General features: G+C 69.4%; 59 protein-coding genes and 1 riboswitch (2 of these 60 running past the window's edge). Of the genes, 30 read left to right on the top strand and 29 right to left on the bottom strand.

Features of this window, described 5'->3' with window-relative positions:
* Positions 1-1159, bottom strand: partial view of an L-fuconate dehydratase gene (locus tag L687_RS23895; RefSeq protein ID WP_021198320.1) — the 5' portion only. 137 nt of this gene lie to the left of the window's left edge; the window shows 1159 of its 1296 coding nt (coding positions 1-1159); its start codon is at positions 1157-1159; its stop codon lies beyond the left edge, outside the window.
* A 124-nt stretch (positions 1160-1283) separates the two neighbouring features.
* Here L687_RS23895 and L687_RS23890 point away from each other — a divergent pair, with 124 nt between their 5' ends.
* A complete protein-coding gene (locus L687_RS23890) occupies positions 1284-2144 on the top strand; it encodes a fumarylacetoacetate hydrolase family protein (protein ID WP_021198319.1) in 861 nt (286 codons plus the stop codon).
* Entirely contained in the window at positions 2126-2890 is a 765-nt protein-coding gene (locus L687_RS23885) for an SDR family NAD(P)-dependent oxidoreductase (RefSeq protein ID WP_021198318.1), read from the top strand. Before L687_RS23890 ends, L687_RS23885 begins: the two co-directional genes overlap by 19 nt.
* A gap of 167 nt (positions 2891-3057) precedes the next feature.
* Here the strand turns inward: L687_RS23885 and L687_RS23880 are convergent, their stop codons facing one another.
* Positions 3058-4032 (bottom strand): amidohydrolase family protein, encoded by a 975-nt coding sequence (locus L687_RS23880; protein ID WP_021198317.1) that lies wholly within the window; start codon positions 4030-4032, stop codon positions 3058-3060.
* A gap of 46 nt (positions 4033-4078) precedes the next feature.
* Between L687_RS23880 and L687_RS23875 the strand changes: the two genes are divergently transcribed.
* Positions 4079-4756, top strand: coding sequence for a FadR/GntR family transcriptional regulator (locus L687_RS23875; protein ID WP_021198316.1), 678 nt, complete (start codon positions 4079-4081; stop codon positions 4754-4756).
* A 29-nt stretch (positions 4757-4785) separates the two neighbouring features.
* Here the strand turns inward: L687_RS23875 and L687_RS23870 are convergent, their stop codons facing one another.
* Positions 4786-5448, bottom strand: a complete 663-nt coding sequence (locus L687_RS23870) for a transaldolase family protein (protein ID WP_021198315.1) — start codon at positions 5446-5448, stop codon at positions 4786-4788.
* Between the two features lie 118 nt (positions 5449-5566).
* Between L687_RS23870 and L687_RS23865 the strand changes: the two genes are divergently transcribed.
* The 7 genes from L687_RS23865 (at position 5567) to L687_RS23835 (ending at position 10991) form a co-directional block, all read left to right on the top strand.
* Positions 5567-6541, top strand: a complete 975-nt coding sequence (locus L687_RS23865) for a ribokinase (RefSeq protein WP_021198314.1) — start codon at positions 5567-5569, stop codon at positions 6539-6541.
* Between the two features lie 37 nt (positions 6542-6578).
* A complete protein-coding gene (gene rbsD, locus L687_RS23860) occupies positions 6579-6983 on the top strand; it encodes a D-ribose pyranase (protein ID WP_021198313.1) in 405 nt (134 codons plus the stop codon).
* A complete protein-coding gene (locus L687_RS23855) occupies positions 6983-7795 on the top strand; it encodes a GntR family transcriptional regulator (protein WP_021198312.1) in 813 nt (270 codons plus the stop codon). The genes rbsD and L687_RS23855 overlap by 1 nt, the downstream gene beginning before the upstream one ends.
* 43 nt (positions 7796-7838) lie before the next feature.
* Entirely contained in the window at positions 7839-8195 is a 357-nt protein-coding gene (locus tag L687_RS23850; RefSeq protein ID WP_031206674.1) for a cupin domain-containing protein, read from the top strand.
* Between the two features lie 42 nt (positions 8196-8237).
* Positions 8238-9296 carry a PLP-dependent cysteine synthase family protein gene (locus tag L687_RS23845; RefSeq protein ID WP_021198310.1) on the top strand — a complete coding sequence of 353 codons (1059 nt, stop codon included), beginning with the start codon at positions 8238-8240 and terminating at the stop codon, positions 9294-9296.
* A gap of 71 nt (positions 9297-9367) precedes the next feature.
* Entirely contained in the window at positions 9368-10444 is a 1077-nt protein-coding gene (locus tag L687_RS23840) for a hypothetical protein (RefSeq protein ID WP_152525838.1), read from the top strand.
* 31 nt (positions 10445-10475) lie between these two features.
* The gene (locus L687_RS23835; protein ID WP_021198308.1) at positions 10476-10991 is read left to right on the top strand and encodes a glycine cleavage system protein R; all 516 of its coding nucleotides are present in this window, start codon (positions 10476-10478) and stop codon (positions 10989-10991) included.
* Positions 10992-11010: 19 nt separating this feature from the next.
* Here L687_RS23835 and L687_RS23830 read toward each other — a convergent pair whose 3' ends face one another.
* On the bottom strand, positions 11011-11694 hold the full coding sequence (locus L687_RS23830; RefSeq protein ID WP_021198307.1) for a FadR/GntR family transcriptional regulator: 684 nt from the start codon (positions 11692-11694) through the stop codon (positions 11011-11013).
* Positions 11695-11859: 165 nt separating this feature from the next.
* On the opposite strand from L687_RS23830, the gene L687_RS23825 reads away from it, so the two are divergent.
* The 4 genes from L687_RS23825 to L687_RS23810 are packed head-to-tail and all read left to right on the top strand — an operon-like array spanning position 11860 to position 16343.
* Entirely contained in the window at positions 11860-13095 is a 1236-nt protein-coding gene (locus L687_RS23825) for an aminotransferase class V-fold PLP-dependent enzyme (protein WP_021198306.1), read from the top strand.
* 54 nt (positions 13096-13149) lie between these two features.
* Entirely contained in the window at positions 13150-14460 is a 1311-nt protein-coding gene (locus L687_RS23820; RefSeq protein WP_021198305.1) for an ABC transporter substrate-binding protein, read from the top strand.
* 3 nt (positions 14461-14463) lie between these two features.
* Entirely contained in the window at positions 14464-15426 is a 963-nt protein-coding gene (locus L687_RS23815) for a carbohydrate ABC transporter permease (protein WP_021198304.1), read from the top strand.
* Complete coding sequence (locus L687_RS23810) at positions 15423-16343, top strand: carbohydrate ABC transporter permease (RefSeq protein WP_021198303.1); 921 nt, start codon at positions 15423-15425, stop codon at positions 16341-16343. Before L687_RS23815 ends, L687_RS23810 begins: the two co-directional genes overlap by 4 nt.
* 102 nt (positions 16344-16445) lie before the next feature.
* Here the strand turns inward: L687_RS23810 and L687_RS23805 are convergent, their stop codons facing one another.
* Genes L687_RS23805 through L687_RS23795 form a run of 3 tightly spaced genes read right to left on the bottom strand, consistent with a single transcriptional unit; the run spans position 16446 to position 19444 of the window.
* A complete protein-coding gene (locus tag L687_RS23805) occupies positions 16446-17459 on the bottom strand; it encodes an aldo/keto reductase family protein (protein ID WP_021198302.1) in 1014 nt (337 codons plus the stop codon).
* 52 nt (positions 17460-17511) lie between these two features.
* Positions 17512-18021: a hypothetical protein gene (locus L687_RS23800; protein ID WP_046398843.1), complete on the bottom strand. Its 510-nt coding sequence runs from the start codon at positions 18019-18021 to the stop codon at positions 17512-17514.
* Between the two features lie 10 nt (positions 18022-18031).
* Positions 18032-19444: an aminotransferase-like domain-containing protein gene (locus L687_RS23795; protein WP_040569556.1), complete on the bottom strand. Its 1413-nt coding sequence runs from the start codon at positions 19442-19444 to the stop codon at positions 18032-18034.
* Between the two features lie 112 nt (positions 19445-19556).
* On the opposite strand from L687_RS23795, the gene L687_RS23790 reads away from it, so the two are divergent.
* The gene (locus tag L687_RS23790; protein WP_021198299.1) at positions 19557-19865 is read left to right on the top strand and encodes a hypothetical protein; all 309 of its coding nucleotides are present in this window, start codon (positions 19557-19559) and stop codon (positions 19863-19865) included.
* A 40-nt stretch (positions 19866-19905) separates the two neighbouring features.
* On the opposite strand, the gene L687_RS23785 is transcribed toward L687_RS23790, so the two are convergent.
* Together L687_RS23785 and L687_RS23780 are read right to left on the bottom strand one after the other, a co-directional pair.
* Entirely contained in the window at positions 19906-21546 is a 1641-nt protein-coding gene (locus L687_RS23785) for a DUF4407 domain-containing protein (RefSeq protein WP_021198298.1), read from the bottom strand.
* 86 nt (positions 21547-21632) lie between these two features.
* Positions 21633-22205 (bottom strand): TetR/AcrR family transcriptional regulator, encoded by a 573-nt coding sequence (locus L687_RS23780; RefSeq protein WP_021198297.1) that lies wholly within the window; start codon positions 22203-22205, stop codon positions 21633-21635.
* A gap of 65 nt (positions 22206-22270) precedes the next feature.
* Here L687_RS23780 and L687_RS23775 point away from each other — a divergent pair, with 65 nt between their 5' ends.
* Positions 22271-22894: an NAD(P)H-dependent oxidoreductase gene (locus L687_RS23775; RefSeq protein WP_021198296.1), complete on the top strand. Its 624-nt coding sequence runs from the start codon at positions 22271-22273 to the stop codon at positions 22892-22894.
* On the opposite strand, the gene rlmN is transcribed toward L687_RS23775, so the two are convergent.
* Positions 22843-24144 carry a 23S rRNA (adenine(2503)-C(2))-methyltransferase RlmN gene (gene rlmN, locus L687_RS23770; protein WP_021198295.1) on the bottom strand — a complete coding sequence of 434 codons (1302 nt, stop codon included), beginning with the start codon at positions 24142-24144 and terminating at the stop codon, positions 22843-22845. The two genes, L687_RS23775 and rlmN, sit on opposite strands and share 52 nt — an antisense overlap.
* 71 nt (positions 24145-24215) lie before the next feature.
* Here rlmN and L687_RS43300 point away from each other — a divergent pair, with 71 nt between their 5' ends.
* The 4 genes from L687_RS43300 to L687_RS23750 all read left to right on the top strand — a co-directional run bounded on the left by L687_RS43300 (position 24216) and on the right by L687_RS23750 (position 26990).
* The gene (locus tag L687_RS43300) at positions 24216-24776 is read left to right on the top strand and encodes a ribosomal protein L7/L12 (protein ID WP_021198294.1); all 561 of its coding nucleotides are present in this window, start codon (positions 24216-24218) and stop codon (positions 24774-24776) included.
* A 62-nt stretch (positions 24777-24838) separates the two neighbouring features.
* Entirely contained in the window at positions 24839-25477 is a 639-nt protein-coding gene (locus tag L687_RS23760) for a bifunctional 4-hydroxy-2-oxoglutarate aldolase/2-dehydro-3-deoxy-phosphogluconate aldolase (RefSeq protein ID WP_021198293.1), read from the top strand.
* Positions 25478-25656: 179 nt separating this feature from the next.
* Positions 25657-26244: an ankyrin repeat domain-containing protein gene (locus L687_RS23755; protein ID WP_021198292.1), complete on the top strand. Its 588-nt coding sequence runs from the start codon at positions 25657-25659 to the stop codon at positions 26242-26244.
* Entirely contained in the window at positions 26241-26990 is a 750-nt protein-coding gene (locus L687_RS23750) for a sulfite exporter TauE/SafE family protein (protein ID WP_021198291.1), read from the top strand. Before L687_RS23755 ends, L687_RS23750 begins: the two co-directional genes overlap by 4 nt.
* Before the next feature lie 44 nt (positions 26991-27034).
* Here the strand turns inward: L687_RS23750 and L687_RS23745 are convergent, their stop codons facing one another.
* Both L687_RS23745 and L687_RS23740 read right to left on the bottom strand, forming a co-directional pair.
* Positions 27035-27865, bottom strand: a complete 831-nt coding sequence (locus L687_RS23745) for an SDR family oxidoreductase (RefSeq protein ID WP_021198290.1) — start codon at positions 27863-27865, stop codon at positions 27035-27037.
* A gap of 46 nt (positions 27866-27911) precedes the next feature.
* Positions 27912-28670, bottom strand: a complete 759-nt coding sequence (locus L687_RS23740) for an SDR family NAD(P)-dependent oxidoreductase (protein ID WP_021198289.1) — start codon at positions 28668-28670, stop codon at positions 27912-27914.
* A 169-nt stretch (positions 28671-28839) separates the two neighbouring features.
* Here L687_RS23740 and L687_RS23735 point away from each other — a divergent pair, with 169 nt between their 5' ends.
* The 6 genes from L687_RS23735 (at position 28840) to L687_RS23710 (ending at position 32563) form a co-directional block, all read left to right on the top strand.
* Positions 28840-29286, top strand: coding sequence for a hypothetical protein (locus tag L687_RS23735; RefSeq protein ID WP_021198288.1), 447 nt, complete (start codon positions 28840-28842; stop codon positions 29284-29286).
* Positions 29287-29508: 222 nt separating this feature from the next.
* Positions 29509-29964 carry a hypothetical protein gene (locus L687_RS23730; protein ID WP_152525837.1) on the top strand — a complete coding sequence of 152 codons (456 nt, stop codon included), beginning with the start codon at positions 29509-29511 and terminating at the stop codon, positions 29962-29964.
* Positions 29954-30490, top strand: coding sequence for a signal peptidase II (locus tag L687_RS23725; protein WP_021198286.1), 537 nt, complete (start codon positions 29954-29956; stop codon positions 30488-30490). Before L687_RS23730 ends, L687_RS23725 begins: the two co-directional genes overlap by 11 nt.
* Positions 30487-31425: a cytochrome c oxidase assembly protein gene (locus L687_RS23720; protein WP_021198285.1), complete on the top strand. Its 939-nt coding sequence runs from the start codon at positions 30487-30489 to the stop codon at positions 31423-31425. Before L687_RS23725 ends, L687_RS23720 begins: the two co-directional genes overlap by 4 nt.
* A 65-nt stretch (positions 31426-31490) precedes the next feature.
* A complete protein-coding gene (locus L687_RS23715; protein WP_021198284.1) occupies positions 31491-32216 on the top strand; it encodes an aminoglycoside 3'-phosphotransferase in 726 nt (241 codons plus the stop codon).
* A complete protein-coding gene (locus L687_RS23710; RefSeq protein WP_021198283.1) occupies positions 32213-32563 on the top strand; it encodes a CHY zinc finger protein in 351 nt (116 codons plus the stop codon). Before L687_RS23715 ends, L687_RS23710 begins: the two co-directional genes overlap by 4 nt.
* Positions 32564-32569: 6 nt before the next feature.
* Here the strand turns inward: L687_RS23710 and L687_RS23705 are convergent, their stop codons facing one another.
* The 3 genes from L687_RS23705 to L687_RS23695 form a co-directional block, all read right to left on the bottom strand.
* Positions 32570-33349 (bottom strand): energy-coupling factor transporter transmembrane component T family protein, encoded by a 780-nt coding sequence (locus L687_RS23705; protein WP_021198282.1) that lies wholly within the window; start codon positions 33347-33349, stop codon positions 32570-32572.
* A complete protein-coding gene (locus L687_RS23700; protein ID WP_031206669.1) occupies positions 33346-34815 on the bottom strand; it encodes an ABC transporter ATP-binding protein in 1470 nt (489 codons plus the stop codon). Before L687_RS23700 ends, L687_RS23705 begins: the two co-directional genes overlap by 4 nt.
* Complete coding sequence (locus tag L687_RS23695) at positions 34812-35468, bottom strand: ECF transporter S component (RefSeq protein ID WP_021198280.1); 657 nt, start codon at positions 35466-35468, stop codon at positions 34812-34814. The genes L687_RS23700 and L687_RS23695 overlap by 4 nt, the downstream gene beginning before the upstream one ends.
* Positions 35461-35570, bottom strand: a riboswitch (TPP riboswitch). (Overlaps the previous gene by 8 nt.)
* A gap of 82 nt (positions 35571-35652) precedes the next feature.
* Between L687_RS23695 and L687_RS23690 the strand changes: the two genes are divergently transcribed.
* Entirely contained in the window at positions 35653-37284 is a 1632-nt protein-coding gene (locus tag L687_RS23690) for a D-alanyl-D-alanine carboxypeptidase family protein (protein WP_021198279.1), read from the top strand.
* Positions 37285-37401: 117 nt separating this feature from the next.
* Here L687_RS23690 and L687_RS23685 read toward each other — a convergent pair whose 3' ends face one another.
* From L687_RS23685 to L687_RS23675, 3 genes are all read right to left on the bottom strand, one after another.
* Entirely contained in the window at positions 37402-39666 is a 2265-nt protein-coding gene (locus L687_RS23685) for an ABC transporter ATP-binding protein (protein ID WP_021198278.1), read from the bottom strand.
* Positions 39663-41390 carry an ABC transporter ATP-binding protein gene (locus L687_RS23680; RefSeq protein WP_029258535.1) on the bottom strand — a complete coding sequence of 576 codons (1728 nt, stop codon included), beginning with the start codon at positions 41388-41390 and terminating at the stop codon, positions 39663-39665. The genes L687_RS23685 and L687_RS23680 overlap by 4 nt, the downstream gene beginning before the upstream one ends.
* Before the next feature lie 207 nt (positions 41391-41597).
* Positions 41598-42659 (bottom strand): enoyl-CoA hydratase/isomerase family protein, encoded by a 1062-nt coding sequence (locus L687_RS23675; protein ID WP_021198276.1) that lies wholly within the window; start codon positions 42657-42659, stop codon positions 41598-41600.
* 113 nt (positions 42660-42772) lie between these two features.
* Here L687_RS23675 and L687_RS42965 point away from each other — a divergent pair, with 113 nt between their 5' ends.
* Positions 42773-44800: an ATP-binding cassette domain-containing protein gene (locus tag L687_RS42965; protein ID WP_021198275.1), complete on the top strand. Its 2028-nt coding sequence runs from the start codon at positions 42773-42775 to the stop codon at positions 44798-44800.
* A gap of 103 nt (positions 44801-44903) precedes the next feature.
* On the opposite strand, the gene L687_RS23665 is transcribed toward L687_RS42965, so the two are convergent.
* Complete coding sequence (locus L687_RS23665) at positions 44904-45353, bottom strand: hypothetical protein (protein ID WP_021198274.1); 450 nt, start codon at positions 45351-45353, stop codon at positions 44904-44906.
* Positions 45354-45487: 134 nt separating this feature from the next.
* Between L687_RS23665 and L687_RS23660 the strand changes: the two genes are divergently transcribed.
* Entirely contained in the window at positions 45488-46957 is a 1470-nt protein-coding gene (locus L687_RS23660) for an HNH endonuclease signature motif containing protein (RefSeq protein ID WP_021198273.1), read from the top strand.
* Positions 46958-46969: 12 nt separating this feature from the next.
* Here the strand turns inward: L687_RS23660 and hemL are convergent, their stop codons facing one another.
* From hemL to L687_RS23610, 10 genes are all read right to left on the bottom strand, one after another.
* Positions 46970-48292, bottom strand: a complete 1323-nt coding sequence (hemL, locus tag L687_RS23655; RefSeq protein ID WP_021198272.1) for a glutamate-1-semialdehyde 2,1-aminomutase — start codon at positions 48290-48292, stop codon at positions 46970-46972.
* Between the two features lie 22 nt (positions 48293-48314).
* Positions 48315-49292: a porphobilinogen synthase gene (gene hemB / locus L687_RS23650; RefSeq protein ID WP_021198271.1), complete on the bottom strand. Its 978-nt coding sequence runs from the start codon at positions 49290-49292 to the stop codon at positions 48315-48317.
* Positions 49289-50086: a uroporphyrinogen-III synthase gene (locus L687_RS23645; RefSeq protein WP_021198270.1), complete on the bottom strand. Its 798-nt coding sequence runs from the start codon at positions 50084-50086 to the stop codon at positions 49289-49291. Before L687_RS23645 ends, hemB begins: the two co-directional genes overlap by 4 nt.
* Positions 50083-51078: a hydroxymethylbilane synthase gene (hemC, locus tag L687_RS23640; protein ID WP_021198269.1), complete on the bottom strand. Its 996-nt coding sequence runs from the start codon at positions 51076-51078 to the stop codon at positions 50083-50085. Before hemC ends, L687_RS23645 begins: the two co-directional genes overlap by 4 nt.
* 4 nt (positions 51079-51082) lie before the next feature.
* Complete coding sequence (gene hemQ, locus L687_RS23635) at positions 51083-51763, bottom strand: hydrogen peroxide-dependent heme synthase (RefSeq protein ID WP_021198268.1); 681 nt, start codon at positions 51761-51763, stop codon at positions 51083-51085.
* Between the two features lie 79 nt (positions 51764-51842).
* Positions 51843-52115 carry a hypothetical protein gene (locus L687_RS23630; protein WP_021198267.1) on the bottom strand — a complete coding sequence of 91 codons (273 nt, stop codon included), beginning with the start codon at positions 52113-52115 and terminating at the stop codon, positions 51843-51845.
* Positions 52102-52509, bottom strand: a complete 408-nt coding sequence (locus L687_RS23625; RefSeq protein WP_021198266.1) for a phage holin family protein — start codon at positions 52507-52509, stop codon at positions 52102-52104. Before L687_RS23625 ends, L687_RS23630 begins: the two co-directional genes overlap by 14 nt.
* Before the next feature lies 1 nt (position 52510).
* Complete coding sequence (locus tag L687_RS23620) at positions 52511-52969, bottom strand: hypothetical protein (RefSeq protein WP_021198265.1); 459 nt, start codon at positions 52967-52969, stop codon at positions 52511-52513.
* Positions 52970-53131: 162 nt separating this feature from the next.
* A complete protein-coding gene (locus L687_RS23615) occupies positions 53132-54733 on the bottom strand; it encodes a protoporphyrinogen/coproporphyrinogen oxidase (protein WP_021198264.1) in 1602 nt (533 codons plus the stop codon).
* Positions 54734-54779: 46 nt separating this feature from the next.
* Positions 54780-55112 (bottom strand): metalloregulator ArsR/SmtB family transcription factor, encoded by a 333-nt coding sequence (locus tag L687_RS23610; protein WP_021198263.1) that lies wholly within the window; start codon positions 55110-55112, stop codon positions 54780-54782.
* A 67-nt stretch (positions 55113-55179) separates the two neighbouring features.
* Between L687_RS23610 and L687_RS23605 the strand changes: the two genes are divergently transcribed.
* On the top strand, positions 55180-55241 hold the 5' portion of the coding sequence (locus L687_RS23605) for an NAD(P)H-binding protein (RefSeq protein WP_021198262.1). It continues 841 nt past the right edge of the window; the window shows 62 of its 903 coding nt (coding positions 1-62); it begins with the start codon at positions 55180-55182; its stop codon lies beyond the right edge, outside the window.

Raw genomic sequence — 55241 nt, 5'->3', positions numbered from 1 at the left:
GGTGGTCGACGAACTCGATCATGCGGCCCTCGCGCGTGCCGGTGACGGCGACGAAGTCGAACATGGACAGGTGCTGCACAGCCTCGCACAGGCCCACACCGCCGGCGTGCGGGCAGACCGGCACGTCGAACTTCGCGGCGAGCAGCAGGTTGGCGATGTTCTCGTTCACGCCGGCGACGCGCACGGCGTCGATCTGCATGACGGAGATCGCCTCGGCCTGCAGCAGCTGCTTGAAGATGACGCGGTTCTGGGCGTGCTCGCCCGTCGCGACGCGGATCGGTGCGACGCCGCGAGCGATCTCGGCGTGGCCGAGCACGTCGTCGGGGCTGGTGGGCTCCTCGATCCAGGCGGGGTGGAACTCGGCGAGCGCGTTGACCCACTCGATAGCCTCCGACACCTCCCAGCGCTGGTTCGCGTCGATCGCGATCGGGAAGTCGGGCCCGCACACCTCACGTGCCTTGCGGAAGCGGCGGATGTCGTCGTCGAGGTCGGCGCCGACTTTGAGCTTGATCTGGGTGAAGCCGTCGGCCATCGCTTCGCGGGCGAGGCGCTCGAGCTTCTCGTCGGAGTAGCCGAGCCATCCGGGGCTCGTGGTGTAGCCGGGATATCCGGAGGCGAGCAGTTGCTGTTCCCTCTCGGCCCGACTGGGCTCGGCGGCGCGCAGGATCTCGAGGGCGTCGTCGCGGGTGAGGGCGTTGGTGAGGTACCGGAAGTCGACGAGGTCGACGAGCTCCTCCGGCGTCATACGGGCGAGCAGCTGCCAGAGCGGAAGGCCGGCGCGCTTGGCCTTGATGTCCCACAGCGCGTTGATGACCGCACCGATGGCCATGTGCATGACGCCCTTCTCCGGCCCGAGCCAGCGCAGTTGCGAGTCGCCGATGATGTCGCGGAACGTGCCGCCCATGTCGTCGAGGAGGGGCTCGATCTCGCGACCCACCAGGTGACCTGCCAGCGCGTCGATGGCCGCGACCTGCACGTCGTTGCCGCGGCCGATCGTGAAGACGAACGCGTGGCCCTCGATGTCGTCGTCGGCGTCGGTGCGCACGATGACGTACGCGGCCGAGTAGTCGGGGTCGGGGTTCATCGCGTCCGACCCGTCCAGGCTCAGGGACGTGGGGAAGCGGATGTCGGTGGTGTCGAGGGCGACGATACGGCTCACGGGATTCCTCTCGATGCGCGGCTGATTTCTTCCGCGCGGATCTCTTGGAGTGTAAACATCGGATGTCTATACTGTCAACGAGACCGGCCGCCTCATCGCGGCCTCCCGACCGATCAGGAGAAACATGAAGTTCGCGCGGCTCGGCACCCCCGGGAATGAGATCCCCGTCCTCGTGGAGGGCGACCGATACCTCGACCTCCGCCCCGTAACATCCGATGTGAACGGCGATTTCCTCGAGGGTGACTTCGTCGACCGCGTCGTTGCCGCCCGCGATGCCGGAGACCTCCCCGAACTCGCGGACGCCGCATCGCTGCGCGTCGGCGCCCCGATCGCCCGCCCGAGTGCCGTGATCTGCATCGGCATGAACTACGCCGCTCACGCCGCCGAGTCGGGATCGGAGCCGCCCACCATCCCGATCCTCTTCCTCAAGACGCCGAACACGGTCGTGGGCCCGAACGATGCGGTCACGATCCCGCGCGGCAGCGAGAAGACCGACTGGGAGGTCGAGCTCGGCATCGTGATCGGCACCCGCACCGCCTACCTCGACTCCCCCGACGAGTCGATGGCGCACGTGGCCGGCTTCGTCGCCGCGAACGACGTCTCCGAGCGCGACTTCCAGATGGCCGTCTCGGGCGGGCAGTGGTCGAAAGGCAAGATCGCGGCCGGCTTCAACCCCACCGGGCCCTGGCTCGTCACCCCCGACGAGGTGGATCACCACGCGCTCGGTCTTCGCAGCTTCGTGAACGGCGAGCCGCGGCAGGACTCGAACACGAGCGACATGATCTTCACCGTCGAGCACATCGTGCACCACCTCTCGCAGTACGTGACGCTGGAGCCCGGTGACCTCATCCTCACCGGCACGCCGCAGGGCGTCGCCCTGTCGGGCAAGTACCCCTATCTCGCCGCGGGCGACGTGGTCGAGATCGAGATCGACGGCCTCGGCCGTCAACGGCAGGAGTTCGTGGCATGGGAGGCCCGGAAGTGAGCGCATTGAACGGACTGGTGGCGATCGTCACCGGTGGAGCATCAGGGATCGGCGCGGCGATCGCCCAGCGTCTGCACGCCGACGGAGCGAGCATCGCGGTCCTCGACCGGGACACCACGGCGGCCGACCCCGCCTTCGCCGCCTTCACAGCCGATGTCTCCGACCGCAAGAGTGTCGACGCGGCGGTGAGCGCCGTGGCCGAGCGGTTCGGGCGCATCGACATCGTCGTCAACAACGCCGGCATCGGCGCCCAGGGCGACATCACCGCGAACGACGACGACGAGTGGGCGCGCGTGCTCTCGGTCAACGTCACGGGCATCGCCCGCGTCACCTCGGCAGCCCTCCCCTGGCTGCGGAAGTCTCCGTCCGCCGCGGTCTGCAACACGGCATCCATCGCCTCGACGACAGGGTTGCCGCAACGGGCGCTCTACAGCGCGTCGAAGGGTGCCGTCGCAGCCCTCACGCGCGCGATGGCCGCCGACCACCTGCGCGAGGGCATCCGTGTGAACGCGGTCAACCCCGGCACGGCCGACACCCCGTGGGTGGGCCGACTGCTCGATTCGGCAGCCGACCCCGCCGCCGAGCGCGCCGCCCTCGAAGCACGCCAGCCGCACGGACGCCTGGTCAGCCCCGACGAGGTCGCCGCTGCGGTCGCCTACCTCGTGAGCCCCGCAGCGGGATCGACCACCGGCACCTTCATCGAGGTCGACGGCGGTATGGCCCAGCTGCGCCTGCGCGCGGAGTAGCATCCGCCTGCGTTCCGGTCGCAGTTGACGCCGCCTCCATCGCGCGAGGGCGGCAACAATTGCGACCGGAAGCGCAGAGACCGACGCCCCACGGCAGCAACCGCGACCGGAACCACCGAGACCGACCCCACGGCAGCAACCGAGACCGGAGCCGCAGGAAAGCCGGGCTAGCCGCGGTGACCGCGGATCCAGCCCCGGAGGCCGGAGCGCGGAGCAGCATCAGACGGGATCTGCCGCGGCTGAGCGGTGCGATAGAACCGCTCGGCGTTCCCCCACAGGAGGGCGTCGAGGTCGTGGCTCCGCGACTCCGCCCACGCCACGACGGTGTCGGCCCAGCGCGACCGCGCGGTGGGCTGGTACGTCGCGGAGCCGTCCTCCGGCGCGTGCGGGTCGCCGGGCTCGGCGGGGCCGATGGCCGAGACCGGCCAGTCACTCCCCCACATCAGGCGCTCGATCCCGAAGGCATCCGCCGCCACGTCGAGGAACGGCTCCAGCTGCTCGGCGTTCCAGTCTCCGCCTGCCTCTCCCGGCAGGCCGGAGAGCTTGCAGAAGGTGTGCGGATGACGGGCGAGTTCGGCGAGATCGCGAGCCCACTCCGCCGACGGCGGGAGCGGCGAGGCCGCCGTGCCGACGGCAGGCTTGCCGAGATGGTCGAGCACGATCCGCAGCTCCGGGATCGCACCGGCGAAACGGGCGATCTCCGGGAGCTGATCGGCGCGCACGCACGCGTCGAAGGTCAGATCGCGCGCGGCGACCTCACGCGCGCCGGTCACGAACGCGGCCGAGACGGCCAGTCCGTCCGGCTCGCCCTGCAGGTTGTGCCGCACTCCGACGACGAGGGGCTCGGCCATGAGCCCCTCCAGGTGCGCGACCGTGTCGGTTCCCCGGTCGAGACGGATGCCGGCGACGATCCCGACGATGCCGAGCGCAGGCGCCAGCCCCGCGACCCACTGCACCTCGTCGAGGAAGTCGTCTTCGATGGTCTCCGCCTGCACGAACACCGACTTCTCCGGGTGCGCGGCGGACAGGCGGGCGAGCCCCAGCTCCCGGTCGGCGAACCGGTACGCCAGCGGCCCCTCGAGCCAGGTGTAGGTCAGCACCCCCGGATCCCAGAGGTGCAGGTGTGAATCGAGAACGCGCATGGCTCCATCCTGCCGGAGACATCCGATCAATCGCTAGGATGACGCCATGGCAGTCACCGACGAGGCGATCGAGAAGATCAAGGCGATGATCGTGGCGGGCGAGCTCGCCCCCGGCGATCGCCTTCCCCCCGAGAAGGAGCTGTCCGAGCGGCTCGGCCTCTCCCGCAGCTCGATGCGCGAGGCGGTCAAGGCGCTGGAGGTCATCCGGGTCCTCGACGTGCGACGCGGCGACGGCACCTACGTGACGAGCCTCGAACCGCATCTGCTGCTGGAGGCGATCGCGTTCGTCGTCGACATGCACGACGACGACTCGATGCTCGAGATCTTCGCGGTGCGCCGCATGCTGGAGTCGCAGGCGACAGGGCTGGCGGCCACCCTCGGCACGGAGGAGCAGATCGCCGAGCTGCAGGACGAGGTCGATTCGGTCGACGCGGCCGTGACCATCGAGTCTCTGGTCGACCACGACATCCGGTTCCATCGCGAGATCGTCGCGATGTCCGGCAACGCGTACCTCGCGAGTCTGATCGAGCATCTGAGCAGCCAGACCGTGCGCGCCCGCGTGTGGCGCGGCCTCACCGAGGGCGGCGCGGTCGAGCGCACCCTGTCCGAGCACCGGGCCATCGCCGATGCGATCGCCCAGCACGACTCCGCCCTCGCGACCTCGCTCGCCACCGCGCATATCGCGGGCGTGGAGCGCTGGCTGCGCCAGGCCGCGGCGAGCTGACCCCGCCTGCGGACTTCAGCAGACCGCGCTCACGCGCCCAGGCGCACCATCGCGGCGTCGAACTCGGCGGCCGAGCTGTCGCTCACCTCATGGAAGAGCACCCCGTCGAGCACATCCGGCGCAGCGGTGAAGTACGGCACTCCCGCAAGGCGCAGACCGGTGATGTCGTCCGGCGAGCGCAGCGATGCGGCGAGCACGTTCGAGTCGCTCCCCGCGCACACCTCCTGCATGCGGGCGATCGTCGCGTCGCCGTCGAGGCCCGCGTCGCGCATCCGTCCGAGGTACGGAGCGATGTACTGCGCACCGATCGAGGCGCACGCGAGGGCCTGCGCGACCGAGTACACGGCGGTGACGAGCACGGTGGCGCCGTCGCGCACGAGAGCGGATGCGGCGGCGAAGCCCGCCGCCGTGGCCGGGACCTTCACGGCCACGCGGTCGCCCAGTGCGCGGATGCCCTCGGCATTGCGGAGGAAGGACGCGGTGTCGCCGCCCCAGGTCTGGAAGAAGATCTCGCGCGCCCCCTCCGACTCCCACCGGGCGTAGAGCTCGGGGATCTCGGCGGCGGTGCGGCCTCCCCGTTCGAGGATGGTCGGGTTGGTGGTGACACCGTGCACCACACCAGCGGCGAGCAGTCGGGAGACACGGTCGACGTCGGCGCTGTCGACGTACAGGCGTGGCGCGATCGGGTTCATCGGGGTCTCCTCGCGGACAACCTGTCGTTACAGGTGCGGTTTCGGCTAATGTAATGACAGCCACCGCGGTCTGTCAAAGCGTCGGCTACGCCTGCCGTCGAGGAAGATCAGGAGCGAGATGACCCCCGCACACCCCGAGGACCGTACCGGCGTCGTCATCGTCGGCAGCGTCACAGCCGATGTGACCACCTTCTCCGGGCGTCTGCCCGCCAGGGGCGAGACGATTCTCGGGGACGAGTTCACGCTCATGCTGGGCGGCAAGGGCGCGAACCAGGCTGTCGCCGCCGGGCGCTCCGGTGCGCGCACGAGCTTCGTCGGCTGCGTCGGAGACGACCTGTTCCACGACCTGGTCGTCGACGGGCTGACCGCGGCCGGCGTCGACCTCGCGCACCTGCGCACGGTCCCCGGCCCGACAGGCGTGGCGCACATCCGCGTCGACTCGTCGGCGCAGAACGACATCGTCATGGTTCCGCTCGCCAATGCCGCCCTCAGCGCCGCACAGATCGACGAGGCGCTCGCAGCCCTCGCCCCCACGACCTCGGTGCTGCTCACCCAGCTCGAGACGCCCTCCGCGCTCACCGCCCACATCACCGCGCGCGGTCGCGAGCACGGCATGACCGTGATCCTCGATCCCGCCCCGGCCGCCGAGCTCGACGCCGAGATCTGGCGGAGCATCGACATCGTCACCCCCAACGAGACCGAGGCGACGCTGATCAGCGGTATCGAGGTGACGGATGCCGCGTCGGCCGAGCAGGCCGGACGCTGGTTCCTCGCCCAGGGGGTCGGCGCCGCCGTGATCACCCTCGCGGGCCAGGGCTCGTGCGTCGTGACGGCCGAGGGCGCATCCGTGATCCCGCCGTTCCCCGTGGATGCGGTCGACACGACCGCCGCGGGCGACGCCTACGCCGGCTATCTCGGCGCGGCGCTCGCGAGCGGCAGCACCCTGGCGGATGCCGTGCGCCTGGCCACCGCGGCCGGCGCGCTGGCGGTCACGAAGCAGGGGGCATCGCCGAGCCTTCCGCACCGCGCCGACGTCGACGCGTTCCTGGCGGAGCGCAGCTCAGCGCACGCCCCCGCACCCGTCGCGAGCTGAACCTGCGAACCGAGCATCCGGAGAACCGAGGAGACACATGCGCAAGACGGCCACCACGATCAATCCCGCGCTGTCCCGCGTGATCAGCGAGACCGGGCACACCGATCTGATCGTCGTCACCGACGCAGGCCTGCCCATCCCCCCGGGATCCGAGCGCATCGACCTGGCGTATCGCCCGGGGGCTCCGGCCTTCCTCGACGTGCTCGACACCGTGCTCGCCGAGCTGGTGGTCGAGGGGGCGACGGTCTCGGCCGAGGTCGCCGAGAAGAGCCCGGAGGTGCTGGCCGCACTGCGCGAGCGGTTCGCCGGCATGGGGTTCGAGATCGACCTCGTGCCGCATGTGGAGTTCAAGAAGCTCAGTCACGGCGCACGGGCGTTCGTGCGGTCCGGCGAGTTCACCCCCTACGCGAACGTGATCCTGCACGCGGGGGTGGCGTACTGATGGCCATCGTCGACGACGCGATCGACCGGCACTCCGCCGCGCCCATGTACGACCAGCTGCGCCAGCTGATCATCGACGGCATCGCCCGCGACGGCCTGCAGCCGGGCGACCCGCTGCCCGGCGAGCACCGCCTGTGCGAGCGCTACGGCATCTCGCGCACCGTCGTGCGCCAGGCGCTCGCCCAGCTGGAGCACGAGGGGCTCGTCGAACGGGTGAAGGGCAAGGGCACGTTCGTCTCCCGCCCCCGCACCAGTGAGAGCCTGGTGCACACGCTCGTCGGTCTGTACGACGACGTCGAGCGCCGCGGCGGACATGTGCACAGCGACGTACTGCGGCACGAGCAGACGACGGCTGACGAGGAGGTCGCACTCGCCCTGGAGGTGCCGGTCGGATCCCCGGTCGTCGTGCTCGAGCGTCTGCGCCACGTCGACGGCGAACCGTGGTCGCTCTCGACGACCTGGATGCCGGAGGCCGTCGGATCCGTCACCCTCGGCGCCGACCTCACAGAGGGCTCGCTGTACAGACTCCTCGCCGACAACGACATCGTCGCGACGCACGGTGTGCGCTCGGCGGAGGCGACCGTGGCCACGCACGAGCAGGCTCAGCACCTGGGCGTGAGCGCCGGTTCGGCACTGCTGCGTCTACGCAGCGTCAGCCGCAGCGCCGACGGCACGCCCATCGAGTACTTCATCGCGTATCACCGCGGCGACCGTTCGCGTTTCGAGTTCCAGTTGCAGCAGGAGCAGTCTCAGGCATCGCTCCTGCACGTCGACGGCGACGGCGGGGCCTCCCCGGCCGGAACGGTCGGCTGAGGAGACCCTGTCGGCGGTACCGCGCCGGGTGTACCGTCACCGCATGATCACCGACGATCCCACCCTCACCGACCCCGACCACTACCGCACGCTCTGGGAGAACGAGCACGTCCGCGTGCTCGACTACACCGATGAGCCCGGCGACAAGACGACGCCGCACGATCATCCGAACAGCGTTCTGGTCACCCTCAGCGGCTTCTCCCGCCGCCTCAGCCTGGGCGACCGCTCCTTCGACACCGTCCTCGCCGCGGGACAGGCCGTGTGGTTGCCCGCGCAGCGTCATTCCGGCGAGAACACCGGAACGACGCTGACGCACACCATCCTCATCGAGCTCAAGGGCGATGCGGCAGGCGAGCCGACCTCCACCCACCTCGGCCCCGAGCGTCCCGCCGCCGCGTGATCGACCAGGGCGCCCGGCCGAGTGGCAGGTAGTGTCGAGGGCATGAGCGACTGGACCAGCACCGCGATCGCCCTGCTGGAAGCCGATGCCAACCGCAGCGCCGACACGCACCTGCACCTCTTCCCGCTGCCGCCCGAGTGGGGCATCGACCTGTACCTCAAGGACGAGTCCGTGCACCCGACGGGCTCCCTCAAACACCGCCTCGCGCGTTCGCTGATCCTCTACGGCCTGGTCAACGGACGCATCCGCGAAGACACCACGCTCGTCGAGTCGTCGAGCGGATCGACCGCCGTGTCCGAGGCGTACTTCGCCCGCATGCTCGGGTTGCCGTTCATCACGGTCGTGCCCCGTTCGACCGTGCAGGAGAAGATCGACCTCATCGAGTTCTACGGCGGCACGTGCCACTTCGTCGACCGTGCGGAGGACATGTCGCCCGAGGCCCAACGTCTGGCCTCCGACTGCACCGGCCACTACCTCGACCAGTTCACGTTCGCCGAGCGCGCGACCGACTGGCGCGGCAACAACAACATCGCCGAGAGCGTGTTCAGCCAGCTCGCTCAGGAGCGGCATCCGATCCCCACCTGGATCGTCACGGGTGCCGGAACCGGCGGCACGAGCGCGACGTTCGGCCGGTACGTGAAGTATCGCCGACATGACACGAAGGTCGCGGTCGTCGACCCCGAGGGCTCGGCCTTCTACGACGGCTGGGCAGGGACCGTGGATCCGCCGGCCGGGCGCCCGAGCCGCATCGAGGGCATCGGCCGCCCCCGGGTCGAGGCCTCGTTCGTGCCGACCGTGATCGACGAGATGATCCAGGTGCCGGATGCCGGGTCGATCGCCGCGATCCGCCTGCTGCGCGAGCGCACCCTGCACTGGGCCGGCGGCTCGACCGGCACCAACCTCTACGGTGCGTTCCAGCTCATCGCCCGGATGCGGGCCGAGGGCGAGACCGGCAGTGTCGTGACCCTGATCTGCGACAGCGGCGTCCGCTACGCCGGCACCTACTACTCCGACGAGTGGGTCGCCGCCCAAGGCTGGGACCTCGCCCCGCACCGCGCGCGCCTCGATACGTTCCTGGAGTCCGGGGTCTGGGGGGACTGAGGGCAGTCGAACCCAGGGCGGAGTCGCGTGCCAGTCATGCCCGGTTGACAGAGGTCGCTAACCTCAGCTTGATGACCAAGATGCACCGCTCCGCCCTGGAAAATACGACCGGCCAGCAACCGTGGAAGGCCTCCCTCTGGTTCGAGCCCGCGATGTTCGGCCTCATCGCTGCAGGCGTGTTCGCCCTCGCTCCGCCTCCGAACCTCCCCGGAGACTATGGAGACCAGTACGCCGCCATCGGCACATATCTCACTCCAGTCCTGGATCAGTCCCTCGCCGCCCTCGGTGTCGTCGGCACAATCATCGTGTCGATTGCCGTGATGACACGCTTTGGGCTCGACGCGGAAACCCTTCACCCGAAGCTCCACCAGATTCTCACCACCGTGCTCTTTGTCACGTTCTTGCTGCTCCTCTTCATGGCGGCCTGCAGTGTGCGCATCGCCGCTGGTGACAGCACACGATGGCCGGAGACAGTCGTCGTTCTTGTGTTGACCTGGATACTCTCGCTGGCGGCGCGTCTCGCGATAGGTCGCACATCACCACAAACAGCAGCCGATCAAGAGACTGAGCGCTGGCGACGCCAGAGACGACGCGCTCAAAGTTATGGCATCCGCCGCACTGACGATCCCCCCGCTCATCCTTACCGAGGCGCGATCCTCGTACTCGTCGCTCCTTCTGTTCTTTGGCTCGTCGTCATAGCCTTCGTCGCGGTGCTGACGGCAGAGAGCACCGACGCCTGGCGCGAGTTCGCGCTGCCTCTCTACTGGACACTCCCGACAATCACAATTGCCACGATCTCGATCATGTGGTGGCTGACACGCGACATGTCCATCGCCGCAAACACAACTTTGCTGCTCGCGTCACCGCTCGTTGCGATTGCACTCACCTGCGGGGGACTTCTCACCCTCATCGTGTTCTTGGCGCACGAATCCACTGCTCCTTGGTTTGGTGTGGGTGTTGGAGCAATCGTGCTGGTCCTCGCGCAGGTGACCTTCCTGATCCTCACACCCATCCGACGACGTGTTCCCTGGATCCGTGACGCAGAGGACTCGGCAACGATTCGGTCCTTACGCAGATCACGAAAGAATGCAAAGAGGCTCAGGGAACGCGCAACAGCCGCCAGTGCCGCTCACATGACCTCCATCTGAGGGCTTGAGCGCTACGGGCTACGCTGGCCGCATGACTACTCTGATCCTCACCGTCGCGGGTGCAGACCGTCCTGGCCTCGTGGCCGCCGTCGCCGATGTCGTGGATGCGCACGGCGGCAACTGGGAGAACAGCTCGCTGGCCGAGCTCGCCGGCACGTTCGCCGGCGTGATCGAGGTCTCGGTCGCCGATGACCGGGAGGCCGAGCTGTCGTCCGCGCTGCGCGGCCTGCAGGGTCAGGGACTCCTCACGCTCGCCGTGCTCACCGGCACTCCGGATGCGGCTGCCGACGACGATCAGCTGCTCGAGATCCAGGTGCTCGGCAACGACCGCCCCGGCATCGTGCGCGAGGTCTCCGGCGTGCTGAGTGCGCACGCCCTGAGCATCGAGGAGCTCGCCACCGAGAGTCGAGATGCCGCGATGGCCGGAGGGCGTCTGTTCGAAGCATCGGTCACCGCGAAGGTCCCCGCCTCCGTCGACCTCGACGCGCTGCGCACCGACCTCGAACGCATCGCCGCCGAGATCCAGGTCGACATCACCCTCGGCTGACCGGCCCGCAGGACGCGCGTCAGTCCTCGAGCCCCGAGTACCGCCGCACCCAGTACTCGGTGTACGCGACGTGGGCGGAGGCCGCGGCACTCGCGGCGACCGGGTCCGCCGCCGCCAGGCCGCGCAGGATCGCGCGGTGCCCGGCATCGGAATGCACCTTGAGCTCGGCCGCATCCTCGGGGTCGGAGATGCGATACGCCCGCGACCGCGATCGCAGCACGTCGATCAGGCTGGTCAGCGCTTCGTTCCCCGCGACGCCGGAGATCGCCATGTGGAACTCGTGGTCGAGCCGCGACTGCGCCTCGAAGTCGGTGGTCGCCTCGATCTCGTCGAGCACGCGGTCCAGGGCCTCCACGGTCTCGTCGTCGATGCGGGCGGCGGCGAGCGCGGCCGCATGCGGTTCGAGCACGCGGCGGAGTTCGGTCAGTTCGAGCACGCCCGCCATCGGCAGCAGCCCGACCGTGAGCGACAGACTGCCGATCAGGTCGGCCGCGCGCAGCTCGCTGACGTAGCTGCCCGAGCCGTGACGGGTGTCGAGCACGCCGAGGGCGGCCAGCATCCGGATCGCTTCGCGGAGGGACCCGCGGGAGACGCCGAGACGTTCGCAGAGCTCGCCTTCGCTCGGCAGTCGGTCTCCGGGCCGCAGCGCACCGTCGGCGATCAGCGCCCGCAGCCCGTGCAACGCCGTGTCGAGTGCGCTCATCGTCATCCTCTCTGACACTCCCCCACCCCTCGTGAAGTCTGTCGGAACTCCCCTTCGCAGGAAACTCGTATGACAACTATGTTTCATCTTGACCTTTTCATGGCAGTTTTCCACGGCATGTGGCAAAGTTGTGCAACAACTCGCCCGACTCATCGATGAGGACTGATGCCCACACCGCTGTTCCCCGCACCGCTCACGCTGAACTCCGGCATGCGAGCGCGCGACGCCTGGCCCCTCGACCCGGCGGTGATCCACCTCAATCACGGATCCTTCGGCGCGGTCCCGTCCGTCGTCGTCGAGCACCAGGACGCCCTGCGCCGCCGCGCGGACCTCAGCCCCGTCGAGTGGTTCCCGCGCATCGCCGAGCGCGTGCGGGCGGCCCGCGAGCGCACCGCCCCGTTCGTGGGCGCGCGCGCCGAGGACAGCGCCTTCGTGCCCAACGCCTCGGCCGCCGCGACCGTCGTCTACAACGCCCTGCAGCTCGAAGCCGGCGACGAGATCCTGGTGACCGACCAGGGCTACGGCGCCATCACCATGGGAGCCGAGCGCCTCGCCCGCCGGTTCGGGGCGCGCGTGCGCACCGTCGCCCTGCCGCTGCTCTCCTCCGACGACGAGATCGTTCAGCTCTTCGCCGATGAGCTCACCCCCCGCACACGTCTGATCGTGGTCGACCAGATCACCTCCCCGACCGCCCGCGTGCTGCCCACCCGACGCATCGCCGATGCGGCAGCCGAGCGCGGCGTGCGCACGCTCGTCGACGGCGCCCACGCCCCCGGCCTCATCCCGGATGCGGCCACCGTCGCGGGTGGCGACTGGTGGTTCGGGAACATGCACAAATGGCCGTGCGCCCCGCGCGGCTCCGCCCTGCTGGTGACCTCCGCCGCCGACCGCGACGAGCTCTGGCCGCTCATCGACTCGTGGGCCGCGCGGGAGGCGTACCCCTCCCGTTTCGACACGCAGGGAACGATCGACGCCACCACGTACCTGGCCACCCCGACCGCGATCGACTTCATCGAGAGCGAGTTCGGCTGGGCCTCGGCACGCACGGCCATGGCCGAGATCGCGGATGCCGGGGCCGAGCTGATCGCCGAAGCCCTGCGCCCGTACGGTGACGAGGATCCGCTCACGCCACTCCCCTCTCCGGTGCCGTCGATGCGACTGGTGCGTCTTCCGCTCGGGCTCGGCGCGACCCGCGAAGAGGCCGACGCCCTGCGGATGGACCTGCTCGACGAGGTCGGCGTCGAGACGGCGTTCACGAGCTTCCGCGGGGTCGGCTACTTCCGGCTCTCGGCCCACCTCTACAACGAGGCCGCCGACTACGAGACCTTCGTCGAGCGCTGCGTGCCGCAGATCCTGAGCCGGGCCGGCATCCGTCCCGCCGACTCCCTCATCGTCCCCTGACCGCAACACCCACCCGACCGCAACACCCACCCCCACCCCACCGAGAGGCACATCGTGAAGAACAAGATCTTGACGACCGCAGCGGGATTCGGCACCGTCGCCGTCCTCGCTCTCACCGGCTGTTCCGCAAGCTCCGGCCCGTCCACCGACGGCACCGTCACCCTGCAGATGGTCGAGAGCCTGACCAACCCCGCCCGCACCGAGCTCCTGCGCGGGCTGCTCGACGACTTCGAGAAGGCGAACCCGAAGATCACGGTCAACCTCGTCTCGCCTCCCACCGAGCAGGCCGACGCGAAGATCCAGCAGATGCTGCAGTCCGGCAAGGGCGTCGACGTGCTGGAGGTGCGTGACATCACGGTCGGGCCGTTCGCGAACAACGGCTGGCTCTACGACCTGGGCCCCGACCTCGAGAAGTGGGACGGCTGGGACGCGCTGACCGACAACGCCCAGTCCGCTTCGGTCGCCGCCGACGGCAAGAGCTATTTCGTGCCCTACGGCTTCTACGGGCTGTCGCTGTTCTACCGCACCGACCTGGTGAAGGACGCGGGCTTCGACGGTCCGCCGCACAGCTGGAAGGACCTTCTGGAGCAGGCGAGCACGATCCAGGACCCGTCGAACAACATCTACGGCTACGCCTTCCGCGGCGGTCAGAACGCCAACAGCAACGTGGTCGCGGCGATCGAGGCGTACACGATCGACGGACTCGACGTCGACGACGCGTTCCTGATGGAGGACGGCTCGACGATCTTCGCCGCACCCGAGGCACAGGACGCCGTCGACGACTACTTCGATCTGTTCAAGGAAGCCTCCCCGCCCTCCGCGGTCTCGTGGGGCTACCCCGAGATGGTCGCCGGCTTCACGAACGGCACCACGGCGTTCCTGCTGCAGGACCCCGAGGTCATCGCGACCGTGCAGGACTCCTCGCTGACCGAGGACCAGTGGGACACCGCTCCCCTGCTCGTCGGCCCCTCGGGCAAGGCCGCGCAGCCACTCGCCGTCGCGGGCTGGGGCGTCGCCGAGAACAGCGAGAACAAGGAGGCGGCCGTCAAGCTCGTCGAGTTCCTGTCGTCCGCCGAGCCCGCCACCGAGTTCGCACAGGCCAACAGCCTGGTGCCGATCATCACGGCCGCCGCCGACGACGAGTTCTACTCGTCCGGCCCGTGGACCAGCTACGTCACCATGACCGAAGACCCGGAGACCTACGTCAACGTGCGCCAGCCGCGCGGGGTCAGCTGGTGGACCGAGTGGATCCAGAAGTCCGACCAGGACGTGCAGAACGTGCTGCTGGGCAACATGTCGACCAGCGACCTGCTGGCCTCGTGGGATGCGTTCTGGACCGAGAAGTACGCCGCGGAAAAGGGCTGACCTGTGGCCCGCACCGCTCAGAAGGGAGGCTCCGTCGGCACTGCTTCGCAGCAGACCGCCGCCGGGGCCTCCCCGGCATCCCGCCGACGCCCGTTCCGCGGCCGCCAAGCATGGACGCTGCTGGCCTTCCTCGCGCCGGCGATCGTGTTCGTCTGCTGGTTCACCTACTGGCCGATGCTGCAGGGCGCGCGCATGGCCTTCCACGACTGGAACCTGTGGGACCTCACCTCGACGCCGTTCGTCGGCTTCGACAACTTCCTCGCGGTGTTCCGGGATCCTGCCTTCCCGACCGTGGCGTGGAACTCCGTGCTCTGGGTCGTCGGCTCGCTCGTGCCGCAGCTCGTGATCGGATTCCTGATCGCCCTGGCACTGCGCAAGAGGTTCCGCTTCCGCGGCCTCTACCAGGCGCTCGTGTTCTTCCCGTGGGCGGTGTCGGGCTTCCTGATCGGCATGCTGTTCCGCTGGATGTTCAACGCGGAGTTCGGCGTGGTCAACGACCTGCTCATGAAGGCGGGGCTGATCGACGCCCCGCTCCCCTGGTTGGCTGATCCGAAGCTCGCGATGTTCGCGGTGATCGTCGCCAACGTCTGGTACGGCGTGACGTTCTTCGCGATCATGATCCTCGCGGCGCTGCAGTCGGTGCCCGACGAGATGCTGGAGGCGGCGAGCCTCGACGGCGCGGGCAAGTTCCGGCAGCTGTTCTCGATCATCATCCCGTACATCTCGATGACGCTGCTGCTGACGATCCTGCTGCGGGTGATCTGGATCTTCAACTTCCCCGACATCATCTACGCGATGACCAACGGCGGACCCGCCAACCAGACGCACATCATCACGACCTGGATGATCAACTACACCCAGCAGGGCAACTACGGCTTCGCGAGCGCGATCGGCCTCATCGTGATGGCGGTGCTGTTCGTGTTCTGCGCGTTCTACTTGATGGCGATGCGGAGAGTGCAGCGATGACCATGACAGACGCCTCGCGGACAGGTTCCTCGATCACGGAGACCCGGCGCATCACCGTCCCCGATCCGGCATCCGCCCCGCGTCCGAAGCCGCGTGTCACGGTCGGCGGTGTCATCCGCGTCGTGGGTCTCGGACTCTGGCTCGTGATCACGCTGTTCCCCCTCTACTGGATCGCGCTGACGTCGATCAAGTCGCCGGGGACGATCAACCGGTTCCCGATCGAGTACTGGCCGAGCGAGCCGTCGCTCGAGAACTACATCAGCCTCTTCCAGAAGAGCTCGTTCGGCGTCTTCCTCGGCAACTCCGCCCTGGTCGCGGTCGTCGGCGGTGCCGTGGCCACCCTCATCGCCCTGTTGAGCGCCTACGTGCTGGCCCGGTTCGAGTTCCGCGGCAAGGGGACGATCCTGATCGCGTTCCTGCTCACGCAGATGATTCCGGCGTTCATCGCGCTCGGTCCGCTGTATTCGATGATGACCGACCTGGGACTGGTCGACACCAAACCCGGCCTGATCCTCGTCTACATCGCGATCTGCATCCCGTTCTCGACCGTCATGCTCCGCGGCTTCTTCGAGAACGTGCCGGACGCGCTCGAAGAGGCGGCGATGATCGACGGATGCTCACGCCTCGGCGCTCTGTTCCGGGTGCTCGTTCCGGTGATGACCCCCGGCATCATCGCGGCGTTCATCTTCAACTTCGTCAATTGCTGGAACGAGCTGTTCCTGTCGGTCGTGCTCATGAACACCGACGCGAACCGCACCGTGCCGTCGGCGCTGAACGGCTTCATCTCCACCTTCAACATCGACTGGGGCTCGATGAGCGCCGCCGCGGTGCTGACGATCCTGCCGACCATGGCGATGTTCGCTCTCGCGAGCCGCTGGATCGTGCAGGGCCTGACCGCCGGCGCCGTCAAGGAATGACCGTCGCCGAGACCCACGCCCAACGTCGAGACTCACCCGCGCGTACGTCAGCGGGGGTGGGTCTCGACGTTACCGATGGGTCTCGGCGTCAGATCAGGGCACTCAGACCAGGCGCGACTTCGGCGACACCGAGTAGGTGTTCTCGGCGTCGCGGTTGACCGTGTCGCCGAGGGCCTCGTCGATCGCCGCCATCGTGTCGGCGTCGAGCTTGACGCCCGAGGCCTTGACGGTCTCGGCGAGCTGCTCCGGACGGGACGCGCCGACCAGTGCGGCCGCCACGTTCGGGTTCTGCAGCACCCACGCGATCGCGAGCTGCGGCATCGACAGGCCGGCCTGCTCGGCGATCGGCTTCAGGCGCTGGACGGCGGTGAGGATGTCGTCCTGCAGGAAGCTCTTGATGAAGTCGGCGCCGCTGTGCGGGTCGGTGGCGCGCGAGCCCTCCGGCACCGGCTGACCCGGCAGGTACTTGCCACTGAGCACGCCCTGCGCCATCGGCGACCAGACGATCTGCGAGATGCCGAGCTCTTCGGACGCCGGGACGACCTTGCCCTCGATCACACGCCACAGCATCGAGTACTGGGGCTGGTTCGAGATGAGCTGGATGCCGAGCTGCTTCGCGAGGGCGTGCCCTTCGCGCAGCTGCTCGGCGGTCCACTCCGAGACGCCGATGTAGAGCGCCTTGCCCTGGCGGACGACGTCGGCGAAGGCCTGGAACGTCTCCTCCAGCGGGGTCTCGTAGTCGAAGCGGTGTGCCTGGTACAGATCGACGTAGTCGGTGCCGAGGCGCGCGAGCGAACCGTTGATCGATTCGAAGATGTGCTTGCGGCTCAGGCCGGTGTCGTTCGGCCCCTTCGGACCGGTCGGGAAGTAGACCTTCGTGAAGATCTCCAGGCCTTCGCGGCGCTGCCCCTCCAGGGCCTTGCCGAGCACGACCTCCGCCGCCGTGTTGGCGTACGTGTCGGCGGTGTCGAAGGTGGTGATTCCGGCGTCGAGGGCGGCGTGGACGGTCTTGACGGCGGCGTCGTCGCCGACCTGCGAGGCGTGGGTGACCCAGTTGCCGTAGGTGATCTCCGAGACCTTGAGACCGCTGTTGCCGAGATAGCGATAGTTGACCATGGATCAACGCTACTGGCTGACACCGTCAGCGGGGCCGGACGCGAGGAAGAGGTCAGGCCGACGCAGGAGCGGCGCGTGCCCGGAGCACGGCGACCACCCCGCCGAGCATCAGCAGGGCTGCCGCGAAGGCGCTGATGATGTAGAACGCTCGCACTCCGGGGAGGGAGACGCCCGCCGAGATCATGAAGGTATCGGCCAGCGCCATGCCCGGGGCGAATGAGGCGAAGAAGAAGCCCGGGGCTCCGAGCATGAGCAGACTCAGGAAGCCGGCAGCCGCGATCATCGGAGTGGCCCTCGACGTCATCGCGATCACACCGAGGGCGAGGGCGAGCACGACTCCCACCCCGAGAATCATGATGGTCGTCGGCGCGTTGAGCGACTCACCCGCTCCGCTCAGCTCAGCTCGGATCTGGTCGAGAGTGAACCCGGGAGCGGCCGCGAGAGGCGTCCACACCAAGATCTGCACCGCGGCGAGCGCAGCATAGATCGTGACGGCGAGCACACCGGCGATCGAGATCCACAGCGTCTGCATCCGCATGGTCCGACGTTGCATCCGAGTCATGCGGGTCAGCCTAGGAAGACATCCCGAGAGTCTCCCGATACTCGCGCCAGGCCGCTCCGAGGCGGCGGATGCCCTCGGCGAGCACGTCGTCGGGGGCGGTGAAGGGGATGCGGATGTGATCGTCCGGCGACGCGGAAACGGCGAACGCCGCACTTCCGGCGATCGAGACTCCGTGTGCGGCCGCCGTTCGGGCGAGCGCTGCTGCTGACCCCACGGGCACCCGCACCCATAGCGACAGCCCGCCACGGGGCGGCTCGACCGTCCAGTCGGGCAGGTGCTCTGCCATCAGTCGCTGCAGCAGCCGGAGCCGCTCCTGATGGATGCGGCTGTTCGCGCGGCGCAGGTCGTCGGCGCGGGCGATCAGATCGAGAGCGAGCAGCTGACCCGGCACGCTGGTGGACTGGTCGGCGAGCTGACGCGCGCCACGCAGCCGTCGTACGAGCACGGGGTCCGCCCGCAACCAGCCGATCCGCAGGCCCGCCCACACCCACTTCGACACCGACTCGACCACGATGACGGGCGCGTCGGCGCGCTCGGCGGCGAGCGTGGGCGGCACCACCCCGTCGAAGGAGATACCGGCGAGCACGCGATCCTCGATGACCGGAACGCCGTACTGCGCGGCGAGCGCAGCCACCCGATGCCGAGCAGCTGCAGGCAGGCGCGACCCGGTCGGGTTCTGGTGATGCGGGTTGAGGGCGACGAGTACCGGACGCAGACGAGCGAGGGCCTGCTCCAGCGCGTCGACGTCGAGACCGTCGTCGCCCATCGGGACGCCGTGCACCGCACCGCCGCGCAGGCCGACCGAATCAGTGACGCCCGGCCAGGTGATCTCCTCGGCGAGCACGATGTCGCCTGGGCCCACGAGCGCGTTGACGACGAGACTGATGGCCTGCTGCGCGCCGTGCGTGACGAGGATCTGCTCCGGTGTGGTCGGTGTTCCCTCGGCGGCGTACATGTCGGCGATGAGGGTGCGCAGCGCAGGCAGGCCCGCAGGGTCGGTCTCCGGCAGCAGGGCGAGGTCGAGCCGCGGCTTGTGATCGCGAATGAGCTGCACCCCGAGGTCGGAGATCTGCGGCACGGTGCGCAGGAGATCGATCGCGTTCGGCAGCGCCGAGAAGAGGGCCTCTCCGCGTCCTGGTCGTGAGGCAGGCACGGCGGTTGCGGCTGTCCCGGCGATGCGGGTGCCGCTCCCCTGCCGCCGGTCGACGAGACCGCGGTCTGCGAGGTCGCCGTACGCGGCGACGACCGTGCCGCGCGAGACGGACCCTGCCGCTGCCAGTGCGCGCTCCGCGGGCAGCCGGTCCCCCGGGCGCAGCTCACCACTTGCGATCAGACCCTCGATGCCTCGCGCGAGCCGGGCGGCGAGAGTGCCGTCTCCCTGTGTCCAGCGGCCGAGCCGCGCCGAGAGCGCCTCCGAGGACACGTCACCTGCGTGGACGAGAGATGCCGCTCGTACCGCAGGAATGGCCGATGCCTGATCCATTGGCCCGCTATTGGCCCTGTCCATCACGCTCATGAGAACCGATTCTGGACCAATGAACACGCATCTCGCCAGCCGTCCTGCAGAGACTGGACCGATCAATCCCGATTGGACCATCGCGCAGCTCCTGGAGTGGCTCAGCGATGATGTCCGCCAGCACGAGGTGACGCTTCAGCATCCGCTCGCCCGCATCGAGGCGTCGCTGACCGGGGCGCGCTGGGCACGCACCCCGTCGACCGTGGCGTTGATCCGCTCGATCGCCGCCGCCGTCCGCGACGAACCGGTGCGGGGAAGCATCCGGGTCGGCGAGCTCTCCCTGCAGCAGGCGCCACGGATGCCGGAGCGGATTCCCCAACCCGCCTGACCGGAGCCTGGCGCAGCCTCGCCGCACCGCGATGCCCGGTTCAGCCGATCGTCGGGCGAACGAGCTGCTCCTGCTCCTCGAGCGTCTGCGCCTGCGCGCGCTTCTCCGCCCGTTCCCGCTCCTGCGCCTCGGCCGCCTCTCGGCGTTCCGCACGCGTCTGCGGCTCACCGGAGCCGGCCTCCGCCTGTATCCCCTGGGTCTGATCCGTCACGATCTGCGCACGGTCTCGGAAGCCCTCGGCCGTCACCTTGTCGAGGGCGACCTGCTTGCGGATCGCGGCGGCTTTCTCGTAGAGGCTCGGATCACCGTAGCTCGTGAGCACCTTCACCAGCACCGGCAGCAGCTCGATCATGAAGAACAGCGCGGCGATGAGGATGTGCGCCCACAGGATCGAGGGCTCCTTCTCGCTCAGCCGGTTCAATCCGCTGATCTGACTGAGCAGGCCGACCGCTCCGGCGTTGCCCTGCGCGACCGCATCGGCGCGGGCGTTGTACGCGGCGAGCGCCTGATCGTAGGAGTCGCGAGCTGTCGGCAGCTGCGACTTCGCCTGCTCGCGGTTCTGCGCCTCGGACGACGAGGTGTTCTCCTTCGCCGCAGTGCCGGCCGCGGCGAGCTCCTCGTTGGCGGTGCGCAGCTGGGCGGCGAGGGCGTCGTAGGTCTGCTGAGCCTCGGCGAGCTGCGCCTTGGCGGCGTCCGAACTGGCGCCCTGGCCGTTGACGCCGGTGCAGCCGGGGACGGTGCCGGCACCCTCACCCGTGAGCTCGCACTGGTACAGCACGCGCGCCTGGTCGATCACGGCCTGCTGGGCGGTCATCTTCGCGGTCACGTCGTCGACCGTGGCCTGAGCCGCGGACTCGGTCGCCGACGAGGAGTCGGTGCCGGCGACGATGCCGGTCGCCGCCTGGTTCTCGAGTTCGGCGACCTTGGCGGATGCCGCGTCGAGCGCGATCTTCTCCGGGCCGTTCTCGAGCGCCTCCTGGTCGGACTGCGACTGGGTGATGTTGGTGGAGGCGACCTCGCGGGCGATGTCGTTGTGGAAGATCTGCAGCACGAGTGGCTCGGCCACGACGAAGCCGATGATCGCGGCCATGATCACGCGCGGGATCGCAAGGCCGATGAGGCGCCAGACGTTCCTGGTCGAGCTCATGGTCGATGTGAGGAATCGGTCGAGGTTGAAGATGATGAGCGCCCAGACGAGCGCCAGGGGCACGGCCAACCAGACGGCCGCCTGCACCCCGGTGGTGAGCGCGAAGAGCATCGAGATCGCCGAGACGAGCGCGGTGCCGGCGAGCACGAAGAACATCTGCACGAAGCGCGGGGTCTCGCCGGGAACACGGTCGAGGATCTCGCCCTCCGCACCGCCGAGGATCGCGAGGGTTCGCGCGCGCGAACCGGGAGTGCGCGGTGCGCGCTTCGCGCGGGGACGGCGGATGCGCGGCTCCCGCGGCGGCTTCACCGGAGCGGGTTCTTCGGCGGCGGAATCGTCCGCGGCGATCGCGTCGGCGATCGGAGTCGTCTCTGCGGGCACGGACTCGGGCACCTCACGGGTGGCGTGGTCGGTGCCGGTGGGCTCGAACTCACGCAGGAAGTCGAGGTCATCCGTGACGGCGTCGGGTTCGCTGTCGAGGATGATCCGACCCTGCGAGTCGTAGCGACCCGGTCGATGGGCGGAATAGGGCATTCGAACAATCTACGAAACCTCGCCTGTGCATCGCGTGGAAGAGTGCTTTGAGCGACTCACAGGTTGGACGACGCAACCGTGACGGATCACTCCGCGGGAAGCAGCCGATCGAGGGCCGCGGCGTAGGCCGACAGTCCGTCCTCGAGCGTGAAGTGGCCTGCCGCAGCGAGCGTGCCGAGCCCGTGGATCAGTCCCCACAGCGCGACGACATCTGTCGGTCGATCGAGGCCGACTGCCGCCGCCCCCTCGGCGAGCACCGCCTCGAGCCCGTCGATCAACGGCGCCATGGTGGGAGTCGGGGATCCGGGCACGCAGACCGTCGGATCGTAGACGGCGTCGAACGCGTGCGGGTGCTCGACGGCGAAGCGGATGTACGCCGAGCCCCCGTCGGCGAGCGCGGCCCGCGGGGTCGAGGCCTTCACGGCAGCGGTGCTCACCTGGCCCAGGAGATCGGCCATGCTGCGCTCGGCGATCGCCTTGAGCAGTCCCAGGCGGTCGGAGAAGTGATGGTACGGGGCGTTGTGGCTGACGTTCGCGGCCCTGGCGACCTCGCGCAGGCTGATCTCCGCCGCGGGCATCCGCTCCAGCAGCTGCATGGCGGCGTCTTCCAGAGCACGGGCGAGATCGCCGTGGTGGTACCCGTCCTTGGAACTTGACATGAGCAACATCCTCTCCTATCTTGACAGTGTCCACCAGCTTGACACTGTCCAGATAGGAACCGGAAATGCCCGCTCTCGTGATCGACGGCCACCCCGACGCCCGCTCCCTGACCGCCGCTCTCGCCCAGCGCTACGCCGCAGGGCACGGCGACGCCCGTGTGCTCGCCCTCCGCGACCTCGGCTTCGACCCGAACCTGCGCTTCGGCTACCGCGAGCGCATGACGCTCGAGCCCGACCTCGTCGAGGCGAAGCGCGCGCTGCAGGACGCCGACACGATCGTCATCGCGACGCCGCTGTGGTGGGGGTCGGTGCCCGCGCTGCTCAAGGGCTTCTTCGACCGCGCCCTGCTGCCGCAGCAGGAGTACCGCTACACGAAGCTCGGGCTCGTCGAGGGACTGCTGCCCGCGCGACGGGGCAGGCTGCTGCTGCTCGCGGACACGCCCTGGTACTTCACACCCTTCACGGGGCTGCCCGCCCAGACCCACGTCGCCCGAGGCACGATGCGCTTCTGCGGGATCCGCTCGGTGCGCACCCATTGCATGCTCGGCGTGAAGGATGCGAGCGAGACCACGATCTCCCGGTGGCTCGACCGCGCCGAGCACCTCGGCGCCGTCGACGCCCGCCGTGCCGGCCGGCCTCAGGCCATCGCGGCGGAGGCGGCCTCATCCTCGGTCGTGGCGACCAGCTGACCGCAGGCGCCGTCGATCTCCTTGCCGCGGGTGTCGCGGAGAGTCGTCGGGATGCCGGCGTCGTTGAGCCTGCGCACGAACTCGTTTGTGACGTCTTTCTCCGACGCCGTCCAGATCGAGCCCGGCGTGGGATTCAGCGGGATCGGGTTCACGTGCACCCAGCCGCGTCCACGCTGGTTGAGCTTCTCCGCCAGCAGATCGGCACGCCAGGCGTGATCGTTCATGTCCTTGATCAGGGCGTACTCGATCGAGACGCGGCGACCGGTCTTGGCGTAATAGTCGTAGGCGGCGTCGAGGGCCTCGTCGACCTTCCAGCGCGAATTCACCGGGATGAGCTCGTCACGCAGGCGGTCGTCGGGGGCGTGCAGCGACAGCGCGAAGGTCACCGGGATGTTCTCGTCGGCGAGCTTCTTGATCGCGGGCACCAGGCCCACCGTCGAGACCGTGATGCCGCGGGCGCTCATCCCGAGCCCGTCCGGCTGCGGAGCGACCATCGAGCGCACCGCATCCATCACGCGCTTGTAGTTGGCGAGCGGCTCGCCCATCCCCATGAAGACGATGTTCGAGACGCGCTCCATGCTGTGGTCGTCGGACTTCTTGCCGCCCAGACCGCCCTCGGCGATGAGCCGGTTGGCGCGCACGATCTGTTCGATGATCTCGGCGGTCGACATGTTGCGGGTCAGGCCCGCCTGGCCGGTCGCGCAGAACGGGCAGTTCATGCCGCAGCCGGCCTGGCTCGACACGCACAGCGTGATGCGGCCGGGGTAGCGCATGAGAACCGACTCGACCAGGGCGCCGTCGTGCAGGCGCCACAGGAACTTGATCGTGTCGCCGCGGTCGGTCTCGAGGCGGCGGACCTCGGTGAGCAGCGGCGGGAGCATCCCGGCGACGAGCTGCTCGCGGGTGTCGGCCGGGAGGTCGGTCATCTGCTCGGGGTCCGACGTGTAGTGACGGAAGTAGTGCGTCGACAGCTGCTTGGCACGGAAGCCGGGCAGGCCGAGCTCTTTCACCTTCTCGACGCGCTCGGCCGGCGTGAGGTCAGCCAGGTGCACCGGCGGCTTGCCGCGCTTGGGGCTCGCGAACTGCAGCAGTGGACGCCCCTCGGCGTCCTTCTGCTGGGTCCATCCCTCGGTGGCAGGGCGCACCTGTGGCTTCCTGGTCTCGCGCACCTTCCCCTGGGCGGGGCGTCCCTGCGGGGCGGACGCGGATGCTGCGGGGCGCGTCTCGCGCGTGCGGGGAGTCTCGGTCATACCCTCCAGGGTACGCGGTGGCGGATGGGAAGGCCCTGGGGCGCGGGCGGTGACCTCTCTAGACTGAGCCCATGGATGCCGTGCTGTGGATCATCGCGATCGTCGTCGGCCTGATCGTCGTCGTGGCGATCCTCGCCGTCGCGGTCCGCGGCATGCGCCCCAAGCTGCCAGAGCCGCAGGTGTTCACCCCGTCGCCGACGACCGCGCGCACGGCTCCCGCTTCGTCGGCGTCGACGGCCGTCTCCGGTTTGACGCCGAGCGTGATCGCCGAGATCGACCGGCTCGTCGGGGCCGGGCAGAAGATCCACGCCATCAAGCTGTACCGCGACCACTCGGGCGTCGGCCTCAAGGAAGCGAAGGACCGCATCGACCACTGGTCGGTCAGCACCACGGCGCCGCACCTCGCCGCCGTGTCGAACGCCACGGCCACGCGCTCGTCGATCACCCCGATGGTCGCGACCCCTTCGTCCGTGCGTGCGTCGCTGCCGGCTTCGGTGGCCTCCGAGATCGACCGGATGGTCGCTGGGGGTTCCGCCATCGCCGCGATCAAGGCGCTCCGCGAGCACACGGGACTCGGACTCAAGGAATCGAAGGACCTGATTGAGGCCTGGCCGCACACCCACGCGTCCTGACCAACTTGTCATTACAGGCTGCGCCCGGGAGAATGGACGTGCCCGCCCGATGAAGGAGCCCCATGTCCGACCGTCTCGACCGCGCCCGCACGACCGGCATCCTCGCCGTCCTCCGCGCCCCCTCCCCTGAACTGGCCATCGAGGCCTCGGAGGCGATCATCCGCGGCGGTGTCACCGGCATCGAGGTGACCTTCTCCACCCCGGACGCTCCGGCGGTCATCCGCGAACTCATCGCCCGCCACGGCGACGCCGCCTACGTCGGCGCGGGCACTGTGACCACCGCTGCACAGGCCGAGCACGCAGCGGATGCCGGAGCCGAGTTCCTGGTCAGCCCCGGCACACTGCCGCACCTCACGCGCAGCATGCTCGACACGGGCCGCGTCGTGATGACCGGCGCGATGACGCCGACCGAGGTCATGGGCGCGCTCGAGCTCGGCGTCGACGTCGTGAAGATCTTCCCGGCGTCGCTCGGCGGCCCGTCCTACCTCGGCGCCCTGCGGGGACCGTTCCCCGACGCCCCGCTCATGCCCACCGGCGGCGTGAACCCCGACAACCTGGCCGCCTGGTTCACCGCCGGCGCGGTCGCGGTCGGTGCGGGCGGAGACCTGGCGAACGGAACCTCGATCGCGAACGGCGACTGGGCCGACATCGAGCAGCGCGCCGCGCGATTCGCCACGGCACTCACCGCCGCGCGGAGCTGACCGCCACACGGGACTGATCACCGCGCGAGGTTGATCACCCGATGTCCGGCATCTTTTGGTATACCGGATGCATGCGTGCGCGAAGGATGTTGGCCGTCGGCGCCGTCACAGTTGCCCTGCTGACCGTGACGGCCTGCACAGCAGCGCCGCATCCTTCCCCGTCGACCCAGGAGGCTGCCATGACCGAAGCCACTCGCGATCTGCTCGCCGCCGCTGAGGACGGAGACGCGATCGCCGTGCAGACGGCGATCGACGAGGGCGCGGACATCGAGGCGCGCGGATCCGGCGGGATGACAGCCCTGGTGGCGGCGACCAAGGCGAACCACGTCGACGCGGCCCGGGCCCTGATCGAGGCGGGGGCAGACGTGAACGCCAAAGACGACATCCAGGACTCCGCCTACCTGTACGCGGGCGCGCGCGGACATGACGAGATCCTCCGTCTGACCCTCGACAACGGCGCCGACCTCGCGAGCACCAACCGCTTCGGCGGCACGGCCCTGATCCCGGCGTCCGAGCGCGGACTGCTCGCGACGATCGAGATCCTGCTCGAGGCCGGCGTCGACCCGAACCACATCAACGACCTGAACTGGACGGCGCTGCACGAGGCGATCGTGCTCGGCGACGGATCCTCGACCTACGTCGACGTGGTTCGTGCCCTCCTCGACGGCGGGGCCGACAGCGGCATCCCGGACGGCGACGGCGTGCTCCCGGTCGACCTCGCGAAGGCCAGGGGCTACGACGCGATCGTCGCCGAGCTCGAACGGTGATCGCCCTCGACCCGTGGGCCTGGGCGGCGCTCGCGGTGGCGGCGGCGGTCATCGGCCTCTCGAAGACCGCACTGCCGGGCGGGAGCATCCTGGCGATCGCGCTGTTCGCGGCCGTCCTGCCCGCCCGCACCTCGACCGCGGCGACCCTGCTGCTCCTGATGGTCGGCGACCTGTTCGCCCTGTTCGCCTACCGCCGGCACGCGCACTGGCCCACGCTGCTGCGGCTCGCTCCCGCGGTCATCGCGGGACTGCTGGTCGGATTCGCGTTCCTCGCGCTCGCCGGCGATGGTGTGGTGCGCCGTGCGATCGGAGTGATCCTGCTGCTCATGATCGCCGTGACGCTGTGGCGCCGGTGGCGGCAGAGCAGAGCGGATACCGTGTCACCGCCCTCCAGCGGCATCCTGCTCGCAGGCGCCTACGGCACGCTCGGCGGCTTCACGACCATGGTCGCGAACGCCGGCGGGCCCGTCATGTCGATGTACTTCCTGGCCACCCGCACCCCGGTGCAGGTGTTCCTCGGTACCTCCGCGTGGTTCTTCGCCATCATCAACGTGATCAAGGTGCCGTTCCTCGCGGGCCTCGGGCTGTTCGAGCCACCGGTACTGCTGATGGATGCCGTGCTCGCGCCGCTCGTGGTGGTCGGCGCGCTCCTCGGGTTGCGGGTCGCCCGTCGCATGAATCAGCGTGTGTTCGACCGCATCGTGATCGCACTCACGATCGTCGGTGCGGTCTACCTGCTGATCTGACCCCATCTATCTGCTCCCGCTCTGACTCCGGGGCCGCGGGAACCTCAGTCGAGGAAGATGTCGGGGAAGAGCGCGCTGTCGGGAGTGCCGGGGATCGCGGCATAGCCGGAGAAGTCGGTCACACCGTCGGCCTCGAGCACGTCCTCGACGATGAGCGTCTGACCGGTGTACGACGCCGCGGGCTTGAGCAGCACGGCATACGCGGCGTCCGCATAGATGTCGGGCGTGCGACTCGCAGCCATGACCTTGTCGCCACCGAGGAGGTTCTGCACGGCCGCCGTCGCGATCGTGGTGCGCGGCCACAGGGTGTTGGCCGCGATCCCGTCGCGTGCGAACTCGGCGGCGAGGCCGAGGGTCGCCATGGTCATGCCGAACTTCGCGAGCGTGTATCCGGTGTGCGCGCCCAACCACTTCGGGGTCGGGTTGAGGGGCGGCGACAGCGAGAGGATGTGCGGGTTCTCGGCATCCTTCAGGATCGGCACGGCGGCGCGCGAGAGCATGAACGTGCCGCGTACGTTGACGTCCTGCATCAGGTCGTACTTCTTGGCGTTCAGGTCGAGCGAGCGCGAGAGGTCGATGACGCTGGCGTTGTTGATCACGATGTCGATGCCGCCGAACTCGCCCTGCGTCTTCATGACCGCTTCGGTGATGTCGTCGTCGTCGCGCACGTCGCCGACGATCGGCAGAGCCTGGCCGCCGGCCGCGCGGATCTGCTCGGCCGCGGTGTGGATCGTGCCTTCGAGCTTCGGATGCGGGGTGTCGGTCTTCGCGAGCATCGCGATGTTCGCACCGTCGGCAGCCGCCCTCAGCGCGATCGCGAGGCCGATGCCGCGGCTGCCGCCCGACATCAAGATGGTCTTGCCTGCAAGGGACATGGGTTCTCCTGGGTTCTCGATCGCGGGTTCTGAGGGGTGCCGCGGGTCAGCGCGGCGCCATGCGGATGGCACCGTCGAGGCGGATGGTCTCGCCGTTGAGGTAGCCGTTCTCGACGATCTGCTGCACGAGAGCGGCGTACTCGTCGGGGCGTCCGAGGCGCGAAGGGAAAGGCACCTGCTGGCCGAGCGAGTCCTGTGCCGCCTGCGGAAGACCCATCAGCATCGGGGTCTCCATGATGCCCGGAGCGATCGTGCACACCCTGATGCCGTAGCGGGCGAGCTCGCGCGCCACCGGGAGGGTCATGGCGTGCACACCGCCCTTGGATGCGGAGTAGGCGGGTTGGCCGATCTGACCGTCGAACGCGGCGACGCTCGCGGTGTTCACGATGACGCCGCGCTCCTCGTCGTGCAGCTCGTTCTTCGCGATCACGGCGGATGCCTGCGAGATGACGTTGAACGTGCCGACGAGGTTGATGCGGATCACGCGCTCGAAGTCGGCGAGCACAGCCGGGTTGCCTTCGCGGTCGAGCACCTTGGCGGGCGGCGCGATGCCGGCGCAGTTCACGACCACCCGCAGCGGAGCGGCGGACTGCGCGGCTGCGACGGCCGCCTGCACCTCATCCGCGTTCGTGACGTCGGCCGCGACGAACAGCCCACCGAGTTCGTCCGCGATCTCGGCACCCTTCGACGAGGCGAGGTCGATGATCGTGACGTGCGCTCCCGCGGCGACGAGCCGGCGCGCCGTGGCGAGTCCGAGACCCGAGGCTCCGCCGGTGACGAGTGCACCCTGTCCGCTGATCTGCATCTGATGTTCTCCTTCGAACGTCGTCGTGCGACATGCATTGATGGAACGCAGTCCCAGCCTACGTGGTTCTTGGTTTCACCACGAGCCGAGGTACGGCGTCGAGAGCGAGCCTACGACACCGCCTCGCGCGCGAAGGAACCCGATAACCGATGCGGGTAGGATCCCGAGAATGCGCCGCTCGCCCGGGATCCTCCGTTCCGCGGGCATCGTCGCCCCGCCGGTGATAATGCGGCTCATTACCACGGCGAGCCTGGCGCTCCTGCTGCTCTTCGCCTTCGCCGTGACCACCCACGGGGCGCAGGACGAGAACGGCGCTGCCCCCTCCCTCACCGCCGCAGTCGTCGACGCATTCGACCATGCGGCCGCAGCCGCCCAGGAGCAGGTCACCGCCGCACCCGACAGCGGGACGAGCGCTCTCGTCGGAGCTGCGCTCTGCGCTCTGGGCGTGCTGTGCGGGCTCGCCGTGATGCTCCTGCGAACACGCGCAGCGCACCGCCGGGCACTGGTCACGCGACTCCGAGCCGGATCCGAGGCTCTGCGTCGATCGTCTGCATCTCCCCCGCGCCCACGCGCGACAACGCTCTCCCTCCTCCAGCTCGGCCTCTCCCGAACCTGATCCGCCGGCCGCACCCGCGCGACCGCATCCGCCGCTCGCAACCCGGCCTCCCCCGCGGCATCCCCTCGATATCCCTGTCGACCTCCTGAGTAGACATCTCGCGTCGACCTCTCGCGTCGACTCCGCGCGACCCCCGACTCCTGAAGCCGTGCGTTGCGTGCGCGGCACCATCCGAGGCTCCGTCCTCTCGAACAATCTGCTCTCACCCCTCGAAGGAGACCCATGAAAAGCCCCGTGGACAACGCCGATCGGCGCGCTCCCCAACGCCCGAGTCCGCAGACGAACCCGATCGGCTGGACGATGCGGCGCACGGTGGGCACGACCGTCATGGGGGCGGTGCTCAGCGTCCTGATCCTGCTCGTCGGCGGGGAGTCGGCAGCCGCGCACGTGCCCCACAGCATCGTCGGCGCCTCAGAGGCGGATACGCCCGCGACGACTCAGACCCCCGCACCCACACCCACACCCACACCCACACCGACACCGACCAGCAGCACGACGCACGAGCAGCAGAACGGCGAGCGGAGGGTGCAGCGCGACGACCTCGGATTCCTGGGGACCGTCTTCCTCGTCGGGATCGGCTTCCTCCTCGCCCTCGGAGCGACCGGGGTGGTCTTGGCGGGGCGCGCGCGGCGGAGACGCGATCGGGCAGCGGAGACGGGACCGTCCGATGAAGCGTGAGAGCGTCCCGAAGTACGCCGTCGCCTTCGTGATCGCCGGCCTCGTCGTCCTGATCGACCAGAGCACCAAAGCGGCCGCGATCGCCGGGCTCAGCCAGACGGAACGGATACCCGTTCTGGGTGATGCGCTCGGCCTGCAGCTCGCCTACAACCCCGGGGCGGTGCTGTCGCTGGGCTCCGGGGCGACCTGGGTGCTGACCGTGGTCGGCGTGGGCGCCGTCGCCGCCCTGTTCGTCGCCGCGGTCCGCGCACGCACGACGTGGCGGGCCTGGGGGTTGGGTTTCATCCTCGGGGGCGCCATCGGGAACGTGCTGGACCGTCTGCTCGCTCCCCCCGGGTTCGGCATCGGCCATGTCACCGACTTCCTCGCGTACGGGAACTGGTTCATCGGGAACCTCGCCGACGTCGCGCTCGCGATCGGAGGCGTCGTCCTCGTCATCGGGGCCGGGGTCCGTCACCGTGCGCAGACACGGAACGCGGCCTTCGGCGACCGGCCGGACGACGAACGAGAGGGCGCGAACGGATGAACAACTGGATGCCGAACGCGCCGCCGACCTTCGCCGACCTCGTGCTGCCCGCACCGGGCCCGTTCCCCCTCCTGCCCCTGGTCGCCGCCGTGCTGGCCATGGCGTACCTCGTCGGCGCGATCCGCCTCTGGCGGCAGCACCGCCGGTGGCCCGTCTGGCGCACGGTCGTGTTCCTCCTGGGCTGCCTCGCGCTCGCGGCCGTCACCGGTCTCGGGGTCGAGGCATACGGCTACGCGCTGATGTCGGTGTTCATGTTCCAGCAGCTCACGCTGATGATCGCGATCCCGCCCCTGCTGGTGCTCGGATCACCGGGCACCCTGCTCCTGCGTGCCACGCCCCACCACGGGCTGGGTGCCGCCGCGCTGCGTGCCGCGCACGGCGGACTCCGCAGCCGCGTCGCCCGATGGATCCTGAGCCCGTGGATCGCCCTGCCGGTGTACCTGATCGCGTTCTACGGTCTGTATCTGGCCGGTCTCGCCGATCGCGTCCTCGCTGCTTCCGGCGGTCACATCGCCCTGGAGGTCGGGTTCCTCATCGTGGGCATCCTGTTCGCGATCCCGGTGCTGAGCTCCGATCCCCTCCCCGTGCGTCTCGGGCACGGCGGGCGGGCACTCGACGTCTTCGCCGAGGCCGCCCTGCACGCGTTCTTCGGGGTCTTCCTGATGATGGCGACGACGATGCTCGTCGACCACTTCGTCGCCCCGACCCTCGCCCTCGGGATGGATCCGCTCGAGGACCAGCGTCTGGCGGGCGGTCTGGCCTGGTCCTACGGCGAGGCGCCGACGCTGCTGATGCTCGTGTACGTGATGCATCGGTGGTTCCGTGATGACACGGCCCGCGCCGCCGCCGATGACCGCTACGCCGATGCGCACGGCACGACCGAGCTCGACGCCTACAACGCCTACCTCGAAGGCCTGCGCGACGAGAGCCGATGAACCGCACCGGTCGCCGTCACCCGCCACCGCCGCCGTCACCCGTCGCCGTCGGGCAGGATGGACGGATGAGCATCCCCTCCGCCTCCCTCGACGTGCCGACGCGGGTGCGCGAGCTCGCCCGCGGTGCGGCGCTCGTGCCGGTCTGGCTCAACGGGATCGGCGGGCTGACCTTCCGCACCGACGACGGCCGCTACATCAAATGGGGGCCGCTCGACGACGAGGCGAACATGCGCGACGAAGCCGAGCGCATGAGGTGGGCGCGCACCTGGATCGCGGTGCCCGAGGTGCTCGAACAGGGGCAGGACCAGACACACGAGTGGCTCGTCACCGTCGCACTCGACGCGAGCAGTGCCGTCGACCCGCGCTGGGCCGACCAGCCCGAGACCGCGGTACGGTCGGTCGGCGCGGGCCTGCGGGCGCTGCACGACGCCCTGCCCGTGGCCGAATGCCCCTGGGAGTGGAGCACGCAGTGGCGGATCGCCAACGCCGCCGACCGCGGCACGATCGTGCCCGACGAGCTGCACCAGGCGCCACCGATCGACCGCTTGGTGGTGTGCCACGGCGATGCCTGCATGCCGAACACGCTTCTCGACGCCGCCGGCCGTCCCGCCGCGTTCGTCGATCTCGCAGCTCTCGGAGTCGCCGACCGCTGGGCCGACATCGCCGTGGCGTCGATGAGCACGATGTGGAACTTCGGTTCCGGCTGGGAGGACACGCTCATCGAGGCCTACGGGGTCGAGCCCGACTACGAGCGCCTCGACTACTACCGGCGGCTCTGGAACGAGACATGAGCGTGGCGCCCCCGCCCGCCGGTCGACCGCCGGTGTTCGGCCCGGTCGTCGACGACATGACCCGGTGCGTGCACTACCGGGGCCCGACAGACATCATCGCGATCCGCTTCGCCTGCTGCGGCGACTACTACCCGTGCCACCGCTGTCACGAGGAGTCTGCGGGGCATCCGGCGCAGCAGTGGGCGCCCGAGCAGCACGACACCGCGGCGATCCTCTGCGGCGCATGCGGACACGAGCTCACGATCACCGAGTACTTCGCGGTGACGGGCTGCCCTCGCTGCACCGCCCCGTTCAACGAGCGCTGTGCTCTGCACCGGGAGCACTACTTCCAGCCGAGTTGGAGCTAGCCGACCCTAGCTCCACACGAATCGGAAGGTCCCGACGAGGACGGCGGCGGCAAGGGCGAGGGCCATGATCGCGATGCCGCCGATCAGCGCCACCGCATCGCGCGGGTGCAACCGGGACGGTCGCGACCAGGTGCGGGGGATGCCGGAGCCGAAGCCGCGCGCCTCCATCGCGAGTGCCAGCGTGGACCCGCGCCGCACCGCGAACACGAGCAGCACGAAGGCCATCGAGAAGAATCGTCGCAGCACACCCCGATCCCCCACGCCCCGTGCACGACGGGCCAGGCTCATGGTGCGCCAGTCGTCGAGGAACAGGCCCAGCATCCGGGTGCCGGCGAGGATGCCGAGCACGAAGCGACTGGGGAGCTTCGCGACCTGGGCCAGCGCATCGGCGAGCTCTGTGGGGTCGGTGCCGCCGAAGAGCAGGATCGTCGGCAGTCCGAGCGCGATCACGCGCAGGCTCACCGCGATCGCGAGCGTGATGGAATCCTCGCTGATCGTGGCGAATCCGAAGGTCCAGTAGATCCGCCCTGCGGGTTCGGCGTAGAGCAGCATGCTCACGCCGGCGATCGGTGCGAAGATCGCGATCGGCAGCAGGCGCTTCAGCACCGTCGACAGCCGCAGTCGGGTCAACGGCAGGCAGAGCAGCTGCAGGACGATCGCGGCCAGCGCACTCGTGACGTCGATGGACGCGAACAGCGGCACCGACAGCAGCACGGCGAGCACCAGCTTCGTCACCGGGTTCACACCGTCGAGCCATACCGTCCGTGCGGTCTCGACCGCCGTCACGATGTCGCCTCCCCTTCGCGTCCCAGTTCGATGCGATGCCCGCCCAGGTGTCGGATCACGGCGTCGTCGTGCGTGACCGCGACGATCGACCGACCACGCGCGATCTCCTCCTGCAGGAGCGCGACGAGCGAGATCCACCCACGCCGGTCCTGCCCGAAGGTCGGCTCGTCGAGCACGATCACCTCGGGTGCTCCCGCCAGCACGGTCGCGACGGACAGTCGACGCTTCTGCCCGCCGGAGAGCGTGAACGGGTTGGCGAGCGCGAGAGACGCGAGTCCGAGGCGCTCGAGCAGTTCCTCGACGACGCCGTCCGTCTTCGCGCGGTCCCACCCGAGGGCTCGCGGGCCGACGGCGAGCTCGTCGCGCAGCGTCTGCGTGAGGAACTGATGCTCCGGCTCCTGGAAGACCATGCCGATGCGGGTGAGCAGCTCACGCGAGGACCAGCGGATCGGGCGGGGGCCCTTGCGCCCCGCCAGCTCGGGCGCCGAACGCACTTCGCCGGCCTGCTCCGGGATGAGGCCGGCGAGGGTGAGTGCGAGCGTCGACTTGCCCGCGCCGTTCGGCCCGGTGATCACGGTCGCGTTCGCACGCGGCACGCGCAGGTCGAGCCCCGACTGCACGACGACGCCCGCCTCTCTCGCGATCGAGAGCGCGGAGGCCGTGAGGGCATCGGAGGCAGGAACCTGTTCGAGCATCGGAAGGTCGATGCCGCGGTCGGGCACCCACACCCCCGCATCGGCGAGCACGTCGCCGTGGGCCGCGAACACCTGCGCGGGCGCACCGTCGGCGAGGAGTCCTCCGTCGGCCGCCAGCACGATCACGCGCGTCATCAGATCGACCCAGATCGGGGTGCGGTGCTCGACGACCACGAGCGTCGCGCCGGTCGTCTCGACGGCGCGCTCGACACTCGCCCGCACCTCCCGCACCCCCTCCGGGTCGAGGTTCGCGGTGGGCTCGTCGAGCAGCAGCAGCCCCGGTCGCATCGCGAGCACACCGGCCAGCACCAGCCGCTGCTTCTGCCCGCCGGAGAGCGCCTTCGTGGGGCGTCGCAGCGGAACATCGAGGCCGACGGCGTCGAGCGCCTCGGCGACGCGACCCGGGATCTCGGACGCCGCGACGCCCAGGTTCTCGCAGCCGAACGCGACGTCGTCGCCGACCTTCGACAGCACGATGCCGGCGTCCGGGTCCTGCAGGACGAGTCCGACCTGACCGTGCCGTGACTCGGGGGCCGCACCGTCGATGCGCAACGACCCCGTCCGTTCCCCCTCGTCGTCATCGCCGAGGACCCCGGCGAGGCCGGCGAGCAGCGTCGACTTCCCTGCACCCGAGGCGCCGAGCAGGAGCACCCGCTCGCCCGGTTCGATCGTGAAGGAGACGTCCGCGACGGCGGGACGCTTTCGACCGGCGTACCGCCAGCCCCAGCCCGTAGCCTGCACGCGGGCCGGGGAGGCGAAGGTCACGCTCAGACCTCGCGCACGTGCTCTCGCCCGACGGCGAAGCGGTTGAGGGCGCCGGTGACGGCGAGGGCGCGTACGAGCAGCCAACCGACCACGCCGGCCAGGATCGCCCCGGAGACGACCACGCTGATCAGATAGATCGTGTTGAACTCGACCGACTTCAGGATGTTCGGCGAGCTGCCGTAGAACAGCTCGAACACCCAGGCGGCCACGGCGGCTCCGACGCCGGCGAGCGCAGCGACTGCGATCCCGAAACGACGGTAGAAGAACAGGGCGAAGATGATCTCTGCACCGAGGCCCTGCACGATGCCCGACAACACGGTCGAGACACCCCACACGTTGCCGATCAGCATCGACACGATCGCGGCGACCAGTTCGACCACGAGCGCGGCCCCCGGCTTGCGGATCACGAGACCGCCGACGACACCGCCGAGCAGCCAGATGCCGACGGCGATGCCACCGAGGCCCGGTGTCAGGGCGTCGGCCGCGCCGAACCACGCGTATCCGATGGTGTTCCATCCCCAGAACACGAGACCGATCGCGACGCCGAGGACAGCGGCGACGACGATGTCGACGACGCGCCAGCGCCAGATCGATGGGCGGTGCAGCCCGTTCGCATCGGCGGATGCCTGCTGTGCGGATGTGGACGTAGGCGTACTCATCTGAACTCCTCCCTGCGCTGGCATGACCCAGATCAGGTTCGACGGTCGAAGCGCGATTCGCTCCCTCTCAGCCCGGCTCGCCGGACTCCCGTGGTTGTGCTGAAGATCCTACCCGCTGGCGACACCCGCGTGGCGACAAGGCTGTGCGCCGCGGAACCCGCCCGGGATTGGGTACCGTGAACGAGTGACCGCAACAGATCCCGCCGACGAGGCGACGGGCGTCGTCCGTGACGACGGCCCCGCGACCACCGCCCCCTCCGGCTCCGTCGATGCCGCGTCGGGCGGTTCGGTGCTCACGGCCGAGCAGACGTCGACGCGCGCGCTCGCACCGGAATCGGTGGTCGCCCCGGAACCGGCCACGCCCGCTCTGACGAAACCGCCATTCGTTCCGCGTGAGACTGCCGCGGGAGACGCCGACGATCCCCTCGCCGCGCTCGACGCGACCACCCCCCAGTGGGCGGACGAGACCACCACCGCCACCGCTCTGACCTGGGTGGACCCCGCGACGGTGGCCGACCACACCGCCACCGCGACTCTCGACGAGACGTCGGAAGCCGAGCGGACGAACGGCCTGCTCCGCGGGGCACGCCTGCGCCCGGCCATCGCCCGTCCCGGCATCCTCGTTCCGCTGGCCACGCTCGTGGGCCTCGTCGCCGCGTATGCCGGCACCACGCTGCTCTGGCCGCTGCACGAGGTACCTCCGACAGTGCAGTCCGTCGAGTTCGCGACGACGCCCGCTGCCGCAGCCACCGTCACCTGGCCCACCGAGGGCGCGGGCGCCGTCGGCATCTCCGGCATGACCACTGCGGCCTCGATCCCCGATGCGGTGAGCATCGCGAGCATCACCAAGGTCGTGAGCAGCCTGATGGTGCTCGACCGTATGCCGCTGGCGGTGGGCGAACAGGGGCCCGAGTTCTCGTTCACCCGGGCCGACAGCGTGAAGTACTGGGACTACCGGCGCAGCGACCAGTCCGCACTCGATGTGCCGATCGGCGGGGTGCTGACCGAATATCAACTCCTGCAGGGCACGCTGATGGGATCGGCGAACAACTACATCGACCGGCTCGCGAGCGAGATCTGGGGGTCCGATCGCGAATTCGCCCGGGCCGCCGAGGTGTGGCTGCGCGAACGAGGCCTCACCGGCATCACCGTGGTGACGCCGTCCGGCTTCGACGAGCGTAATGTGGCCACCCCCGAGGCGCTGGTCGCCCTCGGCGAGCGTGCCATGCAGAACCCGGTGTTCGCCGAGATCGTCGGCACCAAGTCGGTGGACCTCCCGGGCGCCGGCACCGTCGTCAACACGAACGGGATGCTCGACGATCCCGGTGTCGTCGGCGTCAAGACCGGCACGCTCGTCGGCTGGAACCTGCTCACCGCGAAGGACGTCGTCATCGGCGACACGACCGTGCACCTCTTCGCCGCGGCGCTGAACCAGGCCGGCAACGATGAGCGACTCGCTCTCACCCGCTCCCTGTTCGCGGAGGCGGAAGCGGCGCTGGAGGCGCAGCCGCCCGCCGTCGCGAAGGACACCGTGGTCGGTCAGGTCACGACCCCCTGGGGGGAGGAGGTCGACGTCATCACCGAGACCGATGCCGATGTGGTGCTGTGGAACGGGGCGACCGCCACCGCGGCGACGGCCTTCGATCTCGGCGAAGACCGTGAACAGGACGACGCCGTGGGCACGCTGACGACGACCGGTCCGCTCAACACCGTCACCACGCCTCTGGTGCTGGCCGAGGATGTGGAGGGGCCGAGCCCGTGGTGGCGTCTGACCCACCCGCTCGAGCTGCTCGGGATCAGGGCCGACCGCTCCTGACACCTCGTCACGCGCGCTGTGCCGGCGCCCGCGACGACGCGATCCGCCTACGACGACGCCCCACCCCGCGTGAGCGGAGTGGGGCGTCGTCGTGCGGATGCCGGAGGGCGGGAACGCTCAGGAACGGTGGCTCGAACCGTCGGCCCCGTCTTCCAGCAGGGCCTGGGCTGCCGCCGTCTCGGCAGCGGGCAGCTGAGCACCGATCGAGGCTCCGGCAACGGCGGCCGCAGCCTCCTCCCCTGCACCTTCGGCATCGCTCGCATCGCCCGAGACGACGACGGGCGTCGTGCCGGTGAGGGCGTCTTCGGCGTCGATGTCGGTCGCCGCCTGCTCGAACTGCGACTGGTACAGACGCCAGTAGGCGCCCTGCGCGGCGATGAGCTCGTCGTGCGTGCCCTTCTCCACGATGTCACCGTGCTCCATCACCAGGATGAGGTCGGCGTCGCGGATGGTCGACAGTCGGTGCGCGATCACGAACGACGTGCGTCCTTCACGAAGCGCGGCCATCGCGTGCTGCAGCAGCAGTTCGGTGCGGGTGTCGACGGCCGACGTGGCCTCATCGAGGATGAGGATCGACGGCTGCGCGACGAATGCCCGCGCGATGGTGATGAGCTGACGCTCGCCCGCCGACACGTTCGCGGCATCCTCGTCGAGCACCGTGTCGTAGCCCTCGGGGAGGGCGTGCACGAAGCGATCGACATAGGTCGCCTTGGCGGCGGCGAGAACCTCGTCGTCGGTCGCGGTGGAGCGACCGTAGCGGATGTTCTCGCGGATGCTGCCGGCGAACAGCCACGGATCCTGGAGCACCATGCCGGTGCGCGACCGCAGTTCGTCGCGGGTCACCTCGGCGATGTCCTGGCCGTCGAGCATGATGCGCCCGCCGCTGAGCTCGTAGAAGCGCATGATCAGGTTGACCAAGGTCGTCTTTCCCGCACCGGTCGGACCGACGATGGCGACGGTCTGCCCCGGCTCCACCCGGAATGACAGGTCGCGGATGAGCGGACGCTCGGGTGTGTACGAGAACGCGACGTTCTCGAACTCTATGACGCCCTTGCCCTCCACCAGCTCGGGGGCATCGGCGTCGTCCGCCTCCTGCTCCTCGGCGTCGAGCAGTTCGAAGACCCGCTCGGCGGAGGCCGTGCCGGACTGCACGACCGCGGCCATGCCACCCAGTTCGGACAGGGGCTGTGTGAACTGCTGCGAGTACTGGATGAATGCCTGCACGTCGCCGAGACGGAGCTGGCCGTTCGCGACCATCAGACCGCCGAGCACCGCGATGCCCACGTAGCTGAGGTTTCCGACGAACATCATCGCCGGCATGATGATGCCGGAGAGGAACTGTGCCTTGAAGCTCGCCTGGAACAGCTCTTCGTTCTCGACCTGGAACTTGTCCAGCGCATCCTTCTCCCGGCCGAAGACCTTCACGAGCGCGTGGCCGGAGAATGCCTCCTCGACGCGGGCGTTCAGGCGACCGACCTTGCGCCACTGGGTGCCGAAGGCCTTCTGCGAGCGCGGTCCGATGATGCCGAAGATGACGCCCATGAGCGGCAGCGTGATGAGGGCGACGAGCGCGAGCTGCCACGAGATCGAGAACATCATCACGAGCACGCCGATCACGGTGAGCACCGAAGTGAGTGCTCCCGAGAGCGACTGCTGCATCGTCTGCGTGATGTTGTCGATGTCGTTCGTGACGCGTGAGATCAGCTCGCCGCGCTGCACCTTGTCGAAGTACGCCAGCGGCAGCCGGTTGATCTTCGCCTCGACCGACTCGCGCAGCCGCCACATGGTGCGGACCATGATCACGTTGATGACGTAGCCCTGGATCCAGGTGAGGAAGGCCGCGGCCACGTAGATGCCGAGCACCGCGGCGATGACGAGACGCAGTGCGTCGAAGTCGATGCCCTGGCCGACCGTGAAGTCGCCCAGCGCGCCGACCTGGTTCGCGAAGTCGTCCTGCCCACCGGCCCGCAGCGCCTCGACGACGACGTCCTGCGAGGTCCCGGCCGGGAAGCCGGGGAACCCGTCGGTCGGCTGTCCGAGCTGGATGGAGATGAAGCCCTTGTAGACGAGGTTGGTGGCCTCGGCGAGCACCTTGGGCGCCGCGACCGTCAGGACCACGCCGATCGCACCCAGGATCGACACGAAGACGAACCAGATGGCCGAGGGCTTCAGCAGCCCGATCATGCGCGCGAAACTCGGACCGAAGTTGTCGGCCTTGCCCGGCGCGACGCTGTCCCAGTCGCCGGAGTTCTGACGTGCCTGCTCGGCGAGCTCGGCCTCGTACTTCTCCTCGGCGCTCAGCTCGACCTCGGCGACGAGCGCTGCCGCCTTGCCGCGGCCGCGTCTGGCCGTGCGCTTCTCGTTGTTGTCCTGCGCGCTCATGCGTCCACCCCCAGCTGCGACTCGACGATCTCTCGGTAGGTGTCGCTCGTCTCGAGCAGTTCCTCGTGCGTGCCGACGCCGACCATGGTTCCGCCGTCGAGGACGACGATGCGGTCCGCGTCCGTGATGGTGGAGATGCGCTGGGCGACCACGATCTTCGTCACGTGCGGGAGCTCCCGCCACAACGCCTGCCGCAATCGCGCGTCCGTCGTGAGGTCGAGGGCCGAGAACGAGTCGTCGAAGACCAGGATCTGCGGCTGGTGCACGATCGCGCGGGCGATCGCGAGTCGCTGACGCTGACCACCCGAGACGTTCGTGCCGCCCTGGGCGATGCGGGAGTCGAGACCATCGGGCATCTCCTCGACGAAGTCGCGACCCTGTGCGATGTCGAGCGCGTGCCACAGCTCTTCGTCGGTGGCCTCTTCCCGGCCGTAGCGCAGGTTCGACGCGACGGTGCCGGTGAAGAGGAACGGACGCTGCGGCACCAGGCCGATGCTGTCCCACAGCGACTCGACGTCGGCCTCGCGCACATCGGTGCCCCCGACGTGCACGGAGCCGCCCGAGACGTCGAACAGGCGCGGGATGAGCGACACGAGGGTCGTCTTTCCGGAGCCGGTGGAGCCGACGATCGCGACGGTCTCACCCGGCTGCGCGGCGAAGCTGATGCCGGTGAGCACAGGGGAATCGGCACCGGGGTAGGTGAACTCGACGTCGTCGAGCGCCACGGATCCGGGGACCGGGAACTCGGTGACGCCGTTCTCGGGGCGGACCAGCGTGGATTCGGAGTCGAGAACCTCGCCGATGCGCTCGGCCGACACCGCGGCGCGCGGGATCATCATCGCCATGAAGCTCGCCATGATGACGCCGCCCATAATCTGGCCGATGTACTGCATGAAGGCGAACAGTGTGCCCACCTGCACCGTGCCGTTGTTGACCTCGATGCCGCCGAACCAGATGACCGAGACGACCGTGACGTTCAGGATGAGCATGAACAGCGGGAACAGCAGCACGAAGAGCGAGCCCACCTTGCGGCCGACGACCATGATGTCGGTGTTGGCGCCGCGGAAGCGGTCTTCCTCGATGCGCTCGCGCACGAATGCCCGCACGACGCGCACGCCGGTGAGCTGTTCGCGCATGATGCGGTTGACGTTGTCGAGCTTGCCCTGGTAGCTGCGGAACAACGGGACCATGCGCCCGATCACGAGGGCGGCCAGGATCAGCAGCAGCGGCACAGACACGGCGATGAGCCAGCTGAGGCCGACGTTCGTCTGCACGGCGAAGATGATGCCGCCGATCGCGAGGAGCGGCGCCGTGACGAGCATGGTCGCGCCCATCATCGCCAGCATCTGCACCTGCTGCACGTCGTTCGTGTTGCGGGTGATGAGCGAGCCGGCGCCGAACTGCGAGACCTCGCGCTCGGAGAAGCCGCTGACCTTGCCGAAGACGTCGGCGCGGATGTCACGGCCGGCGCCCATCGCTGCGCGCGCGGCGAAGTACGTCGCGGTGACCGAGGCGATGATCTGCCCCAGCGAGACCGCGAGCATGAACAGACCGGTGCTCCAGATGTAGCCGGTGTCACCGCGGGCGACGCCCTTGTCGATGATGTCGGCGTTCAGACGCGGGAGGTAGAGGGTCGCTGCGACGCTGGCGAGCTGGAAGACCAGCACCGCGAGCAGCAACCATCGGTATCGGGAGAGATAGCGGAGGAGGATTTTTCCCAGCACAGGCGGACTTTCTAGGAAGGATGAAGCGGCGGATTTCTCGGCAGACGGATGCCGACCGACAATCGGCCACAAGACAGAGTGCCACGATCCGCGGACATTCGTATCCCCCTCATGGGGGACCTTCGCTCACAGCGAACCGCTTCCCGTCCCGATCAGCGGTTTCTGCACACGGGCGAACAACGGCGAAGGAAGTCGCCGAACCCCTTCTCAGAACAGGGCGGGCTGCGGGACGTATGCGCGTGCAGGGGCGCCGGCGTCCGGGGCGAGCTCGGCCAGCGTGGGCGGGTCCCACTTCGGATCCCGGTCCTTGTCGACGATCTGCGCGCGGATGCCCTCGACGAGGTCGGGGTGCTCGTTCACGAACCACAGCACGCGGCGGTACTCGCCCTCGAGTGCGGCACGAAGCCCCGACAGCTCGCGTGCCTCGCGCACGGCATCGAGCGTGACAGTGAGGCCGGTCGGCGCGAGGTCCTCGAGAAGGTCCGCGGTCGCGGCGGCCTCCGTCGTGCCCTGGGCCTGCAGGCGATCGATGATTTCCCTCACGGTGGGAGCGGAGAAGGCGTCGTCGATCCACTCCCGCCACGCCGGGAGCTGCGAGGGCTCCGGGGTCTCGTCGAACAGCAGGACGATCTCACTCGGGCCCGTCGGATCGGCCCGGAAGGCGAGAGCCTCGCTCAAGGCGTCGAGGCGGTCCGACGGCACGAAGTGATCGGCGAAGCCGAGGTACACGGCATCCGCGCCGCTCATCGTCGCTCCGGTGAGGCCGAAGTACTCGCCGAAGCGCCCGGGGGCACGGCCGAGAAGCCAGGTGCCGCCGACGTCGGGCGTGAATCCGATGCGCGTCTCCGGCATCGCGAGCTTCGAGCGCTCCGTGACGATGCGGATCGCCGCGTGCCCGGCCAGGCCGATGCCTCCCCCCATCGTGATGCCGTCGGCGAAGGACACGACCGGCTTGGGGTATTCGGCGATCATCGCGTTCAGCGCGTACTCGGCACGGAAGAACTCCGCGGTCTGATCAGCCTGCCCCGCCACGATCTGCCCGTGCAGAGCCCGCACGTCGCCGCCGGCGCACATGCCGCGATCCCCCGCTCCGTCGAGCAGCACGATCTGCACGTCGGTGTCGTCGCGCCAGGCGTTCAGCGCTGCGGTGAGGCTCTCGATCATGCCGACGTCGAGGGCGTTGATGGCCTCGGGGCGGTTGAGCGTGAGCCGCCCGAGCGCCCCTTCGGTGCGGACGAGGACGCGGGATGCAGCGTGAGAATCGGTCACGCTGGCCAGGCTACCCCTTTCGGCAAGGGCGTCATTCCGCGCGAAATGCGGGATCCGACAGGGTTTTCCGGCAGGATAGGGAGGAACTGTTCAAATGCGACGAGAGGTCACGGATGCCTGAAGGACAGGTGCTCGAGTTCACGCACGTGACGAAGCGCTTCAATGAGGTGACCGCCGTCTCGGACTTCTCCGCGCGCGTCGAGCCCGGAGCCGTCACCGCCTTCCTCGGCCCGAACGGAGCCGGCAAAACCACCACGTTGCGCATCCTGCTCGGCCAGGTGCGCGCCACATCCGGCACGGCGACGATCGGCGGCACGACGTATGCCGAGCTCCGCCAGCCGCTGCGCACGATCGGCGCGGTGCTCGAAGAGACCGTCTACCGTCCCCGTCGCACCGCCGAGCGCCAGCTGACCATCGCCGCCAAGGCGAACGGCATCCCGCTGGCACGCGTCGGCGAAGTGCTCTCCCTGGTCGGCCTCGAGGGCGAGGGCGACTCGCGCATCGGCGGCTTCTCGCTCGGCATGCGTCAGCGGCTCAGCGTCGCGAACGCGCTCCTCGGCGACCCCGGGGCCCTCGTCTTCGACGAGCCGGCCAACGGACTCGACCCCGAGGGGATCCGCTGGATGCGACTCCTGATGCGTCGCCTCGCCGACGAGGGACGCACGGTCCTCGTGTCGTCGCACGTCCTCAGCGAGGTCGAACAGGTCGCCGACAACGTGCTCGTGCTCTCGAAGGGCACGCTCGTGCTGGCCAGCGGAATCGAGACGCTCGCCGACCCCAAGGGCGGCTCCGTGATCGTGGACGCCGCGGATCGCGCCGGGCTGACGTCCGCGCTCGCTGCGGCCGGGTTCGACATCGAAGTGCTGCGCTCGGGTCTGACCGTGCGCGGCGGAGACGCCGAGACCGTGGGAGCCGTCGCGGCCGACGCCGGCATCGCCCTGAGCACTCTGGTGCAGCGCGGGCCGACTCTCGAAGACGTCTTCATCGACCTGATGCGGGGTGGCCGGTTCGCGCCGAGCGCTCCCGCAACGGCGACCCCGCTCGTCGCGCCGAACACCCCCGAGATTGCGCCCGAGGAGTCGACTCCCGCAGAGGCCGCTCCCGAAGAAGCATCTCCGGCACCCGCCGACTCCGTGGTCGCCATCCCGGTGGCCGCAGCAGCCGCCTGGGCGGCCGAGGCTGCGTCTACTCCCGCAGGCGAGGCCGTGGCCTCGAATCTGGCAGCCTCCGTCGGCTCTGACGCATCCGAGGCAGAGGGCGCAGAGAGCGCTGCGGACGAATCGCCTGCCGACACTGGTTCCACCGATGCGATCGCGACCGGTGAGTCGACGCCCGAGGAGGAGACTCCCGCCGAAGAGGCTCCGGACGAAGAAGATTCTGTCGACGAAGCACCGGACGAAGGAGCGCCGGTCGATGAGTCCGGCGGCGTCGCCCCGGGTCCGTTCGAGGTGGGCGACGCCCCAGCCCTCGGCGAACAGTCCACCGACGAACAGGCTCCGGCTCGATCCTTCGATGAGATCCTGTTCGGCGCCGCCGTGCCGGCGGACACCGCAGACACGACGCCGTCCGACCTGACCTCCGGTGACGAGGACCACAGCGGGGTCGAGATCTTCGCGGATCTCGACGACGCATCGGGCACCACGGAATCGGACGCGCCGTCCTCCCACAGCGATGGCCCCTCATCCGCCGACACCGAGGACACCAGCTCTTCCGAGGATGACGAGGAGGACCCGCGCTCGGCAGCGGTGAGTTCCATGCTCGCGGCCGCCGCCCGCGCGTACTACGAGGACGAACCCAAGGACTACCCGCTGGGCGCAGAGGACGAGCCCGCCCAGGGCGCGGCGTCGGACAGCGAGGCTGCGGACAGCGAGGCTGCGGACGGCGAGGCTGCGGACGGCGAGGTTGCGGACGGCGAGGTTGCGGACGTCGATACGCCGGAGGCCCCCGCGGAGAACGCACACTGGAGCGTCGCCTCCACGGGCGTCATCGACACCGTGCCCCTGGCCGAGGGTTCCGCGGGAGGCGACGAGACGACTCCCGATGACTCTGACGAGAGCACTCGCGAGAACCACGACGGCGAGAACCACGACGGCGAGAACCACGACGGCGAGAACCAGCACGGGGATCACCAGCACGGCTGAGCGACTCGGCTGACGAGAACGCCCTCCGGACCTGCGGGTCTGGAGGGCGTTCTGCGTTGAGGGGAGGCCGTGCATCGCGAGGCACGGCTTACCGACGTCGGCGTCAGGCGGGCCGGGGGCGGATGACGGGGCGTCGTCGTCCCTTCGAGACCGGGACCGGTGCCGTGGCCACGATCTCCTCGACGTTCGCCGGTTCGGTCGAGACATCGAGCCGGAGTGCCTGAGTGAGCGCGAGCCCGTGGCTGGTGGTGAGGATCAGTCGGCGGTACTGCGGGTCGCCTTCGAGATCGATCACGACGCTCGGGCGACGCCGGCGGATCAGCACGAAGTCGAGGCTGCCCGCGGCCTTCCAGCTGCCTGCGGCGAGAACACCGGGAATGTGCGTCCCCGGGTTCGGGACGCCGCGGAGCCAGGTCCAGGCGTCTTCCGTCAGCTGCACCTTGGTGATGGTGTCGCGCGCGATACGGAGGTTGTCACGGTGGAAGGTGGCGGCACGTTCGATCGGCGAGAGCACGACCTCCAGTTGCGTCTGGTCCAGCAGCAACGTCACCATGTCCCCCAGTCTGCCAGCGCGGCCCTGCCAGTTGTCTGGAAGTTGCTCACAGGAACGCAACGATCCCTTGTCGATCAGCACCAGTCATCATGATTCCCCTTCCGTCGTTCGAACATATGTACTATACTCGAAGAATGAAGGCATCTGCGAACAGCATCGATCAGCGCGAGGCCCTGCTCGATGCCTGGGTGGAGAAGCGGCGAGGCATCGCGGCGCTCGAAGCTGAAGCCTCCGCCCTCCTCGCCGATCGACTTCGGCTGCTCGACGACGATGTCCGCGAGCAGCCGCAGCATCGCGATTCGATCCATCGGTCGATGATCGCGGAGTACTCTGCGGCCGGTCGCATGTCGAAGGGCAGCATCGAGTACGCCTTCAGCGACGCCCACTTCCTCGAGGCCGAGCACCCCATCGTGCGAGACGCGTTCCGCCGCGGTGCGCTCAGTGCGGCCCATGTCCGAGAGATCGTGCGGGAGGGAATCATCGTGCGGCAGGGGGTCCGCGAGGGTCGAGTAGACGCCGAGACCCTCACCGTCTATGACACGGCGGCGCTCGTCGTGGCCGAACAGGACTCTCCCGCGCGCACCCGCACGATGGTGCGCCAGATCGCCTCCTCCCTCGCCGGCGAGACCGTGGTCGAGCGTCACCGACGGGCCCACGGCGAGCGATCGGTCACGTTGAGGGCGCTCGACGACGGCCTCGCACTGCTCCAGGTCGTGCTTCCGGAGTACCTCGCCCACGCGATTCTCGACCGCCTGACGCGGCTCGCACAGCACGTCATCGCCACCCGCGGTGATCGCGCCGCTCGCGCCGACGAGGTGCCGATGCTGTCTCCGGACGAGCTCGACTCGGGCACCGACCAGGTCTTCCTGCAGGATCTCGCCGCCGACGACTCCCGCCGAGACGACCCTGTGCTCAACAGGTATCCCGTCGACGACACCCGATTCGATGCCCACGTCATCTTCGGTGAGGGCGACACCTTCACGACCGATCCATCCCTCGGCGGCCCGCCCCTCCTGACCGACGAGCGCGGCATCGATGCGATGCGCGCCGACCTGCTCAGCGACCTACTCCTGACCACCGACCCCTCTACGGCCGAGGGCACCGCGCTGGAGAGCATCCGGGCGCGCATTCAGGTCACGATCGCTGCCGAGACGCTGGCAGGAGGAGACGAACGGCCGGCCGAGCTCGATGGGATCGGCGCGCTGCATCCCGACGTCGCCCGCGATCTCGCCGGTCGCAACGGAGGCTGGTCCCGCCTCTTCCTCGACGGCGCGGGCACCGTGACAGCCACAGCCTCCTACGCCCCGACGACGGCGATGCGGCGGCACCTTCAGGCCCGCGATCAGCATTGTCGATTCCCCGGGTGCCGCACACCGGTCCACAGGTGTCAGGTCGATCACAATCACGACCATGCCAAGGGCGGAAGCACGTCGATCGACAACCTCAGCCACTTCTGCGTGGGACACCACTCGCTGAAGCACCCCGACATCGCCGAGAAGCACCGTTGGCGTGCGAGACAGCTCCCCGGAGGCGACATCGAGTGGACCAGCCCACTCGGCCGCGTCTACACAGACGCGTCACCGCGCCGCGTCATGTTCGTCTGACCGGACTCGCGCCTACGGACGTGCGGCCGCCGCGGCAGCCGCAGCGGCGGGAAGAGCGGTCTCGATCTGCTGCAGTTCCTCCTCGCCGTGTGCCGCCGTGAGGAACCAGGCCTCGAACACGCTCGGCGGAAGAGCGACGCCCTGCTCGCGCAGCGAGTGGAAGAACGGCGCGTAGCGGAACGACTCCTGCGCCTGCGCTTCGGCATAGTTGCGCGGCGCCGAGGCCCGGAAAGAAGCGTTGAACAGGTTGCCGGCGGTGGCCACCGCGTGCGTGACACCGGCCGACGTGAGCGCGGCGTCGAGCGCGGTGGACACCCGAGCGGATGCGGCGTCGACGGTCGCATAGACCTCGGGGGTCGCGAGCCGCAGCGTCGCGAGACCCGCAGCGACCGAGAGCGGGTTTCCGGACAGTGTGCCCGCCTGGTAGACCGGCCCGAGCGGGGCCAGCAGGTCCATGACCTCGGCACGTCCACCGAGCGCGGCCAGCGGCATGCCCCCGCCGACGACCTTGCCGAACGTGAAGATGTCGGGCAGGTAGTCCTCGCCGGCGGCGGCCTGCAGCCCCCAGAATCCGGCCGGGTGCACCCGGAATCCGGTGAGCACCTCGTCGAGGATCATCAGTGCGCCATGAGCATGCGCGGTCTCGGCGATCAGACGGTTGAATCCGGGCAGCGGAGCGACCACGCCCATGTTCGCAGCCGAGGCCTCGACGATGACGGCGGCGATGCGCTGACCGTGCTCGGCGAACACGGCGGCCAGAGCCTCCGGGTCGTTGTAGCCGATCACGAGGGTCTGGGCGGCGATCGGCGCGGGCACCCCGGCGGAGCCCGGCAGCGCGAGCGTCGCGACGCCGGAACCGGCTTCCGCGAGAAGGCCGTCGGAGTGGCCGTGGTAGTGACCGGCGAACTTCACGAGCAGGTCGCGACCGGTGGCACCGCGCGCGAGGCGGATGGCCGTCATGGTCGCCTCGGTGCCCGTGGAGACCAGGCGCACGCGCTCGACGGGTCGGGTCTCGCCGAACCGCACACGGTCGGCGATCAGCGCGGCGAGTTCGACCTCGCCCTCGGTCGGAGCGCCGAACGAGAGCCCACGGGACGCGGCTTCCTGCACCGCGGCGACGATCTCCGGGTGCGCATGCCCGAGAAGCGCAGGACCCCACGAGGCGACGAGATCGACGTACTCGCGACCGGCGGCATCGGTGACCCTCGCGCCCTTCGCCGAGGCGAGGAACCGCGGCGTGCCGCCGACCGATCCGTAGGCGCGCACCGGCGAGTTGACCCCACCGGGAATCACCGCGCGGGCAGCGGAGAACAGGTCGTCGTTGCGGTCGGTCATGAAGGAGAGCTCCTCGCAGAAGTCAGTCGCGCAGCCAGCCGGCCGCTTCGGTGGCCCAGTAGGTGAGCACCGCATCCGCACCGGCGCGGCGGATGGAGAGAAGGGACTCGAGGATGGCCGCGCGACGGTCGATCCACCCGTTCGCACCGGCGGCCTCGATCATGGCGTACTCGCCGGAGACCTGATATGCCCACACTGGAATACTCACGGTGTCGCGCACCTCGCGCAGCACGTCGAGGAAGGCCATCGCCGGCTTCACCATGACGATGTCGGCTCCCTCGGCCTCATCGACGACGGCCTCGCGCACACCCTCGCGCCGGTTGCCCGGGTCGAGCTGGTACGTGCGACGATCGCCGGTGAGCTGAGAGTCGACAGCCTCGCGGAAGGGTCCGTAGAAGGCGCTGGCGTACTTCGCGGCATACGCGAGCAGGAGGGTGTCGGTGAACCCCTCGTCGTCGAGCGCCCGGCGGATCACCGCGACCTGGCCGTCCATCATCCCGGAAAGCCCCAGCAGCTGAGAACCTGCGCGCGCCTGTGCGAGCGCCATCGAGGTGTACCGCTCGAGAGTCGCGTCGTTGTCGACGGAGCCATCGGCGGCCAGAACGCCGCAGTGGCCGTGATCGGTGAACTCGTCCAGGCACAGGTCGGTCTGCACGACGAGCGCGTCGCCGACCTCGGCGGCCAGCGCCTCGGTCGCGACGTTCAGGATGCCGTGCGGATCGTCGGCTCCCGACCCGACGGCGTCGCGGACGGCGGGCACGCCGAACAGCATCACTCCGCCGACACCGGCCTCCGCCGCCTGGACCGCCGCCGCGCGCAGTGAATCCAGGGAGTGCTGAGCGACGCCGGGCATCGAGCCGATCTGCACGGGCTCGGAGATGCCTTCGCGCACGAAGAGCGGAAGCACGAGCTGTCGAGGCTGCAGCGAGGTCTCACGCACGAGATCTCGCACCGCCCGCGACTGCCGCAGACGCCTCAGTCGAACGTCGGGAAAGCTCACGGCGCGAACTCGTCGGCCGCGTGCGGAAGAGTGAAGTGCGAGACCGCATCGATGAGCGCGTCGACGGTCTGGCGGTCGGCGACGACCGACACGGGCAGGCCCGCACGCTGCGCGTCCTTCGCGGTCCGCGGTCCGATCGCGGCGAGCAGCGTCTCGTCCGGGATCTCCGGGAACTGCTCGCGCACCTGCTCGGCGACCGACCCACTGGTGATCAGGATTGCGTTGATCCGTCCGTTCTCGACGTCGCGGCGGATGCGCTCCGTCACCGGCACTCCCACCGTGCGATAGGCGACGACGCCGTGCACGTCGTGACCAGCCTCGGAGAGCAACCGGCTCAGCACCGGCTTCGCGATCTCGCTGCGCAGGGCGAGGATACGGCGCGGCTCCTTCTCGAGGGCGATGAGCTGCTGCGCCATCCCCTCGGCGGAGTTGTCCTGCTCGGGAACCAGCGTCACCTCGTAGCCGACCGCCTGCAGAGCCGCGGCGGTCGTCTCACCGACGGCGGCGATCTTGGTCGCACGCGGCACGACGGCCCGGTGCGCGAAGAGCACGTCGACGGTGGTGGCGCTGGTGACGGTCAGCCAGTCGAACTCCCCCGCGGCCAGTTGCGCGAGCGCGGAGTCGAGCGTCGCCTGATCGGTCGTCGGCGCGAAGTTGATGAGCGGCGCGACGACGGGCACGGCGCCCAGCGCGCGCAGACTCGCGGCGACGCTGTCGCCCCACGGCCCGCCACGGGGCACGAGGATGCGCCAGCCGTCCAGCGGTCGGTCCTGCTTGATTTCGGAAGTGGTCATGAGGATTGCTCTCGGGATACGAGGCCGGCCGCCCCTTGATCGAGCAGCCGACGGGCAACAGTGAACCCGAGCTCGCGCGCTGCGTGCATCGGGTCTGCACCATCGGCAGCATCCGCTCCATTGCCACTGCCGTTCCGACGAATATACTCCCCGTTCAGGTCTTCGGTGACGTCGAGGCCGATCCGGCGCCCTCCGTCAGCGGCATAGACGACCGTCCTGACCCGGATCGAGGAGCCGTCCACCACGGCGTGCGCGGCCATCGGCGCCTGGCATCCGGCATCCAGTCCCTGCAGGATCGCGCGCTCGACGGTGATGGCCAGACGGGTGTCGGCGTCGTCGAGACCGGCGAGAGCCGCGAGCAGCTCTTCCGGTGCATCGGCACGGGTCTCGACGGCGAGCGATCCCTGCCCGGGCGCGGTCGGCCATTCGGCGAGACCGAGCTCTTCCCGTCGCAGCGGAGACTTCGCTCCGAGTCTCGAGAGGCCCGCCGCCGCGAGGATCACCGCATCCAGCTCCCCGGACGCGACCCGGGCGAGACGGGAGTCGACGTTGCCGCGGATGTCGACCACCTCGGCGCCCGGCGCCCGACGACGCACCTGCGCGATACGCCGCGGCGAACCGGTTCCGACCGTGCTGCCGGAGCGCAGTTCGTGCAGTGCGGTGCCGTCGCGGGTGAGGACCACATCGCGCGGATCCTCACGCTTCGGCGTCGCGGCGATCACGAGGCCATCGGGGATCGCCGTCGGCAGATCCTTCAACGAGTGCACGAGAAAATCGCACTCCCCCGCGAACAGCGCCTCGCGAAGGCGCGTGGCGAAGATGCCCTGGCCGCCGATCTCGGAGAGGGATGCACGATTCGTGTCGCCCTCGCTGGTGATCGGGACGAGTTCGACCCGACGCCCCGAGAGCTTCTCGAGGGCCGTGGCGACATGGCCCGACTGCGCCTGCGCGAGCGCACTGCGACGGGTACCCAGACGGATGGGGGTGCTCATGGGCTTACTGGAGGACGTCCGCGATCTCGTCGAACCGGAGCCTGCGCCCCGTGTAGAAGGGCACCTCCTCCTTCACATACATGCGGGCATCGGTGTAGCGGAGGTCGCGCATCATGTCGACGAGGTCGGTGAGCTCATCGGCCTCGAGCGGAAGCAGCCACTCGTAGTCGCCGAGCGCGAACGACGCGACGGTGTTCGCGAGCACACCCTTGAAGGCGGCACCCTTGCGGCCGTGGTCGGCGAGCATCTTGCGACGCTCCTCCTCCGGCGCGAGGTACCACTCGGGCGTGCGCACGAACGGGTACAGGCACAGCCATTCCTTGGGGTCGACCCCGCGGAGGAAGCCCGGAACGTGCGAGCGGTTGAACTCGGCGTCGCGGTGCACGCCCATCACGTTCCACACCGGGAGCAGCGCACGCAGGAGTTCGGTGCGACGAAGGCGGCGGAGCGCCTTCTGCAGTTCCTCGGCGGTGTCGCCGTGCAGCCACACCATGAGGTCGGCATCGGCCTTGAGGCCGGAGACGTCGTAGAAGCCGCGGACGGTGACTCCGGAGTCCTCGATGTAGGAGACGATCGTCTCGAGCTCGGTCGAGTCGGTCTCCGTCACAGGGACGTCGGGGTTTCGTCGCCAGACAGCCCAGAGGGTGAAGCCGGACGGGTTCTCATCGCGCTCTTCGGACATCATGCTCCCCAGTCTGCCTCGTTTGCGCAGGAGCCGCTAATCACCCGCGAGGGCTGCTCACGGCATCCTGGAATGCCGCACCTCAGCGCGAGAGGAAGCGCGCGATCGCCCAGACCGCGCCCCCCACCGCCGCGGCGATGCCGACCGCGGCGGCGATCGCCCCGATCGGGTTGCGGTCCGCGAACACGCGGGCCTTCGCCGCCGCACGCGTCGATGCCTTCTCGACCCGGCGTGGGATGTTCCCCTTGACCTCGATCGCCGCGAGGGCGGCCTTCAGCTCGGCGCGGGCCGAGGCGACGGGGTCGACGATCCCGCCGGGAACGGCGGTACGCGGCAGCGACTCAGAATTCGTCATCGCCGGCCTCCTTCACGAGTCGGATGTCCTCGGCGACGGCCTGCGCCGGGTTCTGGCGCGCGAGCACCTTGCGGAACTTGAGGATCCCGAGTAGCGCGAACAGCAGCACGGCGAGGATCAGGATGCCGAACACCGCGATCGCGGAGAGCCACACGGGCCACCAGGAGGACAGCCCGGCGATCGCGAACACGAGGATCACCGGCACGGCCCAGAACAGGAAGAACAGCGCGACGAGGAACCACACGGAACCGATGCCGGCGTCCTTCGAGGTGCGCGAGATCCACGCCTTCGCGGCGTCGATCTCGGCCTTGACCAGATTCGTGACGAGTTCCGGCAGGTCTCCGAGGAGAGTCAGCAGGCTGTCGTCGGCGCGATCGCGGTATCCGCGGGGCATGTCAGGCGCCGGACTTCTTGGGGGCGGACTTCGCAGCCGGCTTCTTGGCCGCGGGCTTCTTCGCGGCGGGCTTGGCTGCGGTCTTGGTCGACGTCTTGCTCGACGAGGCATTCGACGACGCGGTGGCCTTCGCGGCTTCGACCGCCTCTTCCGTCGCCTCGGCGAGGTCTTCCGCCGCCTCGCGTCCTGTGGCGATGGCGGAGTCGAGCCGCTGACCGGGCGTGCCGTTGCCGCTGACCGACTTCGCGACCTTCACGACCCCGGTCCAGAGAGCGCCGGGGACGGCCGCGGCCTTGTCGCCGACGAAGCCCTTGACCTTGGTGACCTGCTCCTGCACGGGATCGAGGTTCCACACCTTGAGCCACTGCGTCTTGATCTGCTCGTAGCGCTCACGTCCGGCACGGGTGCCGAGGACGTAGCCCACGCCGAGCCCGACGACGAGTCCGATCTTCCCCTTCATGGGGTCTCCTCACCTTGTTCCGGTAGTCCGGCCAGATTCGCCCGGTTGGGACCGGCCGCAGGCTTTCGCACCCCGCGGCCAGGTACCCAGCGTAACCCCGTATGCCGATTTCGGCATCTATGGGTCAGAGGGTTGACACGGAGGGCACTCCCACTCCGACGATCAGTCCCACAACAGGGCGCGTCGCAGACGGTCGGCCTCGTCCCGCGCATCCGGGACCACCTGAGCGAGCCCCGTTCCCGCCAGCCAGGCCCCCACCGCGGCCACACCGGGCACCGCCTGGACAGCTGCGCGCGCCGCTGTGCGCCTTTCTCCGGACCCGATGATCGACGCCGGCTGCGACTGCACGAAGCGCCCACGATGCGAGGCGACGACGGCCGCAGGGCCGATGGCGACGCCGAGCAGGGCGGCGGCTTCTCGCCGCGCCAGGTCTGCGGCCGCGTCGTCGCTCAGGCCCGCGGTGGCCGCCGGCTCGCCCTGCGCGCCGAACGACACCCGAACGATCTGCCGAGCACCTGCGGCCTCGCGCACCCAGCCCCACTTCGCCGTCGAGTGGGTGAGCGCCTTGGCGGTGTGGCTGCCCGGGACGGTGAGCACGCCGGTACCGCGGGGCGGGGTGGCGAGTTCCGGCGCGTCGAGGAGGAGGGTGACGATCTCGATCTCGGGAGAGGCTGCGGCCTCTGTCTTCAGAAGGTCGGGCACCACCGAGGCGAGGAGTTCCCGCGCTGCGGATTCGGGGGTCGCGATGATGACGGCGTCGGCGGCGAGCTCCTCGATCACGGGCGGCGCGGAATCCTCGACGGCCGCCTGCAGCTCGACCACGAGCGGGTCTGCGTCGTCGACGCTCGAGGGAACCTCACGGGTAGGCGCGACCTCGACGTCGACAGTCCAGGCCGCCCCCACCTTGCGCACACGGCGCACGCGCACGCCCGTGCGCACGTCGGCGTCGAGCCGCACCAGGTCGGCGGCGAGCGCGTCGACGAGGGTGCTCATACCTCCGGAGAGTCCCTCCACGGCGGCTCCCGGTGTCGTAGAGGGGGCCTTCGCTGCTGGCGACTTCGCCCCCGACGCGGCGTGAGAGGCTTTCGCCGCAGCCTCGTCACGGAGCGTCTGCACAGCCCCCGAGAGGGAGCCGACCCGGGTCAGGGCGGCATTGAGTCCGGGCGCCGCGACATCGATGTCGACGTCGTCGGGAGAGGCGGAGTAGACACCGGTCGTCACGGGAGCGACGAGGCGATCCCGCACCTTCGCCCCCATGCGCGAGGCGACGAGCTTGCCGAGGCTGAGCTGGTGGCCGATCGTGAGTGGCGGCCGCACGCGATCCAGATAGGCGCGCCAGACGCCGGACCACCCGATGATGCGGCGGACGTCGGGCTGGAAAGGGTTGGCGGGGATGCCGAGGATGCCGCCGGCCGGGAGAGGTGCCGCGCCCACTCCGGGAATGCCGGCGAGCCATGCGCCGCCGGCCTGCGGGACCACGATGCGGTCGGCCAGTCCCAGCTCCTCGACGAGCGCTCGCACGAGGCCACCCCTGGTCGCGTAGCTCTCGGCGCCGGCATCGACGATCACGCCATCCAGATCGACTCGACGGATCGCGCCACCCAGATCGTCGGCAGCTTCGAGCACGGTGACGCGCATCCCGACCTTGGCGCACTCCCGCGCAGCGACGAGGCCCCCGATGCCGCCTCCGACCACGATGACATGCTTGTCCGCCGCACGGGCGGCGAGGTCGGACGGCTCGGCAGCGGAGGGCTCAGGGCTCATGCGTCAATTCTCGCACCGGGCCGGTCGGGCCCCGGCGACGGACGGTTCACGCCTCGACGGGCTCCGACGCACCGCGCCCGCGCTTGCGCACCTCGCGCAGCACGATCTGCTCAGGGCACACCGTGGAGAGGAAGTCGCCGACCGAGAGAGCCAGGCGCTCGCCGACGAGGGAGTAGAGGATGCGATTGGCGTCGCGGCGCTCGCTGATGAGTCCGGCCTGGCGGAGCACGCTCAGATGACGGGAGATGGTCGGGCCGCTCGCGGAGAAGCGCGACGCGATCTCGCCGGCCGCGAGCTCACCGTCCTTCAGGTCCTGCAGGATCTGGCGCCGCGTAGGGTGCGCCAGCGCTGCGAAGATGTCGGTCGCGCTGTCTGCCATGGTTGCAATATAGCACCTTTGCTAGATAGTGTTTAGCCGCGTAGCTAATGAGCGAAGGAGAGGCATCATGCGAGTTGCCATCACGGGCGGTACCGGTTTCGTCGGCAGGAACCTCGCCGAACGTCTCGA

The sequence above is a fragment of the Microbacterium maritypicum MF109 genome, from assembly GCF_000455825.1.
GTDB classification, from domain to species: Bacteria; Actinomycetota; Actinomycetes; order Actinomycetales; family Microbacteriaceae; genus Microbacterium; species Microbacterium maritypicum_A.
The sequence above is the reverse complement of the archived record's forward strand: the minus strand, read 5'-3'. Positions and strand labels throughout refer to the sequence as shown.

Excerpts from the sequence above, each read along its gene's own strand:
- L687_RS23890 (WP_021198319.1), top strand. The coding sequence starts at position 1,284 with ATGAAGTTCGCGCGGCTCGGCACCCCCGGGAATGAGATCCCCGTCCTC.
- L687_RS23885 (WP_021198318.1), top strand. The coding sequence starts at position 2,126 with ATGGGAGGCCCGGAAGTGAGCGCATTGAACGGACTGGTGGCGATCGTC.
- L687_RS23880 (WP_021198317.1), bottom strand. The coding sequence starts at position 4,032 with ATGCGCGTTCTCGATTCACACCTGCACCTCTGGGATCCGGGGGTGCTG.
- L687_RS23875 (WP_021198316.1), top strand. The coding sequence starts at position 4,079 with ATGGCAGTCACCGACGAGGCGATCGAGAAGATCAAGGCGATGATCGTG.
- L687_RS23870 (WP_021198315.1), bottom strand. The coding sequence starts at position 5,448 with ATGAACCCGATCGCGCCACGCCTGTACGTCGACAGCGCCGACGTCGAC.
- L687_RS23865 (WP_021198314.1), top strand. The coding sequence starts at position 5,567 with ATGACCCCCGCACACCCCGAGGACCGTACCGGCGTCGTCATCGTCGGC.
- rbsD (WP_021198313.1), top strand. The coding sequence starts at position 6,579 with ATGCGCAAGACGGCCACCACGATCAATCCCGCGCTGTCCCGCGTGATC.
- L687_RS23855 (WP_021198312.1), top strand. The coding sequence starts at position 6,983 with ATGGCCATCGTCGACGACGCGATCGACCGGCACTCCGCCGCGCCCATG.
- L687_RS23850 (WP_031206674.1), top strand. The coding sequence starts at position 7,839 with ATGATCACCGACGATCCCACCCTCACCGACCCCGACCACTACCGCACG.
- L687_RS23845 (WP_021198310.1), top strand. The coding sequence starts at position 8,238 with ATGAGCGACTGGACCAGCACCGCGATCGCCCTGCTGGAAGCCGATGCC.
- L687_RS23840 (WP_152525838.1), top strand. The coding sequence starts at position 9,368 with ATGACCAAGATGCACCGCTCCGCCCTGGAAAATACGACCGGCCAGCAA.
- L687_RS23835 (WP_021198308.1), top strand. The coding sequence starts at position 10,476 with ATGACTACTCTGATCCTCACCGTCGCGGGTGCAGACCGTCCTGGCCTC.
- L687_RS23830 (WP_021198307.1), bottom strand. The coding sequence starts at position 11,694 with ATGAGCGCACTCGACACGGCGTTGCACGGGCTGCGGGCGCTGATCGCC.
- L687_RS23825 (WP_021198306.1), top strand. The coding sequence starts at position 11,860 with ATGCCCACACCGCTGTTCCCCGCACCGCTCACGCTGAACTCCGGCATG.
- L687_RS23810 (WP_021198303.1), top strand. The coding sequence starts at position 15,423 with ATGACCATGACAGACGCCTCGCGGACAGGTTCCTCGATCACGGAGACC.
- L687_RS23805 (WP_021198302.1), bottom strand. The coding sequence starts at position 17,459 with ATGGTCAACTATCGCTATCTCGGCAACAGCGGTCTCAAGGTCTCGGAG.
- L687_RS23800 (WP_046398843.1), bottom strand. The coding sequence starts at position 18,021 with ATGACTCGGATGCAACGTCGGACCATGCGGATGCAGACGCTGTGGATC.
- L687_RS23790 (WP_021198299.1), top strand. The coding sequence starts at position 19,557 with ATGAACACGCATCTCGCCAGCCGTCCTGCAGAGACTGGACCGATCAAT.
- L687_RS23785 (WP_021198298.1), bottom strand. The coding sequence starts at position 21,546 with ATGCCCTATTCCGCCCATCGACCGGGTCGCTACGACTCGCAGGGTCGG.
- L687_RS23780 (WP_021198297.1), bottom strand. The coding sequence starts at position 22,205 with ATGTCAAGTTCCAAGGACGGGTACCACCACGGCGATCTCGCCCGTGCT.
- L687_RS23775 (WP_021198296.1), top strand. The coding sequence starts at position 22,271 with ATGCCCGCTCTCGTGATCGACGGCCACCCCGACGCCCGCTCCCTGACC.
- rlmN (WP_021198295.1), bottom strand. The coding sequence starts at position 24,144 with ATGACCGAGACTCCCCGCACGCGCGAGACGCGCCCCGCAGCATCCGCG.
- L687_RS43300 (WP_021198294.1), top strand. The coding sequence starts at position 24,216 with ATGGATGCCGTGCTGTGGATCATCGCGATCGTCGTCGGCCTGATCGTC.
- L687_RS23760 (WP_021198293.1), top strand. The coding sequence starts at position 24,839 with ATGTCCGACCGTCTCGACCGCGCCCGCACGACCGGCATCCTCGCCGTC.
- L687_RS23755 (WP_021198292.1), top strand. The coding sequence starts at position 25,657 with ATGACCGAAGCCACTCGCGATCTGCTCGCCGCCGCTGAGGACGGAGAC.
- L687_RS23745 (WP_021198290.1), bottom strand. The coding sequence starts at position 27,865 with ATGTCCCTTGCAGGCAAGACCATCTTGATGTCGGGCGGCAGCCGCGGC.
- L687_RS23740 (WP_021198289.1), bottom strand. The coding sequence starts at position 28,670 with ATGCAGATCAGCGGACAGGGTGCACTCGTCACCGGCGGAGCCTCGGGT.
- L687_RS23735 (WP_021198288.1), top strand. The coding sequence starts at position 28,840 with ATGCGCCGCTCGCCCGGGATCCTCCGTTCCGCGGGCATCGTCGCCCCG.
- L687_RS23730 (WP_152525837.1), top strand. The coding sequence starts at position 29,509 with ATGAAAAGCCCCGTGGACAACGCCGATCGGCGCGCTCCCCAACGCCCG.
- L687_RS23725 (WP_021198286.1), top strand. The coding sequence starts at position 29,954 with ATGAAGCGTGAGAGCGTCCCGAAGTACGCCGTCGCCTTCGTGATCGCC.
- L687_RS23720 (WP_021198285.1), top strand. The coding sequence starts at position 30,487 with ATGAACAACTGGATGCCGAACGCGCCGCCGACCTTCGCCGACCTCGTG.
- L687_RS23715 (WP_021198284.1), top strand. The coding sequence starts at position 31,491 with ATGAGCATCCCCTCCGCCTCCCTCGACGTGCCGACGCGGGTGCGCGAG.
- L687_RS23710 (WP_021198283.1), top strand. The coding sequence starts at position 32,213 with ATGAGCGTGGCGCCCCCGCCCGCCGGTCGACCGCCGGTGTTCGGCCCG.
- L687_RS23695 (WP_021198280.1), bottom strand. The coding sequence starts at position 35,468 with ATGAGTACGCCTACGTCCACATCCGCACAGCAGGCATCCGCCGATGCG.
- L687_RS23685 (WP_021198278.1), bottom strand. The coding sequence starts at position 39,666 with ATGAGCGCGCAGGACAACAACGAGAAGCGCACGGCCAGACGCGGCCGC.
- L687_RS42965 (WP_021198275.1), top strand. The coding sequence starts at position 42,773 with ATGCCTGAAGGACAGGTGCTCGAGTTCACGCACGTGACGAAGCGCTTC.
- L687_RS23665 (WP_021198274.1), bottom strand. The coding sequence starts at position 45,353 with ATGGTGACGTTGCTGCTGGACCAGACGCAACTGGAGGTCGTGCTCTCG.
- L687_RS23660 (WP_021198273.1), top strand. The coding sequence starts at position 45,488 with ATGAAGGCATCTGCGAACAGCATCGATCAGCGCGAGGCCCTGCTCGAT.
- hemL (WP_021198272.1), bottom strand. The coding sequence starts at position 48,292 with ATGACCGACCGCAACGACGACCTGTTCTCCGCTGCCCGCGCGGTGATT.
- L687_RS23645 (WP_021198270.1), bottom strand. The coding sequence starts at position 50,086 with ATGACCACTTCCGAAATCAAGCAGGACCGACCGCTGGACGGCTGGCGC.
- hemC (WP_021198269.1), bottom strand. The coding sequence starts at position 51,078 with ATGAGCACCCCCATCCGTCTGGGTACCCGTCGCAGTGCGCTCGCGCAG.
- hemQ (WP_021198268.1), bottom strand. The coding sequence starts at position 51,763 with ATGATGTCCGAAGAGCGCGATGAGAACCCGTCCGGCTTCACCCTCTGG.
- L687_RS23630 (WP_021198267.1), bottom strand. The coding sequence starts at position 52,115 with ATGACGAATTCTGAGTCGCTGCCGCGTACCGCCGTTCCCGGCGGGATC.
- L687_RS23625 (WP_021198266.1), bottom strand. The coding sequence starts at position 52,509 with ATGCCCCGCGGATACCGCGATCGCGCCGACGACAGCCTGCTGACTCTC.
- L687_RS23620 (WP_021198265.1), bottom strand. The coding sequence starts at position 52,969 with ATGAAGGGGAAGATCGGACTCGTCGTCGGGCTCGGCGTGGGCTACGTC.
- L687_RS23615 (WP_021198264.1), bottom strand. The coding sequence starts at position 54,733 with ATGAGCCCTGAGCCCTCCGCTGCCGAGCCGTCCGACCTCGCCGCCCGT.
- L687_RS23610 (WP_021198263.1), bottom strand. The coding sequence starts at position 55,112 with ATGGCAGACAGCGCGACCGACATCTTCGCAGCGCTGGCGCACCCTACG.